This is a genomic window from Rhizobium beringeri (assembly GCF_004306515.1).
Taxonomy (GTDB): Bacteria; Pseudomonadota; Alphaproteobacteria; order Rhizobiales; family Rhizobiaceae; genus Rhizobium; species Rhizobium beringeri.
In genome coordinates, this window is sequence record NZ_SILG01000005.1 from 1 (window position 1) to 57671 (window position 57671).

Sequence of the window (57671 nt, forward strand, 5' to 3'; positions counted from 1 at the left end):
CGAAGAAGCTTGCCGCCTATGCCGGGCTTGTGCCGTCGACCTATTCCTCCGGCGGCAAGACCTTCCACGGCAAGATCATCAAGCAGGGCAACAAGTGGCTGCGCTGGGCCTTCGTCGAGGCGGTAACACCTGCCATCGCCAGCGATCCGCAGCTGCGCGCCCAATACGAGCATCTGAAGATCAAAGGAGTAAACAAGGCGCGGGTTGCCATCGCGCGCAAGCTTTTGACGATCGCCTTCCAGATCCTGCGTGACCAGCGCGCCTACGAGCCGCGCGGCACCGCCACCATGGAAGGCGCGTCGACGATATCCCGGTTGTCCTGATGGCAGTCTAGCGAGCCCGGCAGGACTGGGCTGCGCTTCTCAAGGAGAATGGGAAACCGGGAGCCGAACGCCACTCTGTGACCGAAGCCCCAGGCATCAGGTCACGCATTGGAGACTGGTTCAAGAACCGAAGGACAGCAAAGCGATCTGTCCGGCGGAAAGAGAGACTTTGCCGATCGGTGCGAATGCCGGTCAAAACTTAACCGAACCCAAGGAAAAGCCGCCAAATGGTGGTGTTCTGCCCCTTGCGTTCTTTCATTGGAGACTGCATGGAGTTCGCGACATTCATTCTGGCCACCCAGCGCGGCTATCACCAAACGTCGGACAGCGTCATCCACGACGCCATTGAACAAACCGTCCTTTCTGAGCAGGCAGGCTTCGATACCGCTTGGTTCGCCGAACATCACTTTAACAACTACAGCCTGGTCCCGTCGCCGCTGATGATGGTCGCTCATTGCGCCGGCGTAACAAAAAGAATTCGTCTTGGAACCGCTGTCTGCGTCCTGCCGCTTTATCAGCCGCAGCGCTTGCTCGCCGAAATCGGTTTTGCCGATGTAGTTTCGAACGGCCGCCTCGAGCTCGGTGTTGGCTCAGGGTATCAGCAGTTCGAATTCGAGCGCTTCGGCGTCAACATTGATAACGCGCCAGCCGTGTTTTCGGAATATCTTGATATTGTGCTCAAAGGTCTTAGTCAGAAAATCTTCTCGCACAGCGGCCACTTTATGCAGATCCCTCCGACTGCGATCTCGGTCCGAACTATTCAAAAGCCCTCGCCGCCGATCTGGATCGCAACCGGGTCTCCGAGCAGTATGCGGCGGGCTTATCGTGAGAGACATAATCTCCTCGTAACCGCGCTACACAACGGATTGGAAACTTTGGGTGCTTTGCGAGGAATGATCCAGGAGGCAGCAGCTGCCGAGTTCAAGAGCCCTGGCGACGCGAAGATATCATTGCTGCGCTGCTGTTACGCGAGCGATGACGGAGCGGAGATCAACCGCTATCTCGACAACGCGCGTTTTCAGCGCCAGCTATCCGAAGCGCTTCATCAGCGTCGTCAGCAGAGCCACGATGGCTATATGCTGCAGGCAACGCCGACGCAGCAGGATTTGTCTCTCGAGACGATGCAGGAGAACCTGCCGATCGGTAGCATAAATCAAGTCATTGACCGCCTCCTGCAAGAAATCGAAATTCTGAAGCCGGACCAGATTGCGATTCAGACCCAACTGGGAGACCTCGATCAGACTACGATGCTGCGTCAGATAGAGCTCTGGGGAGATAAGATCATTCCAGCAGTCAATAGGTCCCTCAGTCGGTAGCGTCGCCTTAACTAGCGTCGGGCACAGGATTGGCCACGATGGGCCTGGGTTATGCCTCAGTCGACAGGGTGATTTCCCGCCACCTGCTCATGGCGGCGTTTTGCAGTTTTCGATATTCGGCAGTGGGTAGTCTTCTTGCGTTGAAGATGGAACAGGTTTGCGATCGGGCCATGGATGGATATGAAGCGCTGGCATTGCCCTGCCGACTTGAACCGGATCATGCCTCGTTCTCGTCGTCGAACAGCCAGATGCGAATTCTCCGCCGGTTATTCACGCCCTTATGCGAGCGATGCTAAACACTGGGCATGATTTCTCTTCTGGCTGCATTGTAGGATCTGAGCTTGTCGGTGATTATGACACGTGGCGCGACGCACTGGCCCTCCAGTAGCTTTCGCATTAGTCGGAGGGCCGCCGTCTTGTCCCGGCGGCTCTGGAGCAATGCATCGAGAACATAACCACAGCATCGACGGCCCGCCACAACCAGTATTTTCTGCCTTTGATAGCAACGACCATTTCGTCGAGATGCCATTTGTCGGCAAAACTTCCCCTGGATCGATGTCGGATGGAACGCGCATATTATCGGCCGAACTGGCAGCCCATTCCGCTGCAGTCTCGTCCCTGTCTGGCCAAAATGCTCGACACCCAAGGCTTTGACGCGATGCCCGTAGACGCCACCGATCCAGGCCAGCGTTGCGAGGTGACCATCGATCACCGTGACGACCCCGCAATCTCGCAACAGCGGCGCCAACAGACGCTCAACACAGCTCATCGCGTCGGCTTGTCCTCGCTAGCGGGCACGCTCGGCTACCTGCAACCCGGCCTTCAGCCTGTTTGCCGATATAAAGGCGAGCAGCCCGAAATCACGCCGATCTTCAGCCAGAAGACCCGTTGCCGCAATCGCGTCCGGTGACCACACCTTGGTAGGCGACAACACGGTGGCGTTCGGTCCAGGTTGGCGTAACCAGTAGGCAACAGCGACAACATCTTGCGCCACTGCTCGTGTCACGGGTCGGTTGCTCCAACGGCCGGGTAGATAGACGCAAATAAATAGATGCTCCCGTCTCGTCGCGCAGCCAAAGTCATCTCGTCGCGGTCGCCTTCGCGCTACATGTAGTCGAACGCGAAGCATGATGACCGCCAATTCGTCGACAATAGCGGTTCGAAGGCGCACAGCCCTTCCTGAGCCTACCGATCAGCGGGCGCCGATGGACTGATGGACGCCACCTTCCGGGGCAAGGCTGACCCTGACGGCGTCACGACCAGCAGGAAACGCTCATCCTAGTAGCAAGCATAACTGAGCTGATCGGCTACCCGTAAATAAATCGATCGCACACATTTTCCAGCTTTTCGCGGGTCTGATTGCCTGCCACATCTCGGATAGCGTGAGAGATCGGAGAGGTATACGGCTTGTCCGCCACCCGGTCCTGCGGCCTGAGCACCGAATAGTAGAGCGTGGTCATGTTCGTGCTCAGGGAGGCGGAAGACGCCTGATGGCCGCCGACCTTCACCTCGCCGCCTTGGCAAATGTGGTTGGCAGGGTGGATGGTCCACGAAGCGATCCAGGAGACGCATCGCTCGATCTCGTTCAAGTACGTTATTTCCGGTCTCATCCGTTCTCCCCTTGTCACCTCCGTTCCGCCAGTGCCAGACTTTACAGATCTAGCCGCAGCACACCCTTTGCGCGCGATACGCAGGGGATGAACCGGTGGCTGCGGGCGTCTTTCGACAGGACCGCATCTCTGTGGATCGGCTGGCCTTCCAGGAAGCCGCACTCGCAGGTCCCGCATACGCCGTTTTCGCAAGATGCCATCAATAACACCCCAGCCGCGCGAATTGCCGACAGCGCTGACGTGTCGGCCGGAACCGGAACCTCCGTCCCATTGCGCAGGATGATCGTGAAGGGCTCCGGTGGACTATCGTCGTTTGCGGCGGGCTGGAACGCCTCGAAATGCACCAAACCCTCCGGCCAATTTACGGTGGCTCGCGCGATTGCCGCCATGAAGCCCGGCGGACCGCAGTAATAAACCTGCGCATCGCTTTGACGGGCCGAGAGCAAGGCTTCGATATCCTGTCTTGTCTCGGGCTCGTCGTCGAAGTGAAGTCGCAGTTTGCTACCGTCGATAGCCTTCTCGATCACTGCCAAGAGGGGCGCGACCGCGCGACTGCGGGTGAAGTAGTGCAACTCGAACGGTTTGCCCTGTCGGTTCAAAACGCTTGACATCGCCAGGAGAGGCGTGATGCCGATCCCGCCTGCCAACAGCAGGACCGGCCCATGACCTTCTTTCAGCGGAAAATGGTTGCGCGGCGCAGAAACCGGCAAAACGGTGCCAACGCAAACGGCATCATGAAGCCACGCCGAGCCGCCACGACCGTCCGCCTCCCGCTTCACGGCGATCGTGTAGCGGCAGAGCTCGGCTGCGTCACCGCACAATGAATATTGGCGAACCCGCCCGTCGGGCAGGTGGACATCAACGTGAGAGCCCGGTTCGAAGGCTGGCAGTAGGGGTTTGCGCGGATGCTCGAGTTCGACGACGAACACGTCCCCCGGTTCTTTGCGGGTGGCGACAACCTTCAGCTTCATGATGATACGTGGTGATGCCATGTCGTTCACTCGTCCGACGGAAGAATGGGATCGCCGGGGCGGATGATGCCACCAACCTCGATCGCGCAATTCAGGCCGGAGCGGTTCAGAAGACCGTCGTAAAGCCCGGGAATGCCGAGCAACTCTTCGATATACTTGCAGGGAAAGTTCATCCGCGCTGCCCGAAGAATTGTTTCGCCTACCCGAAAGCGTTTGCCGACAAGATGACTGAGCGGGACGCCGCGGGTGGTCAGATTGCGTCTATGATCATCAGGCGCAAGTGCGGCTTTAAACCCCGGGATCTGTGGCTCACCTTTGGCCATCGCCTCGAGAACCTCGACCTCGATCAGCGTGACGTCGCGAACATCGGGTTTCGGTGAATAGGTTCCAGTGCCAAGATAGTAGCGGTCGCCAACAATTCCACGCCCTGCAATGAGCTGCGCTTCCGCCAGTTCTTCCATTTCGTAGGACGCTGCCGGCGCAATATGGATGTGGAGCACCTTACCCTGCCAAGTCATGCATCTGCCCTATCAAGCGAAGACCATCTCAACTTTGTTTACCGGATATTGGTGCTCGGCTGTGGAATGACAAATCCCAACAGTCATTGCGCCCGTCGCCGCTCTTCCTCAACTTTGGCGGAGAACTGGTCTTCTCGACAGTGCCAGTTTGATGACTTGTTTCTGGTCCAGTTTCAATTTTCATGCGACTGGCGGTCGTCGGGGGAAGGGCCTGTCGTGATTGTCTGGGTTTGGATATGCCGAATGCGACTTCAGAATTCTTCTGTCACTGTCTCAATCGCTATCAGAAGCAGTTGGATCCCCCGTTCAATCTGCCTCGGGCTCAAGGCTGAATAGCCCATGACAAGTCCGAGCCTGTCCTCCGTCACAGTGCCTGGTTGCGGGTCATAAAGAGGTGAGATGCAATAGACGCCAATACCGGTGCGTTGCGCGATTTGCAGCAAGCGTGTCTCGGACGATCTCGGCAATTCGTTGAACCAGACCACGACATGCAATCCGGCATCGGCACCCTCCACCGTAATCCGTTCGCCGAACGCGCGCTGCAGCGCGTTCAACAAAGTCTCCCGGCGATCTCTGTTTAGCCGCCGTACGCGCCGCACATGGCTTTCATAGCCGCCGCTTTCGATCAAGGATGCCAGGGCTTCCTGCTCGGTTACCGATGAATGCCTGTCGAACAGTTGCTTGGCGGTTGCGCATACGTCTTGCAGTTCCTGCGGGACAACGAGATATCCGATGCGCATCATCGGCGATAGCGTTTTTGAAATCGTCCCGAGATAAACGACGTTGCGTCCAGCTTTCAGACTATGGAGTGGAGGCACCGGACTGATATCGTAGCGGTACTCGCTGTCGTAGTCGTCCTCGATCACAAAGGCGTCGTTTTCCCGCGCCCATTCAAGAAGCTGATGACGGCGAGAAATTGGCATGACCCCGCCGAGCGGAAATTGATGGGAGGGGGTGACATAGGCTAGCCGGGCTCGCACAGCCTTCAGAAGTTCGGTCTGCAAGCCCTCGCCATCGACAGCTATGGAGACCGGAGAGGCGCCGGTGCTGGCGAAGATCTGGCGCGCCATGCGATAGCCGGGGTTTTCCATAACGAAGTCGCTGCCAGGGTCGAGCAGAAGCCGTGCACAAAGATCTAACCCTTGCTGAGAGCCATTCACGATGATGATTTGCTCCAGCTCGCACCGCAATGTGCGGGCGCGCCATAGATACCCCTGCAATGCTTGCCGCAACCGCAAAGATCCCCGCGGGTCGTCGTAGGCCAATCGGACCGGTCGCTGAGCGATGACCGCGTTGACGGCTTTCCTCCACGCAAGCGCCGGGAAATCGGACGGGGCGAGATCGCCATAACGGAAATCAATCATGACGGAGCTCGGCAGATAATCCAGCCACGGAGGTGTCGCCTTAAGTCGTTCGCCATAGGCCGACAGGCGCTGAGCACTCTGTTGCTCCCGCGTGGCAGCTCTCAGGCGGTGTCCGAAGGGCACGCCAGTGACCCGCGGTCGGGCTCCCTGGCGCAGTTCCACGAAACCCTCCGCCGAAAGCTGCTCGTAGGCGACCGTCACCGTCGTTCGCGAAACGCCAAGCTCGTTCGCCAGATTTCGAGATGACGGCAGTTGACCACCGGTGTCATAAACGCGGCTCACGATCTGATCCTTGAGCGCCTCGTAGATCTGGCGCGCGCCCATCTTCCTTGCGCGATCAGCTGTTGCCTGACTTGCTAACTGGACCATTTTCTTTCCGCATAACTGGCTATTTCTTGCGGACCAGTATGCTGCCACTGTGGTCGAAAGCAAAGAGGATAGCGCGAAGCAATGACTGGCAGCGGCGAACACGGCGATTTTCAGGACCACTCCGAACCGTCGCAGGGCGTGCAGCTTGGGTTTGATACCCGTGCAATCCATCACGCGTTCGATCCGGCTGGGTTCTCGAGAGCGGTCCAGCCTCCGGTCTTTATGACATCGACCTACGGCTTTGAGAGTGTGGCGGCAAATGACGCGGCGGCAGCGCTGGGCGGCAGGCTCTATGCCCGTGAATATAACCCAACGACCGAAATTCTCGAGCGAAGGCTTGCAAACCTTGAAGGAGCCGAGGCGGGTCTCGTGGTGTCGACCGGAATGGCCGCCTTCGGCACCCTGGTCCTGTCACTGTTGTCGCAAGGCGATGAGCTTGTGGTGCACAAGACGCTTTACGCCAATACGGTTGCCATGGTCGAGCAAGGTCTGCCTCGCTTCGGCATCAAGGTCGTCTCCGTTGACCTTTCGGATCCGCGCAATCTCGACGCGGCAATCACGGAGAAAACCCGCCTGGTCTATTTCGAGACCCCCGTCAATCCGCTGAGCGCTATTCTCGACATTTCGGCAATCGCAGAGCGAGCCCACAAACGGAACGTCAAAGTCACGGTCGATAGCACATTCGCCTCGCCAGCCTTGCAACGCCCGATCGAGCACGGCGCCGACATCGTGCTGCATTCTCTGACAAAATACATCAACGGTCATGGCGACACACTCGGTGGCGCCCTGCTGGGCGACGCGGAAACGCTGAATACATTGCATGAGACCGGCCTGCGCTACATCACCGGGGCGACGTTGTCGCCGCACTCCGCGTTCCTCATCATGCGCGGCCTGAAGACGCTGTCTCTGCGGATGGCGAGACATAGTGCTTCGGCGCTTTCGATCGCGCGCATGCTCGAGGCGCATCCCGCCGTCGCCTGGGTGAGTTACCCGTTCCTGGACTCCCATCCCGATCAGACGATCGCCCGCAAGCAAATGTCTGATGGGTCCGGCATGCTTGCCTTCGGCCTTCATGCTGGGTTCGACGGTGCCAGGACAATGCTCGACCGGCTACGGTTGCTCACGCGCGCTGTAAGCCTGGGTGACACCGACAGTCTCATCTATCATCCAGCCAGCATAACCCGGGCGCGCCAGTCGATCAGGAAAGACGCACACTTGATCGAAGGGGTCGGGGAAGACCTCCTCCGTCTCTCTGTCGGCCTTGAGGATGTTGGCGATCTGATCGGCGATCTGCGTCAGGCCCTTCAGGTCCTATGACGGAACTATAGCATCGCCATTCAAATATCTCAGCGAACAAGACGACTATCGGGGCATGGAATGACCTTTTTGAGTGGGCTATCTGCATTTCCTATCGCGCCCATGGACCGCGACGGCAAGATTGACGCCGAAACACTCCGCAAGCTGATTGCCCGTCTTGCCGCGGCCAAGGTCGATTCCATCAGTCTCCTCGGCAGTACCGGCACCTATATGTACTTGTCACGGGAGGAATGCCGCCGGGCTCTTGCGCTAGCGGTCGAGGAAACCGGCGGTCGCATACCAATTGTCGTGGGAGTCGGTGCTTTGAGAACCGACGAGGCCGTCAGGTTGGCTCAGGATGCCAAAGCTTTGGGTGCTACCGCAGGCCTGCTTGCCGCCGTCTCCTACGCGCCCCTCACCGTGGATGAAGTCTTCGAGCATTTCTCCACCGTTGCCCGCGAGAGCAAACTGTCAATCTGCTCGGATCGAGCCGTACTTCCCGCTATCCCACGGTATTCCGCGCGGGACGATCGACTGATTTTGAGCGGCATTATTTTCGTCTTGCGCAACGGGCTACGGTGGCGCGACGCCCTCAGGGAATATGGCCCGCACAAGACGATCTACAACCGCTTCATCCGCTGGAGCAGGCTCGGCGTGTTCAACCGATTTTTGCCTAACTGACCGCCAAATGGGGCAAGCCCGAGCCGCTGATGATCGACGCTACCCACTTGAAAGCCCACCGCACCGCAGCCAGTCTGCTAAAAAAGGGGATGTTCCCCGACGTATCGGACGCACCAAAGGCGGATTGAACTCCAAGCTGCATGCCGTCTGCGATGGCATGGTCGACCGCTCATCCTGCTTCTGAGCGACGGGCAGATGAACGACTACAAAGGGCAGCGAAAATGCCCGCCGCCTTTCCCAAAAGGCCAAGACCCTATTGCCGACAAGGGCTATGACGCCGACTGGTTTTCGGCACGCCTTGGCCGCATGCAAGATCACGGCCTTCATTCCATCTCGGGCAAACCGCAAGATCGTCATCCCACATGATTCGGCGCTCTACAAAGAGCGCCACAAGATCGAAAACATGTTCGGCAGGCTCAAGGACTAGAGGCGGATTCACACCCGATACGACCGCCGCGCACACACCTATTTCTCAAGATATGCATCGCTGCAGCCGATCGCCGACCCCGCCGATCCGGATTGAAGCAGGGTTGCCAAGCGCTTTTAAATTATGAGTTTCTGTCTCTGATCCGGGTCGCGATCCGCTCATCCACGCTCTGCTGTCGCCGCTCGAACGAGTGTAGGTTTTTGACGGAAATTTCCGAAGCAGATCACGCGTTAATGGGCACTTGTGAAGGAGGGAAGGAGGAAACGATTCTTCGCGAGGTTTCCCTCGATGGCGCCATCCCCGAGATAGCCAATAGCCACCAAGCGAGTGTTTCCACTTTACTAGCCATATGCGCCAGCTCGGGAACCAATGCGGGCGGCGTGAGTAAGGGTCCGGGTCGTAGGTTTGACACAGCACTTCGGTGCCTCTGCGCGGCCCACTCCTTCTGTCGAAGTTTAACTAGCCCCGCCTCTCGTGACGGGGCTTCCTTTTTTGGAGGTCGACTGGACCCAATGCTCAAGCCTCCAGACGGGTGCGCTCCGGTGGCGATCGCTGACCAGACCTGTCTCCTGGACGCGAAATCAGACCTCGGAGCTGCGCCCATCTCGTTTCGCGAGGGCCAAAAGGCCGCACTGACCATGCTGCGTCGTCCACTATGTCAGGGACGGCGTGGAACCGGTGCTGGGCATGCGCCGACGTCATCCGGAACCGTACGAATGTATTCGCCGCACGCCGAGTCTCATTCTGATTGATCCTCGTCCTCGAGCGGAGCCGGATTGAGTTTGCACTGCTGGATGTAGAATTGGGTGGTTTTCCAGTTGATTCTGTTCATGATGCGCGCACGTATGAAACTCTCTTCGCAATCTGCTTTTTGAGCCTGCGCATTCAGTCTTTTCAAATAATTTTCCTTGACTGCGACGTTGCAGACCTCTTCCGGCTCGCCAGAGGCGATCTCCAGTTCGTTGGGCCACGTGCCGTCCAAGAGCGAAAATCCTACACAGGTCGGCGTCCACACTATAATCTGCAAAGCTGCGTGAGCGTTGAAAGTCAGGTATATATCTGGACTGTAGGAAAGCATGCAGACCCACAGGCTGTTGACGCCCAGTTGTCGGCACAGTCCGCTCCCCACGGCGTTTCCGTAAAGAGTGAGGGCCTGGCGAATTGGAACCTGTGCCAAGGCTTCGCTCGCATAGCTGCAACAGAGAGCGGAGAAGAGCAAAAAAAATCCGCTTATCCTTTTCATGCGCGACATGGTAAAACGCAAATTAGGATCCGGCATGGTGGTTCCTTCAACAGTTCGAACGATTGCGTTGTCCCGCAATCTAGATGGCGGCGTCGCTCCCGCCGCCTCGCAATCCCTTACAAGATCTATGCCATGCGCGCCGATGGAGCTGACGAACAATTATTTGCTGCAATTTCAGTTAGGTGGGCGAAAAAACTGAATCGGGGAGGAAGAACGCGTGTCGCGAAGCCGACAAAGGTGACGATGTCGTAAGTTGATTGTCATCAACCCTATCCCAACCGAAAAACGCTGTTGGCTAGTCCTGGTGAGATCATGGATGATGATCAAGCGCCACGCCGAGGGATCCCGTGCACCAGGAAGGGGTAAGTGCCGTGCTGTTCCGCCCCGGTCAAAAATACTCCGGCCTCATCCTTGCAGGGATGACGTCCTTAGGCAGTGGTGTAGCTAGATTGCGCTGGTCATCAGTGTTTTCCGGTAGGGTTGGAAGATGATGAAGGCATCGCAGTTTTTGGAGGCGCAGAAGGCGTTCATCTTGAAGCAGGGTGATGAAGGTGTGTCGGTTGCTGAGATCTGCTGGAAAACGAGGATCAGCCAGGCTACTTACTTCAACTGGAAGAAATAGTACGCTGGCATGTTGCCGGCGGTTCCCGAAGACTTTCCTACCATCTTTCGATGTTCCTGCAGTGCTGGTTCACACCTGTTGAAGCCTTTGTAACGGAGCCGTCCTTTGTTGGCGTCGCACCGATGTCTTCCATGATTTTTTCCAACCGCTCGCCGACCTGATTTGCAAGCGTTCGACTGAGACGGCGCTTCCATCCTGACATATAGCAACCCGAAGGACGTGGATTTCAAAGGAGGCACTCGAAGCTGCCCGTCTTCAGTCCAAGCCCTTACTTGAGTGCGGCGATCAATGTCGATTGCAGCAAGACGTCACTCCACTAGCGGGCGCCAATGACGATCGCAGGAAGGATTGGCTTCTCCGGAGGCAAGGGTCGTCCATTCCTTCACCACGTCAGACCTGTACTCCATCGCACAAACTGCTAGAAAGAGCGCCCGCGGAAATTGGAGAAATCGTCGGCTACCGGACGCGGACGGTAGCGGTGGAACTAGAAAACCGTTTGTTTTCCGGCCGCCAGAAGGAAGCTCAAAGACATGAACATGGCCTCGAAGATTGCGAAATCCCCTGTTTTCCCATCCATTGGCGCCCTGCTTGCAGAGGCTCGTCAGGCTCGCGGCTATTCTTTGGACGACCTCGCAGAAACCACTGGTCTGACTGTGGCCGAGCTGACAGCTCTTGAGAGCGACGAGGATTTTGATGCTTCAAGGATAGGAAGGACCGCGGCCGCTCTAGGAGTTTTAGACAAAATTTGAAACACGCGTCGCGCTGAAGTCGTTACGCAGCTGCCATAAGGAGGGTGCCTGCCGATGGTGGAAACCCGGCCACGCGATCATCGCAGCACGGTGATCAACGAGCGATCTCACCGCATTTATTCCTCCACCAATCGCAACACTGGCGACGCGCCATATGCGCGGTACGTCTTGAGGTCGACTTGAACCATCGGGCCACGCGGCGTGTGCATGGTGAGGGTGCTGATATCGACGTCAATACCGGATTTGTGTACGTCGCGGATTGCGTCATTCATTTGTTGAAGCGCTGTACCGAGTCTTTCCTCAGCATGCTTCTGTCTCGTGAGGTAAGGTGTCATGGTTGACCTGATTGTTTGCTGCTTGTGTCGCTTATGCGTTTATTCGGGATGGCGCTACATATAGATAGGCGTTTCGGGCATACCATCGAGCATGCTCCTCTTTAGTCTAGGAATGGTGGCCCGTCGCCAAGTAACTGCTATGGCATTTCGGCCTTTTTGACTTTCGGATTATTCCGTCCAAAGGGCGGGAGGCGGGACGAAAATATGCCTCCCGATCGTTGGGAGAGCTCCGTTATGGTTCCAGCACCAGCGCATCCCATTTGGCATTGACAGTTCTTCGCTCTCGACATGGCTTTAAGCTTGTTGCGCCACATAGAACGCCATGCTGAAGTTTTTATTTCGTCCAGTCGGCGCCATTTCAAAATCAGATTCCACGATTGAAAGAAATATTGGCATCATGTCATTATCTAAAGTTCATAAAATCGATAGACTAAGACAACAAACAAAGGTGTCGCCGGCATGAAAATTCTGGGTCTTGCGGGAAACGTAAAACGACCATCGCGAACTGCCTCTCTAGTGGAAGCAACCGTGTCGGCAGCCACAGCGAAGCTAGGTCTCGACGGGCGAACTATAGAACTGGTTGACGCTGCCCCCATTCTCTTCAAGGCGCTTCGATCCGATCGGCTGGATGCGGAGGGGCGGGCGATCATCGACGCAGTCGAGGCGGCTGATGTGCTGGTTGTCGGGTCGCCGGTCTACCGGGCGTCGTATACAGGCGCCCTCAAGCATCTTTTCGATCTTGTCGACTACCGCGCACTTGCCGGAAAGCGGGTCATTCTCGCTGCCACAGGCGGCACACCGTTGCACGGCTTGATGACTGAACATCAGCTACGCCCGCTGTTCGGCTTCTTCAACGCCCTGACGCTGCCGACGTCGATCTACGCCACTGAAACCGATTTTGCGGATTATGAGATCACCAGTCCAGTGGTTCGCGAGCGTATCGAGCGCGCCGTTTCAGAACTGGCGCAGGTCCTGCCGGTCTCCGATCACACCGCTCGCTCGCGCTCATGGAAACCGTCCAGCGCTCGTCGCCGCGTCAGCCTAGCCGTTCCAAGAGGGAGTGTATCATGTCCTATGCCAGCAGAGAGCCGGTCAAATTCGCCTACTGGGTTCCCAATGTTTCGGGGGGCCTCGTCATTTCCAACATCGAGCAGCGTACGAGCTGGACAATCGACTACAACAGAAAACTGGCGCAGATCGCCGAAGCCAGCGGTTTCGATTATGCGCTGAGCCAGATCCGATTCACGGCCGGCTATGGCGCCGAATTCCAGCATGAATCTGTTTCCTTCAGCCATGCGCTGCTGGAATCGACGACGACACTGAAGGTGATCGCTGCAATCCTGCCCGGACCATGGAACCCAACACTGGCGGCCAAGCAGATTGCGACGATCAATCACCTCACCAATGGCCGTGTCGCCGTCAATGTCGTCAGTGGCTGGTTCCGCGGCGAGTTCCACGCGATTGGCGAACACTGGCTGGACCATGACGAGCGCTACCGCCGATCGGAGGAATTCATCCGCGCACTGCGCGGTATCTGGACCGAAGACAATTTTACGTTCCACGGCGATTTCTATCGCTTCAACAATTATTCGCTGAAGCCAAAGCCGATCGATCCGCAGCCGGAAATCTTCCAGGGCGGCTCTTCTCGCGCTGCGCGCGACATGGCATCGCGTGTTTCCGACTGGTATTTTACCAACGGCAACACGCCAGAGGAAATCAGCAAGCAGGTCGCCGATATTCAAGGTAAGGCAAAAGCCAACGGCCACTCGGTGCGCGTCGGCGTCAATGCCTTCGCAATCGTGCGCGAGACTGAAGAGGAAGCCCGCGCCGTTCTGGCCGAGATCATCGAAAAGGCGAATCCCGAGGCCGTCAAGGCTTTCGGCCATGAAGTGAAAAATGCCGGAAAATCCTCGCCGGAAGGTGAGGGGAACTGGGCGAAATCCTCTTTCGAGGATCTGGTTCAGTACAATGATGGTTTCCGCTCCAATCTCATCGGCACACCCCGCCAGGTCGCCGAGCGAGTTGTCGGCCTGAAGCGCGCCGGCGCCGACCTCATCCTTCTCGGCTTCCTGCATTTCCAGGAAGAGGTCGAGTATTTCGGCAAGTACGTCATCCCGTTGATCCGCGAATTGGAAGAAGCCGAAACGGCGACGGCAGTCGCCGCCGAGTAATCGCAACATGTCGAGCGGCAGGAAAGCCGGCGGCCTCAACAATGACAGGCCAAGAACCGGGTGGTTCGTGGAGGGATAGCGTGCGCCTGTGAGTCCAGCTGGGTTCGCGGCGCGCCATCGAGAGCAGGGGCGTGCACACTATGACATTTGCCTTCGGAGGCTTGGGAGCGGCGCCGTTTCCGCCGGACGTTCAGGAGCACTTGGCAGGCTTGGACAGAGGAACAGGCGCGGCCTGGACGTCGCCGATTGAAGCGGGCGCAATGGACGGCATCGTTCTGAAGCTGGCCGGCATCGATCTGTCCTTCGGTGGCGTCGTCGCCCTGAAGGATATCGATCTGTCCGTACGGCGCGGCGAAATCCTCGCGATTATCGGGCCTAACGGTGCTGGCAAGAGCTCGATCATCAATGTGATCAGCGGCGTATACCGACCCGATCGCGGCTATGTGTGGCTCTCCGGGCGGCGCCATGCCCAGGTCCCGACGCAGAAACTTGCCCGTCTCGGCATTGCTCGCACGTTTCAAAACCTGGCCTTGTTCAAGGGTTTGAGCGTTCTCGACAATGTCGTGGTTGGACGAGCGCACAAGACGCGGTCTAGCTTCGTCGAACAGATCGTTGGCCTCGGTCGAGCCCGCACGGAACAGAGGGATGCCCGCAGTCGGGCTTTGGAGGTGCTCGAGTTCCTCCACCTTTCGCATGTTGGCGATCGTCTGGTCGGTACACTGCCTTACGGTCTGCAAAAACGGGTGGAATTGGCGCGCGCGCTGGTGGCCGAGCCCGATATCCTGCTGCTCGACGAGCCGATGGCCGGCATGACGGCAACGGAAAAGAACGAGATGGCCGATTTCGTGCGCGCCGCACGCGATCGTTTCGGTACGACAGTCGTGTTGATCGAACACGATATCGGGGTCGTCATGGACCTCTCCGACCGCGTCGCCGTGCTCGACTACGGTCGCAAGATCGCCGATGGAACACCCGACGAGGTCCAGCGCGACCAGCGCGTGATCGATGCCTATCTCGGTGTCGCCCCTGAGAACGAAAACGGGGAGGGCATCTGATGGCTGATTTCGACTGGTTGTTCTTCACCGAGGTCCTCGTCGGCGGCCTTCTCTCCGGCGTGATGTATTCACTGGTCGCGATCGGTTTCGTGCTGATCTACAAGACATCCGGGGTCCTCAATTTTGCGCAAGGCGCGATGCTCCTGTTCGCGGCGCTGACCTTCGTCAGCCTGACGGAACGCGGAATTTCCTTCCCGCTCGCATTCGCGATCACCTTCGCGATCATGATCGTCATCGGAATTGCCGTCGAGCGCGCGGTATTGCGGCCGCTGACCAACAAGCCACCGATCACGCTCTTCATGGCGACGCTCGGCCTCTCCTACATCATCGAGGGGGCTGCCCAACTGATTTGGGGCACGCAGGTGCATGGCCTTGATCTCGGTATCGAGGATGTGCCGTTCGACGTCGGTGGTGTCTACATCAGTCAATTTGACATCTTCGCAGCGATCGTTGCCGCCTCGATGGTGCTGCTGCTCTCTGTCTTCTTCCGTTACACCCGCATCGGGCTTGGTTTTCGCGCCGTCGCCGACGACCAGTTCGCCGCACTGGCCGTCGGGTTGAGGCTGCCATGGATCTGGGCGACGGTCTGGGCGGCTGCAGGCCTGGTGGCGCTGGTCGCCGGTCTGTTGTGGGGAGCCCGCGTCGGAGTGCAATTCTCTCTGTCACTCATCGTCCTGAAGGCTTTGCCGGTTCTCGTCCTCGGCGGGTTCGACTCTATCCTAGGCGCGATCGTTGGCGGATTGTTGATCGGTGCGTCAGAGAAGCTGGCGGAGGTCTATATCGGCGAATATTTTGGCGGCGGTATCGAAGGCTGGTTTGCCTATGTCATCGCGCTCGCCTTCCTCCTCGTGCGCCCTTCCGGCCTGTTCGGCCAGAAGCTTGTGGAAAGGGTCTGACCGATGTCCACGATCAACTACGATCTTCCGGTATACCGCTTCCCCGCGCGCTGGGCGACGCCATTGGGTTGGCTTGCCAGCTCCTATGTCGTTGTGCCGCTTATCGCGTCCGACTATCTGTTCGAGGCTATCCTGCTTCCATTCCTGGCGCTCAGCCTCGCCGGTTTGGGGCTCAATATCCTGACGGGCTATGCCGGGCAGGTCTCGCTGGGTAGTGCTGCCTTCATGGCTGTCGGCGCTTTCGCGGCGTTTAACTTCAATCTTCGCGCCGACGGTCTGCCTTTAATCGTCAGCATGGTTCTTGCTGGTCTCGCAGCCGCCGGCATCGGTCTGGTATTTGGCCTTCCAAGCCTGCGCCTCAAGGGCTTTTACCTTGCGGTATCGACGCTTGCAGCGCAGTTTTTCGTGCAGTGGGCGCTGACCAAATTCAGCTGGTTCTCCAACGAGTCCGCATCCGGCGTGATCGATGCACCGCAGCTTTCGGTCTACGGCTTAGTTTTTGATGGCCCAGTCGGACGATATTATTTCGCGCTGACGGTGGTCACCGTTCTCACTTTGCTGGCCTATCGCTTGGTGAATTCGCAGACCGGCCGCAATTTCATCGCCGTGCGCGACAATGAGACAGCGGCACGGATCATTGGCGTGCCAGTGCTGAAAACCAAGCTTCTGGCCTTCGCAATCTCCTCCTTCATCATCGGCATCGCCGGAGTCCTGTGGGCGTTCGCCTATTTGCGCACGGTCGAGCCGGCCGGTTTCAATCTCGACCGATCGTTCCAGGTCCTGTTCATCGTCATCATCGGCGGACTTGCCTCGATCCGCGGCGCCTTTTTCGGAGCGGCGCTGATCGTCGTGTTTCCGTTGGTCCTGTCACGGCTTGGCTCCTTCCTACTCGGCGATATCTTCAATTCGGGCGTGCTGGATATGAGCCAGCGCATCGTGCTCGGCGCGCTCATCATCCTCTTTCTGATTCTCGAACCGGATGGGCTCGTCGCCCTTTGGGGTCGAGTACGAAAACGAATCGGCGCCGCCATCGTGCGGTCCTGATCGAAACGGAGCCATCAAGGCTCTCGAATGCCAACAGCCTTCATCAGATCAACCCGGACCGGCGCCTTGCCCCGGTCGATACCCGGAGTATGTCCAAAAATGACGATCCTCGCCAAATTCAAGATCGCGGCTCTTGCCGCCGGCCTCGCCTTTTCGGTGGCCATGCCTATGGCCCATGCTGACGAACAATATTTTCCCCTCCAGAGCTATCGCGTCGGCCCCTATGCTGCCGGCGGCACCGGCTTCTTCGGTGGCTTCATCGATTATCTGAACCTGATCAACACGCGCGACGGCGGCGTCAACGGCGTTAAGCTGACATGGTCGGAAGCTGAAACGCAGTATGAGGTCGAACGTGGCGTCGAAGCGTACGAGCGCCTGAAGAGCAACCCGAACGTTGCCGCCTGGAACCCGCTTTCCGTCGGCATTGCCTATGCGATGATAGATCGCATCACCGCCGACAAGGTGCCGTTGATCACCATCAATCATGGCCGCACGGATTCGACCGATGGTCGCGTTTTCCCTTATGTCTTCCCGCTACTGCTCAATCCCTACAGCGAAACTTCCGGCATCGTGAACTATATCGCTTCCAAGGAAGGCGGGCTTGGAAGCCTGAAGGGCAAGAAGATCGCCGTGCTCTACCACGGCTCGCCCTATGGCAAAGAGACAATCCCCATCTACGATCTGCTAGCGAAGAAATACGGATTCGAGCTGCAGCAGATCGAGGTGCCGCATCCAGGCAACGAACAGCAGTCGCAGTGGCTGACGATCCGGCGCGCCAAGCCAGACTACGTCGTCCTGCGCGGTTGGGGCGTGATGAACCCGGTTGCGCTGAAGACCGCAGCCAAGGTTGGCTTCCCAGCGGATCACATTATCGGAAACGTCTGGTCCAATTCAGAAGAAGACGTCATCCCCGCTGGTGATGCAGCCAAGGGCTATACGGCGATCACCACACAGGCTTCGGGAGCTGAATACCCGGTCGTTCAGGAGATCGTCAAAACGATCTACGACGCCGGCAAGGGGAACCTGGAAGACAAGAAGCGTATTGGCTCGGTCTACCACAACCTCGGTATCGTCAACGGCATCCTTAATGTCGAGGCGATACGCATCGCACAGGAGAAGTTCGGCAAGCGGACGCTCACCGGCGACGAGGTCCGCTGGGGCTTCGAACACCTTCAGCTCGATCCGGCGCGTGTCGAGGCGCTCGGCGCCAAGGGCCTGTTCCACTCGATCAATGTCACCTGGGACAACCATGAGGGCAACGGCTACGTGACTTTCCAACAGTGGGACGGGAAGAAGTGGAACGTCGTTTCTGACTGGATCGCGCCGGACTGGGCACTGTTGCGGCCCATCATCGAGAAGTCTTCCGAAGCCTACGCGGCCGAGAAGGGCATCAAGCTGCGCACGGCGGCGGACGCCGAGGCGGCGACCAACTGATCCCTTCAAGCCGCGCCTGATAACAGGCGAGGCTTGAAGAACCGGGCGCGAGGGTGGTGCCTCCCTCTCCAACCTCGCGCCTTCTCTCAATCCGGCCTTTTAAGGCAAGAGGAACACGATCATGCCTCTGGAAACCACCCTGCTTGCGGTCGATGGTCTGAAGGCGACGTACAATAACGCCATCACCGCGCTCGACGGCGTCGGTTTCCACCTGGCGCGCGGTGAAATCCTGGCGCTCCTTGGCGCTAACGGTGCGGGGAAGACGACGACACTCAAGGCGTTGTCCAATCTGCTTCCAGCCGAACGTGGTCAGGTCGTTTCCGGCAGCATCTGCTTCGACGGGCTCGATGTCCTGCGCACAAGCCCTGCTGCACTGGTGCGTGCCGGTCTCGTGCAGGTGCTTGAAGGTCGCCATTGCTTTCGCAGCCTGACAGTCGAGGAAAACCTTGTCTCCGGTGGGCTTGGCCGCGGCAGCACGCGCGCTGAGATCGCCGAAGATATCGAGAAGGTCTACACACGTTTTCCCAGGTTGAAGGAAAAGCGTCGTGCACTTTCCGGCCTGACCTCTGGCGGCGAGCAGCAGATGACGGCGATCGGCCGGGCGCTGATGTCGCGGCCGCGCCTTCTAGTTCTCGACGAGCCATCCATGGGATTGGCGCCGCTCGTCGTCCAGGACATTTTCCGGACGCTGCGCCACCTCAATCGCGAAGAGGGTCTTTCCATCCTTTTCGCGGAGCAGAACTCCGCAATCGCACTGAAATATGCCGATCGCGCCATCATTCTCGAAAACGGCGCCACGGTGCTGACCGGTGACGCACAGGATCTGCGCGGGCGCGATGATATCAAGTCTTTCTACCTCGGCAAGAGAGCCGTGGCTCCCTCCATCCCGGCCGTTGTCGGCTAACCAAAATTCAAGAGGAGACACCACCATGACCCTTTCCACTATTAATACCGAGTATGCCGCAAAAGCTGTGCCCCCTGTTCCGCGCCCGTCGGAACCAGCCCACATCGTCAAGACTGATGCCGAAGCGATTGCCATCGCGAAGACACTTGCGGCAGAGTTCATCAAGAATTCGGCCGTGCGCGACCGCGACCGCATCTGGCCGGTGAAGGAACTGGACGCGTTTTCACAGAGCGGGCTTTGGTCTATCAACGTGCCCAAGGCCTTCGGCGGTCCCGAAGTCTCTTATGCAACGCTTGCGAAGGTCATCGAGATTATCTCGGCGGCCGATTCATCCATCGGCCAAATAGCGCAAAACCACCTGGGCGTCGTGGCCGCGATTCGGACGGTTTCGGACCCAGCCCAGCAAAAGCTGTTGTTCGCGGAAGTGCTGAGGGGCACGCGCTTCGGCAATGCCTTCTCCGAATTCGGATCCAAGCGCGCAGTGGATTTCGAAACCAAGTTCATCGATGCCGGCGATCATGTCGTTGTCAACGGCCAGAAATTCTACTCATCGGGGGCGTTGCTCGCGCATCTGGTGCCGATCGTTGCACTCGATAGCGAGGGCAGAGCCTGGTATGCGATTGCCGAGCGCGACGCGCCAGGTTTGACTGTCATCGACGACTGGTCCTCCTTCGGCCAGCGTACCACGCTGTCGGGGACGGTCCTGCTTGACAATGTCAGAGTGCCGAAGACGCACGTGGTGCCCGGCTACAAGGGGTATGAGGTGCCAACTGCGGACGGAGCGATCTTCCAGATTATCCAAGTGGCGGTCGATACCGGTATCGCGCAGGCCGCGATAGACGAGACCGTTAGCTTTGTGCGCACCAAGAGCCGCGCCTGGGTGGATTCCGGCGTCGACAACGCCTGGGATGATCCCTACACGATCCAGGCGATCGGAGACTTGACGCTACGACTGCATGCGGCGCAGGCGCTGCTTGAAAAGGCAGGTTATGCCATTGATCGGGCGATCCTCGATCCTAACGCGGAAACCGTTGCGGAAGCCCAGATTGTTACTGCCGAAGCGAAGATCCTCTCCACTGAAATTGCGATTGCGGCCACCAACAAGTTGTTCGAGCTGGCGGGAACGCGCTCAACCCTTGCCGAGCACGGGCTTGATCGCCATTGGCGCAACGCCCGCACCCATACCCTCCACGACCCAGTCCGCTGGAAGTATGCTATATTGGGCAAGTATTTCCTGAATGGCGAGAAGCCACCTCTCCATGCCTGGAGCTGAGGTTTCCGATCTGCAAAGCACCCGGTGGTCAGGTGCTTTGCGGATTATGCCTTGCAGCGCTTAGAAGATAGTAGGCGGTTTTCGCCGTCGTCAATGAGTACGCTTCAGAACGCCTCGCGGTCTCGCCGCCAAGGCAATATTTCACTGCTTTAGAAACGACGGCCTCCGATCTTCAGGTCGCGGGGCAGAGCTACTTGTTGAAAGCGCCTGGACGACTGGTTTGCGTGCAACCTCCATCGACGCGCGATCAACATTGTCTGCCGATCATTTTGGAGACGGCTTCCTGTCCCCAACAAAGAACATCCGAACGCCGAGCTGCCCTCCGGCGTTGGTCGCCTTGGCCTTGGATTGCGATAGACAATTCATAAAATGTGAGCTTCTGCGTCTGCCGGCTTGCTCTGGAACCAGTAAAGTTCGTTTCTCCCTCGTCGAGCAGGGACAATGCGGGGCGACGACCCGATCTGCCCTCAATTGCGCGCAAAGACTGTCCGAGTTGCAAGGCTACTTGCTTCCGATGTCACGCGCGGCGCGCCTGCCCCATCCGGCCGGACCCGGGCGCGCCGCGACTTCTCATCAGGTTGCTTCGAGCACCATGTTGAGCGGGGTCTGGGCTGCTCGGCGGACATGAGTGAAACCGCCCGACCGGATTACCTCGGCCAATCGCTTCTCTCCCGCCTGAGCGCCAAGTGCTATTCCCGTCTCCTGCGCAAGCGAGGTTGGAACGCAGATCATCGTCGAGGCTGAGTAGTAGAGCCGTCCAACTGGGTTGATATTCTCCTCCAGCGTATCTCCGGCCATTGGTTCGACCACCATCCACGTGCCGCCCTCCTTCAATGCCTTTCGGATATGAGCCGCAGCGGCTATTGGGTCGCCCATGTCGTGCAAGCAGTCGAAGCAGGTGATCAAATCGAAGTCTCGGCCGTCGAAGTCCTGCGCCCGGCCGATCTCGAAGCGCACGTTCGTCAGGCCATCTGCCCGAGCGTGGGCGGTCGCTGCCGCGATCGAATCCGCATGGAAGTCGTAGCCGATGAACCGCGAATTAGGGAAAGCCTGAGCCATGAGGATCGTCGAGAGCCCATGTCCGCAGCCGACGTCGGCCACAGTCGCGCCCGCCTTCAACTTGTCGACAACGCCATCGAGCGCCGGCAGCCAGTCCTGCACGAGGGCGTTGAGATAGCCGGGCCGGAACAGCTTCGCCACAGCGCAGAACATGCAGCCGGCCTGATCCCCCCATGCCACGCCTCGACCGGTTTTGAAGGCAGACTGGACCTTCGGCTGGTTTTCGACCATCGCAGCAGCGGTATCGAACCCTCCGATCAGATTGACCGGGCTGTTAGGCTCAGCAAACACGAGGGCCTGCTCGGGCGTCAGCGAGAACAATCCTCGCTCATGGTGCACATAACCTGAGGCGGCCTGTGCCGACAGCCACTCGCGGACATAACGAGGTGCGCATCCCGAGGCATCGGCAAGGTCGTCGGCCTTCACCGGCCCGATCTCCTTCAGCGTCCTGTATAGCCCCACCTCATGTCCGATCCGGACCAGCGACACGCTGAACGCTCCGCCAAGGTCGCCATGGACGCGGTCCACGAGTTCTTTGAGCCTTGTCTCGTTGACGTCCGTCATGTCGGATCCCTCCTATTTTGTGGCGGCCTCATGCGCGCTTGCGGTCCAAAGGCACGCCAACAGATGAACTCGATACAATCGGATAACCGCATTTAGCTTTACCGATGCGGCTTCCACTCTGCATTGCTTGTGCCAACTAAATTTCGCCGCTAACCCCTTGAGGTTGCTTTATTGTTTACTTGCTTATGTTCGATTATGTTGTCGGGTTATGGACATATCGTGTCGCAATCCGCCCCCTGATACACCAGGGCGATGAAGTGGAAGTTCATGGGCTGGGCAAGAACGGGCCAAGGAGGTATCCACGATCGCCCGGAGATTGATATGATCGGGTGCGCGCCCCACACAATCGTCCTAGCAAACTCCTGTTGGAAGCTCTGGGACAAGGTCACCCCACACGCCCGACTGACCAAGATCATCCTATCGCAGGATGCGCTTTACCACCCCCAGGTGGAGCAGCCTTCCGACATTCGGCGAATATGTCCTACTAAATCTCATGGTCCAGCATCTCGGTGATGAGTGGCGTTGGGGGTGAGCCTCGCCAAGGGTCTAGACCGGCGACGCGGGAGTCGGTATTTGCAGAGGCAAGTAGCATTGGCGAAATCTCGCCGAGACATCATCCCAGATACAAGGCTTCCTTAAAGTGAAAAAAGTCCAGCGCAGCTTTGCCGTCGAGTACAAATCAGGTCGGCGAAAACTCAATTCCAAAGCGAACTCGATTTGGGGAGACACCGATCTGAAGTCCGTTGCTCAAGATCTGCAGGATGAGGCAATGCCATTTATGTCTTTAACTCCGCAGGCAAGAAGCAGCGAGATGCTTGTATCCGGAGAAGAACAGGCCGGGCCGTTATTGACACTGCCGATCGGGCGGGAGACAAATGCATCGGCTTTACAGGAGACCACAATGGCCGACGAAAACGCTACGATGATCAATGCTGACACGCCGGCCGCCGCGGCGCCCGATGTGCCGAAAAAAACGCGCAAACCTCGCGCGAAGAAGGTAGTGCCTGAAACGGCCCCAGCAGCCGTTTCTCTGCAACCGGCTGCGGCTTCGGATGCCACCGCTGGAAAGCAGAAGAGAGGACGCAAAGCAAAGTCTGACGAAGGTGCGACGAGCACCAGACGTGCGGCTGTCAAACGTGCTCCGAGAGCGGTACAGGCAGCGACCGCACCGTCGGTGGCCGCAGTTGATGAGTTTGCGGATCTTCTGCAGCTGGAAGAGGAAAATCAAAGACTGCGCAAGCTGCTGGCGGAGAAGCTACGTGCCGAAAATGCCGATCTGCGAAAGCGACTCAACCTCGGTTGATGCGTAGCAGACGGCCAAGCGCGGGCCGCATTCTCATGCTTATAGAAGTGAAGATTTTGGCGGCGGTTCGTTCTGCCGCCAACGTTTTTGCTCGCTGTTTGCATGCGCAGTAGAATCCGAGGTCGATTAAAATGGCGTCTCCATGGAAACTTCTTGCTGGGCTGGTGTCACGGCGACGCGAGCAGAAGCGCTCGGCCGATGATGTGAAGCCGGACGTATTGGCCATCGCCAAGCCGGCTGAAACAGCAACCAAAAACGAGTTGGGCGCCACAGACCGTCCGGCCGACGAAAAGCCAGTTCTTGACAGTCCTTCCGCCGCGGTGTCAGTCGATCCGGATCAATCCGAAGAAACGGCAAGCGCTGTTGATGATCGCGCAGATATCGAAGACGCAAAGTCGGCGGAAGCGGCTGATCCGGCTTTGCCCGATGTGGCCAATACAGCCGGTCGTGCCGCGCCGAAGATCTCTCGAGTTGGCGGTGGTCAAACGCGAAAGCGCAGCATGCGGCGCACCAGAGTGGAAGCGATTGCGGTTGTTGTTCTTCCACCATCTCAAACTATTTCCGCCGCTTCTGAAGATGCAATCAATCTTGATGAAGAGATCAGGCTGCTCCGGGATCAGCTAGCGCGTAAGCTTCAAATACAGAATACACAATTAAAGAGGATGCTGCAGCGCTTTGAGCGCTGAACGCGTCCATAGATCCAGCCGAGACTTTCGTGGACACACGGATAATCTGATAGGCATTAAACAATTCTTCAACTCCAATCTGGCTTTCTCCGCAGCGATACCTAATCTTCCGGCTGGCGTGCGAGATAGGCCATGTCAAAGCCTAGCGTGGCCGCACGAAAAATTGGTCACGCGAATCGCCCTTGAGTTGGGTCCATCGCTCGCTAACGCGGGACCGGCAGACCCCATGTTCGATAGAGGTTATTAAGGGCAGCCGCAGTGTGGCATTCGACTGTCGGCAAGCCGAACTCCTGAAGAAATTTCGCATATTCCAGGTTGCTATTACGGGACTTGAACAGAATCCAATATACCATCCGCCATTTTATTCTGTCTTTGGCCCTTTGGAGAGATCCTGCGCGATCCGGTTGATTGGCAAGAGTGCGCTTGAGATAACGCAAAAAACGTAGCCAGGAATTTGACGTGATGACAATAACACCAGTGGAACGGACTAATCGCTGCGGCATCAGGCGCGAGTAGCTGCCTTCGATAATCCACCGCTCTTCCTGAATCGCCAAATCATGAAGCGCGGCAAACTCTGTTTCCGGGCGCGGCTGCCAATCCGTGCCGGGCAGATAATGAAGTTGGTCGAGATGCACGGCTGGAATACCGAGCTTCTTACACAGGGCGACCGCCAACGTCGACTTGCCTGCGTTTGAAGGGCCAAGAATCGCGATGCGCTCACCCAGCGAATGCAAAGGCAGTATAGGGACACCGTTCGGGAAATTGGGATCGTTAGGTCGTGGGGACATTGACTTCGTTCCTACTTCGCTCCTCGGATCTCGGAGGAGCTGCGGGGAGCATTGTTGCGAAGGGACCGGGCACGGTGCATGACCAAACTTTGATCCTGAGCTGGCTGAGGAGGAGACGGCGAGTACGTGAAATAGATCGACGGCAATGTTCGCAATCGGTTCAAAACCGGCCATCAACCTGGGAAATGGGTTGTTGGACGCAGCTCGATCATAGCCGAAGTTGGCAACCTTGCTTACCGGTAGAAGGAAACTGCGGTCCGGCCTGGCATCAAAAAGAGAACGCCAGATGGCTGGAGTTCGAGCGGGATCATTGGCAAGTCTTCGCCGAGTGCGGAGGAGAAGATGCTGCGACGGCCGGAAAAGGATTCGACATTCTCTAGCACCTTGCGCCGGCCGCATGCGCGGGCGATCAGCCAGGACGCCAACCGGCTCCCGTGTTGCAGGTGGAATAAAAAATCTTGGGCTCTCCACGGACGCGAGCAACGGCTGCGTGGGCCACATGCCGGAGATGTGAACAGATTGAAGTCCCTCACCAAGATGTAGGGAACGTGATCTGGATGGTATAGCTCTTCACTGTGTGTTCTCCTTCTGCAACCACTCCGTCAAAAGTGCCTTCGAAGAAGGCACTTTTGACGTGTCTTCACGAACCAGCGACTTTGGCGAGCGCCCGCTTCTCGCGGCGGCGCTGCACCGAAGAAGCGATGTTCATCGCCTCCCGGTATTTCGCAACCGTGCGGCGGGCAAGATCGACGCCGCCCTTCTTCAGCATGTCGACGATATCGTCGTCGGAAAGCACCGCCTCCGGGCTCTCCTGCAGGATCAGCGCACGGATCTTGTGACGCACGGCCTCGGCCGAATGGCTGTCGCCGCCCGCAACGGCGCTGATCGAGACGGTGAAGAAATATTTGAGTTCGAAGAGGCCGCGCGGCGTCAGCATGTATTTGTTCGACGTGACGCGGCTGACGGTGGATTCATGCATCTTGATCGCCTCGGCGACCGTCTTCAGGTTCAGCGGGCGCAGATAGTCGACGCCGTGCAGCAGGAAGGCGTCCTGCTGGCGGACGATTTCGCTTGCCACCTTCATGATGGTTTTTGCCCGCTGATCGAGGCTGCGCGTCAGCCAGTTGGCGGTCTGCAGGCAATCGGAGAGGAAGGCGTGATCCTCGCCGTTCTTTGTCACCCGGGAAAAATAGGACTGGTTGACCAGCACGCGCGGCAGCGTATCCGGATTGAGCTCGACCAGCCAGCCGCCCTCCGAGGAGGCTCTGACGACCACATCCGGCATTATCGCTTCGGAAACACCTGCCTCGAAACCGCTGCCGGGCTTCGGATTGAGCTGCAGGATCTCGGCGTGCATGTCGAGAAGATCTTCCTCGTCGACGCCGCAGAGCCGCTTCAGCTTGGCAAAATCGCGCCGCGCCAGCAGTTCGAGATTTTCGACAAGAGCCTGCATGGCCGGATCGTATCGGTCCTTCTGCCTGAGCTGGATCGCCAGGCATTCGGCGAGGCTGCGGGCGAAAACACCTGGCGGATCGAGGCTCTGGAGGGTGGCGAGCACGCGCTCGACCCTTGCAGGGCTCGTGCCCAGCGCCTCGGCCGCCTGGACGAGATCGGCCTGCAGATAACCGCAGTCGTCGAGCTGGTCGACAAGACATTTTGCGATCAAGCTGTCGCTGTTATCGCGCAGGACGAAGGGGATCTGCTGGGCGAGATGATCGCACAGCGATACCTGGCCGGCGACGAAATCGTCGAGATTATAATCGGCGCCCTCGCTGCTGCCAGGCATCGACTTCCACTGGGTGACGAGCTCCGGCGCATCGAGGCGCTGCGGGGCGCCGTCATCAGGAAAGACATTGGTATAATTGGCGTCGAGCTCGTCGTTCAGCCGGCTCGTGCTGGCGCTGCCGCCATTGTCATACCAGTCGCTGGAAAGCGCATCCTCACGATTGTCGGTGCCATCATCCGCGCCGGCATCTTCCGGCGAGTGGCTGAACGGCTCGTCATCGCCTGCCGTGTACTCGCCGTCGTTCGCGAAATTGAGCAGTGGGTTCTTCTCGACTTCCAGGGCAATGAACTGGTTGAGTTCGGCACGCGTCATCTGGAGCAACTGGATGGATTGCATCAGTTGCGGTGACATCATCAGGGACTGGGTCTGGCGCAGGGATAGATTCGCGGACAAAGCCATGGAAACCTCCTGGTCGTTAGGAAAACGTTGTCAGGTCAAGGATCGGACTACCGAATGCCACGCCACAGGCGGCAAGGGAGACGGAGAAGAGCAGTGTGCCCACAGGAGCGATTACTTTCATCGGAGGATCCCCCATTTTCGGTGAACGCTGGATCATCGGCATGGCTTGTCTGCGGGTAGGCAAGCGCTTACTCTTAGGCGCGGTGTTGGTGGCCATAAGGTTACTAATCACTCTGGACATTCCGAACTCCAATGACGCTTTAAAGCTCAATTCCGCGAGCAAGAGCGATGCCAGTCTGAGAAACGTCACCTTTCCAACTGGGCATGCTCTTCGTTGTCCGCTTTAGACCTCTTTGCTACAGGGTTTCGTCGGAGAGGCGCCAGAGCCACTTGGCAGACCTTGTCAGTCGGGGTGTAATCGGCGTCGAGTTCGTCGCTCAGCCGGCTGGTGCTGGCATTGCCGCCATTGTCATACCTACCGCTCGAGAGCGCGTCGGTGCGGCTATCGTCGCCATCGTCCGCGCGGGCGTCCTCCGGCGAGTGGCCGAACTGCTCATCGCCGGCTGGCGTGTACTCGCCGCCTGCCTCGCTGTCGTTCGACGGAAATTCGAGCAGCGGGTTCTTCTCGACTTCTAGGGTGATGAACTGGTTGAGTTCGAAACGAGCCATCTGCGGCAACTGGATGGGTTGCATCAGTTCCGGTGTCATCACCAAAGGCGGAGTCTGACGGTGGGAAAGTTTGGCCGAAGAGGTCATGGGAAACTCCTGGTCCCGTTAGTCGGACGTGATGTGAGTCTGACAATTCTTCGGGCAGACGCGGGCGCAGGCGCCACAACCGATACATCGGCCGGGGTGATCGACAATCATCAGCAATCGCTCGACCTCATCATCGTCTGCTCCATCACCGTCACGTAAAATTTCGCCTGAGTCGGTGATGCCGCGAATGTGCATGACGTCACGCGAACAGACTTTGAAACAGCGGCCGCAGCCAATGCAACTTGCGTCTATCTGGCTCAGATATTCCGGGAGCCATCTAGATCCGTCGCGGCTTACGAATGAATCCACCATCGTGTTCTCCTGTGCAGCGAGGTCTTTTGCGTAAGGCCGATCTAGCATTGCTCTTGAAGGTCGGTTCAGAGCCGTTGAGACATGGATGCTTTTCCTGTAAACAGGTCTCACGGATCGCTACCATGGTATTCCCTTCAGCCATTTGAATTGCTTCCGAAGCGACGGAGCACCCACTCGAGCTGCCGTCTTTACCCGAGAATGATTTTCAAGCGTCGTGCCAAGCCGTTCAAAAATGAATGGTGAATTTCAATGTGGTGCAATTTCAGCTCTTTAGATGCCGAAAATAACAGACTGAAAAAGGTCGCTGACGCTGGGGATGTCGTGACAATGTTGTACGCCGTGTCTCATTGATGACACACGGCGGTTCTTCGGTCCTCGGCGCGAGGGGGAACATCCCCAGTAAGCGCCGAGGACGCGATTATATTACAGCCTCACACATGGCTTGTTTCGAGGGCTATGAGAGGCGTTCTCTGCTCTAAACGATCCTGCGGCCGCGTTCGCGTCGAGGCCGATTACAGCCAATATCTCGAACTCCCCGACAAATGGCCTGATTGGGACACTCCCCGTCGAGTTTGTCGGTTTCGCGCCACTATTACTGGTCCCGCGGGCCGCTGCATTTACGGTGGAGCCACTGGATCTGATGACTTTTTGCATCGTCGTTTGATTGGCACGCCAAGTGCTAGGGGGAGCGCAAAGCCAGACGACCCCTGTCTGCGAGGCTGGCATCATGGCTACCACACTCCAGGCGAACTAGAATTGGAGAATAAAATGAAGGCCCATTTCCTAATTGGCTCTCTAGCTCCGTCGATCGAAACGCTCACCTGGATACATGGCAATCCAATTTTCGCTTTAGAGCGCGGCAAGATACACATCGTTGCACTCTTCGCGACAACCTGCGGATTTTGCTCGAAGTCCCTTGCCGACCTGGGGCAGTTGCAGGAGAAATACAGGGATATCGGACTTGAGGCCCTCGGAGTTGCAGCAAGGGAGCGGGTTGCAACGGCTGACGAGGCCCGCGCGCGGGTGGACACGTGGCTAAACAAAGAGCTTCCGAATCCGACGATCCCGATCGCATTCGAACATACAGGTGAAATGAACAAGCTTTGGTGGGTTGCCGGCGGATCTTTCGCGGATCCAACGATATTCGTCGTCGACCGAGACAACAGCATCGCCCATATTGGCTACCCGGATCCTGAGGACCCGGACCTACTCGAGCGCGTTTTGATAAAAGTCATGGATGGCAGTTGGGACACCAGCGCAGAAGCGAAAAATGCCCAGGAGAAGTGGCTTGAAGGAGTGCTCCTTTTCCGCGCGATTGCGGCGGTGAACATTAAGGACTTTCAGACGGCGCTCTCGACAATTGAAGAGGGCATCAAAGCAATCCCAGACAATTTGCCTTTTCGCGAAGCTCATGTCGAGTTGTTGCTCGGAAGAATGCACGACTTTGAGGCGGGCTGGATTGTATTGGCCCGACTTGCCCGAAATGCGATAGAAAAAAATGATGGTGAGTGGCTTCTGGCGGCGATGCAGCAACTCTTCGGTTCACCGTACGACTACTCCTGCCTTCCGTTTGCGGAACGCTTTTCGATGGGCAAGGAGCTCTTGGAGAGCATTCAGACACTGTGTCCGCAACAAGATGGCATCTCACGCGCGCGTTCTTACGCGACAATTGCCCCTTACTTCTATGAGAGCGGCGACAAAGATCGGGCAGTTGAATCGATCGCGCATGCGTTGGAGCTGGTCGAGGGTGAGTCGCTTCCGGACGACGTAAAGCAAGAATACCTGGCGCAATTGGAGGCGGCCCTGGCCGAATACAAGGGGTAAGAGATACGAGGGAATTCGCTGAGGATCCGCAGAACCAGGCTTGAAAAGAGGAACCCGTGGGCGCTGTTTAGGCAGCGCCCACGGGAATTCCGGCGAACGATTAGCGTTCCTTTTCATCTACGCCCAATGGTTCAATGAAGGCTCATCGGTCGCCTTGGCGGTGCGTGAGCAGGTGTGCAGGGGAACATGTGTAGGGGGCATTCGCACGTGTTGACGCGTGGGAAGACTTCGATAGTGGGATCGCCTCCGTTGCAATCGCTATGTCCCCAATCCAGCAACGTTCGCAGTGGGTTTCAAATGCCAACTCTATCGGAGGGCAACGGGCTGTTGGTCTACGTGGGTAAAGGCGGAAGCACGCTGCCCCCGCGAGCGGCGTCTAACCAGTCGATCACCGTTATGGTGTCAGCAACCCATCCGAAATTCTTATCCACGACATCCAGCATTGTGGCTGTGGCGCGCGGGTCATATGTGGCCACCGCGTCTTTGATCACCACCGCTGGATAATGAAGCTGATAGGCTTGGCGCGCGGTGTCTTCGACACAGCACTCGGACATGACGCCGGTTATAATGACGCCATCGATATTCCGGTCCCGCAGGATCGAATCCAGTGCGGTCCCCAAGAAAGCGCCGTAGCCACGTTTTGTCAGCTGAATCTCATCTGCGGTGGGGGTCAGTTCATCAATGATGGCGCAACAATCCCTATCCGCCTCGATATCTTCATAGTAGCGTAGATGCCCGGGACGACATCCTTTGATATCATCGGCTAGCCCCCGCGCCCAAGTGAACTTGTCCTGCATGCGCTGGTAAGGATCGTTTTCTATTCCGACCCATTGGAGGAATACAACTAGCAGATCGTGTTCTCTGAAGGCTCCGACTAGGCGCTGTTGCGACGGAATCGTTTCTTGCGCGGCGGGAACTTCGAAGGGTGCGCCAGCGCGTACAAAATCGTTCTGCATATCGACCACCAAAAGCGCTGGCCGTTCGATCTTGGGCAGGGTGTAGAGTGGCTGCACTGAACAATCCTTTGCTGATGGAGCCGCATGGCTGCGGCTCCGCAGGTTGACTATTCCGTGGCAGTCTGCACAGAACCCGTCCGGCTCAACCGTGCTCGCATTGGGAAGTAGTAGAGGCAAGCTCCGACAGGCACGCCGACGATCCATGCCAAGTCGATGTTGCCCAGGTAAGCAGCCACAGGGCCTGTGTAGTAATACATCGAAATGAAAGGGATTTCGGCCAGAACAGCAAACACGAACGCGCCGATCGCGATAGGATTATATCGGCCGTAGATGCCGTCGGGATCGAAAATGTCCGCTACGCTGTACTGTCCACGCCGCAAGACGTAATAATCAACGAGGTTGATTGCGGTCCAGGGGATGAGTGCATAGCTCATCAGAAAGATGAAATTCAAGAACATGGTCGAGAAGTCGCCGTCGCCAAAATAAGACAGGACAGCATTGGCGATCGCAATCGCGATCATCACAACGGCCCGCTGCGTTGACCCGAAACGCATATTTCCAAAGGGTTGTATGGTTGTCACTACTGCCATGAACGCGCCGTAGAAATTGAACACGTTGATGCACAGAAGCGCGTAGACGATCAGCACATACAAGATCGGCGAAAAACTACCGAACAGCATAGCAAGACTACCACCGGAGTTGTCGCTGAAGGTGGGGATCTGTACCGCCAGCAGCGCACCCAGGAGCATCATCGCGAAAAGTGCAACAGCGATGCCCGCGAAGGTGTACCAAAACACCTTCTTCGAAGAAACATTGCTCGGCAGATATCGCGAATAGTCCGCGACGTAGGGCGCGAACGACAGGGCAAAGGTGCAGGTTACGCCGATACCGGCAAAGACAAGCGCTGGCTTTGTGGCTATTGGCAGCCAATAGTCGAGGCTGGGCGGATTGCTCAGCACGATAACGAAGACAACAGCGTAGATCGCGCAAGCGATCCAGGTGAGCCAGCGCTGCGTGTCATGGATCAGCTTATAGCCGTAAAGCGCGATGACGAAGCTCAGCAGAGTGAAGACCACGATCGAGACTGAGCGTGGAACCGCTACGACGCCTGACACCGTCTGTGCGGCAAGCAGGGTGTTGCTGACGCTGAAGCCGAAATAGATAAACATGACGAAAAGCATTGGGAAGATCGCGCCCAACACGCCGAACTGCGCCCGAGACTGGATCATCTGAGGGATGCCAAGCCGCGGACCCTGCACGGAATGGGATGCTACAAGGATTGTACCGATGGAAACGCCGACAACAATCGAAAAGACGGCCCAGAACAGGTTCAAGCCCATGCTGACCAGAAGCGCTCCCGTTACAAGCGAGGTCAAGTTGACATTTGCCCCAAACCAGACCGGAAACAGATCACGTTCTTTTCCGTATCGTTCTGCCTCAGGTATAAAGTCGATCGTACGCTGCTCAATTTCCATAGCTTTAGCTCCCCTTTTATTACTCTACGAGTTTTGCAAGCCGCCTCTTGCCTCCAAACGGCTGCAGCCGCAGCGCGGCCGAAGTTTCGTATATCATAATACGGTATGTTGGTATACCAAGATTTTGATCGCGAATAAATGCTCGGATCCGTCGAAGGTTTACTCGGCGATCGCCGTGATCAAGAACCCGCGGCCGGCCAGCGCCGGGAAAAACTGCGACGGACGTTCCGCGACCGTTTAGCCGGCGTTCCGCGGTGGCTGTTTAGCTCTCGGCGCTCAGAATAATGGACCCATCGAATGATCTTGGTTGGCCCTCACGGAGGGGCCAATATTCCCTTATGACCAACTCAGCGGGAATAACCAGACCCGGAAATAGGGACGAACGAACAGTCGAATGACAGTCAAAAACCCAATCACATGGACAAACGACGATTTTCCCGATCTGGGCGCGTCCAATGTGGCAGCTTCGATTGAGTTCCGATCTTTCACAGGAGCTTTCCGTTTAAGCGACCGAAAGCCTTCTGGCGACTAACGATTTGCGAAGCTTCATGGCCGGCTTTTCAATCAGCGCCCATGATAGAGCGGCTAATGCCACGGTCCCGACCGGCTCGACGATCCAAAGCCACCAGTGGCCGACCCATCCGATGCCGATCAGCGTGTGCATGACGAGCATATGGTAGAGGTAGATCCCGTAAGAGAGATCCTGCCCGCGCAAAAGGTTAGGGCGCGGAAATGAGTACGCTGCCGACAGGACTAGACCGGCAAGAATAGCGATTCGGAATGCATCGACAGGCGCCGCATTGTTGATAGAGATGAATGCAGCGGACGTCCCTGCTACCCACCACGTTATCGTGAGATGAATTGCCAGCCACCACAAGAGCTTCCCCTCAAAGATCCTGCTTACGCGATGCCAGTAAAGCCGAGCAAGAACTCCCATCGAAAAAATCCAGAAAGTCGGGCCCACTGTCACCGACAGGAACGGATTGTACCTATCAGTTATGTTGAAGTGCTGCGCCATGACCCAAGACCCGAGAGCAGCGACGGCAACGACTAGCGCCCCTGCTCGTTTCCACCGCCGCCAAATTTCCAACAGCGTTGGCAGGGTGAGGTAGAATGTCAGCTCCACCGTCAGCGTCCACAGCACTCCACTTGGGTCCGAGACGCCGTAAAAGCCGCTCATCGTGTAGGGCTCGTAGGTGAAGTAGACGGCCCAGATTCGTGCAGCGGTCAGAATGTAGACCGTGAAGTAAGACAGATACTGCAAGATGCCAGTGACATTTAATCCCCCCGTCACAAACAGGGCAAGTTCCATCACGGCGATGTTGACGAACAGTGCAGGAAAGATTCGGAGCGACCGCTTGACGAAAAAAGAGGCCGCCGACGATGAGCGGATGTAAGAATCTGTTACTAGAAAGCCGCTGATTACAAAGAAGATCGCAACACCCGGCGTCGAAAACAACAGATTGAAGGCCGTTGTGCCGTTCAAAGAATCGCCCAGGTGAAGCCAATTCCACGCGTGGCTGAACATCACTTGGCAGGCGGCAAAGAGCCTTAACAGGTCGAAGTTGTTCCGGTGGCCGGATGAGTGTTCATTGGATGGTCCCATGAATGTCCATTAGCCGGCAGATGCCGCGCAACCTTTCGGCGGTGTATTGAGAACAGAAGTCAGGTGTGGTGGTGGACGGCTTAGTTGTCTGCAGCCAAGACGGTGTAATTGCCGCTTCTCAAGGCTCAGACAGCCTGTCGTCGAGGTAAAGAGCCGTTTGCGCCTTGGCGACTGATTTCGCCCAGTGCCGCCTGCGGATGCAAACCCGAGCGGCATTGGCATCCCCCGTCAGATCGTTTGCCTTCGTTGGTTAACAACATCGATGGGTAATACCTATAACTAGGATCAACTATGAGACGTCTTTGGCCGATCTTTTGGATCAAACTGAACAATCGTGATCCAACTGGCAGTGAGTGCGGGCCGGTTCTCGTTTTCGATCTCGACCGTCACCTCGTAGGTCGTCACCAGCATGCTTGAGCCCCGAAAACGGCAGTCGGACAATACGAAGCGGCCGCGTACGCGACTCCCAGTCTTAACGGGCGACATGAAGCGCACGTTGTCGAAGCCGTAGTTGAGGCCCATTGTCTGCTCGCGAATTTTTGGCATCCCGCTGAAATTCATCACCGACAAAAGTGAAAGAGTCAGGAAACCATGAGCGATCGTGCCGCCAAACGGGCTTTCCACCGCAGCGCGTTCCGGGTTCACATGAATGAACTGATGGTCATGCGTTGCATCCGCGAATAGATCGACTGTTGATTGATCGATCATGATCCATTCGGATCTTCCAACTTCCTGGCCAACTCGCCCAAAGACATCCACGAGCGAAATTTCATTCATACGACCTCACTTATTCTAAATTCCAATGAGAAGGTTTCGGTATTTGTCCGAAATCGCGCTAGCTCCGGGAGCTATGCAATTATTCGACAGTGACCGATTTTGCGAGATTGCGCGGCTGGTCGACATCGGTTCCTTTGGTGACCGCCACGTAGTAGGCAAGCAGCTGTAGAGGTAGAGAGAAGATGATGGGCGCAATTATTTCCTCGACATCCGGCAGCACGATCGTGTGAATGGTATCGAGCTTCGAACGCGTAGCTCCGCTCTCATCGGTGAGAAGAATGACGCGGCCGCCGCGTGCGGCAACCTCCTGCATGTTGGAGACGGTCTTGTCGAAGAATCGATCATGTGGCGCGATAATGATGACGGGCATGTTTTCATCGACGAGCGCGATCGGGCCGTGTTTCAGTTCACCGGCGGCATAGCCTTCAGCGTGGATATAGGAAATTTCCTTGAGCTTTAGCGCGCCTTCCATCGCCAAAGGGAAACTGGTGCCGCGGCCAAGAAAGAGCGCATGAGAGTATCCCGAAAGTTCCCGCGACAGGAGTTTGATCTTTGGCCGAATGTTCCGCAGCACCTGCCTCATGATGCGCGGCATTTCAATCAAGCTCATGACCAGTTGCCGCTCCTCGTCCTCGGTAATCGTACCGCGCGCCTTGCCTGCACTGATGGCCAGAGCAGCAAGAACTGCGAGCTGGCAAGTGAACGCCTTGGTCGAGGCGACCCCGATCTCAGGACCTGCGAGGATCGGGAAGATGACATCGGCTTCTCGGGCAATGGTCGATTCGCTTGCATTGACGACGGCGCCGACCTTCAGCCCTTGTGCCTTGCAATATCGCATTGATGCTAGCGTGTCGGCGGTTTCACCGGACTGCGAGATGAAAAGCGCCGCCGCATGTGGCGACAGGGGGATATCGCGATAGCGGAACTCTGAAGCGACATCGATTTCCACTGACAGGCGTGCGTAGCGTTCGAACCAGTACTTGCCGATCAGGCCTGCCAAATAGGCAGTGCCGCATGCGGAGATCACGAGGCTACTGGCGTTTGCAAAATTCAGTTCCGTTGATACTTGAACTGCCCGATTGCTGGCTATATCGATGTAGCGGGCGAGAGCACCGGCTATGACCTCGGGCTGTTCGTAGATCTCCTTCTGCATGAAGTGGTCATAGTCGCCCTTGGTCACTCGGTCGACAGAGGCCATCGAGGTGTGTCGAGGGCGTGTGACGACATTGCCCTCACTATCGAAGATCCTGAAGTCTGTTTTCTCGATCACGGCCCAGTCGCCGTCAACCAGGTAGGTAACTTCGTTGGTTAAGGGAGCAAGCGTGATAGGGTCGGAGCCTAGAAACATTTCCCCGTCGCCATGACCAATCACCAGCGGAGGTCCATTGCGCGCCGCCATAATGGTGGCTGGCTCATCCTGGAAAAGAATTGCAAGGCTGAAGGCTCCCTTCAGCCGCTTTAGCATCGCGTGCATGGCCTCTCGGCCGCTCATACCGCCGCGACGGGATTTTGCGAGGAGATGCGCGACGACCTCGCTATCGGTGCTCGTCTCGAAATCCGCACCAGTCGCCTCCAGTTCGGCCTTCAGCTCCGCGAAGTTTTCGATGATACCGTTATGAACGACGGCAATACCGTCGACGATATGTGGATGAGCGTTTCGTTCTGTCGGCGCCCCATGAGTAGCCCAGCGGGTGTGGCCGATGCCGATGATCCCGTCTAGCGGCTGTTGCTTTAGCCTCATTTCAAGATTGACGAGCTTACCCTGCGCGCGGCAGCGCTCCAACGTGCCCTCAGAGATCGTGGCAACGCCAGCGGAGTCATATCCGCGGTACTCCAGACGCTTTAGCGCGTCGAGCAGTCGCTGCGACACCGGGCGCCGCCCGACGATGCCAACAATCCCACACATTGATTTGTCTCCGTTCGGTGTGCCAAAGGACGAAGGTGCCACGATGCTTTGTAGCGCGCCCATTTGCGGAACCTTCTAATCGCATCCGGTAAGATGTTTAAAATCGATTGTTGTGATCGCGCACATCCAAATTGTGGATGCAACTCGCGCCATTGCCTTTACGAGATCCGCTCAATGTAGGTGGAGATGCCGCACCAAGTTCATTGAATTGATGGCGAAACACCTCGCCTTCTCAGGCGAGTTCAGTTTCCACTGGTTCGACGAGACGTGCAAAGCCCACATATGTGCATCCGTCAGAAAGCCGTCGTGGTTGCCGCGTTGGCCGGTCTGATATCCAAGATTTAAGAATCAACCACGCCATATCGGCTTGGTGGCAAGTGGGAGTGTTGGTTCACAAGCACCGCCTTGACTATGGCGTTCTCAGCGGCTTGCCTCAGCGCTTCAACCGAGCCGGATTTCCCATGGCCTTTTCCCCTGCGGGTATATCGCGGGTGACTACGCTTCCGGCGCCGATGACGGCGTTGTCGCCGATCGTCACCCCTGGGAGGATAATTGCTCCACCCCCAATCCAGACGTCTTTGCCAATCCGGACAGGCCGACCTAGCTGCAGACCAGCCTGCCGCTGCTCGGGATCATGCGGATGGTCGGCGGTGTAGATCTGCACAGCCGGTCCGACTGCCGTCCCAGCACCGATCGTCACTTCTGCTACGTCAAGAATTACGCAGTTGAAATTGATGTAAACGTAGGCACCAAGCCTGATGTTGAAGCCGTAGTCGCAATGAAATGGCGGACGGATGACGGCTCCAGTTCCGACCTCTCCTAGTCGCTCCAGAAGAAGTGCGTTCCAATGCTCGGCCGTACTTCCCAGAGTATCATTATATCTCTTCAGCCAAGCTCCCGTGGCCAACAGGTCCGTCTGAATCTCCTCGTCCGCCGGGTTGTACATCTCGCCCGCCAGCATCTTTTCTTTTTGAGTGCGTGTCATTGTCTGTTCTCAGTTCGCGTTCATCGATGAAGTTGTTGGTCCTCTGACGCCCGGCTTGAACGAGGTTCAGATAAGCTCCTCTTCTCGACGCTCGACATCGCATGGCGCAGAAGAGAAGTCCCGGCAGGAAAGCGGTCGGCAAAGCGGCGTTTGCGTGGTCCAGAGGCTCGTTCGACAGCAGTGGATTGAAAGTGGCAGTGACCAGCCCGGCCGGCAAGCGGAATCGATAGCAAGTGAAGTTGAAGAGCCGCTCCGAGTGCCAAACCCGGAGCGGGCGCTCTTTCCAGCCGGTTGCGTGAATGATCATAACTGCGGAACGCAACCATATTTTCCTCATCCCGCCTTGTGAGCAATCCCCGGCAAGCCGTTGTGGACTAACCATTGGTGCGAATTGACCTGCATTCGTAACGGCACGCCAGTTAGCTTCTCTCCAGCGGCACCACCCTCGCGGTTGCAGCTGGAACCATTCACGGCCACATCGTCCGCCGCCTCTTCACACTTGTCTGAATGCCAGGACGGCGTTGGTGCCTCCCATGGCGAACGCATTGCTCATCGCTACGCGCACCTTGCGCTCACGCGGGACATTGGGAGTGACGTCGAGATCGCACTGGGGGTCAGGCTCACGATAGTTGGCGGTGGGCGGTATGACACCTTCTTGGATCGCCATGACGCAGGCAATCATTTCAAGTGCGCTGGCAGCACCCAGGCAATGGGCGTGCATGGACTTGGTGGAGGAGACGGACATCTGAAAAGCGTGGTCTCCGAAGACGCGCTTGATCGCTGCCGTCTCCATCTCGTCATTCGCAACGGTGCCGGTGCCGTGCGCGTTCAGGTAGTCTACATCGTCCGGGTTTAGCTCGGCATCGGCGAGGCAGCTGCGCATTGCGGCCTCCGGTCCCTCGATGGAGGGCATGACAATGTCGTAGGCATCGCCGGAAAGTCCGATTCCAGCAACCTCGGCAAGCATAGTCGCACCGCGGGCAGCAGCGTGCTCGTAACTTTCCAGGACAGCCATTCCGGCACCCTCGCCAAGGACAACGCCTTTCCTATCGGCGGAGAACGGGCGACAGGTATCAGGGGCAAGCACGCGCAGTGCTTCCCATGATTTCAGGACGCCCCATGTGAGCGGCGCATCGCTTCCCCCGGCAAGCATGACGTCTGCACGGCCCAGCCTGATCTGATCTACCGCGGAAGCGATGGCGTGATTTCCCGCAGCGCAGGCAGAGGTGACGCCGAAGACGGGGCCGCGTAGACCCAAGAAAATGCTGACCTGGCCGGCAGCCGCGCTTGGCATTCCCTTTGGTGCGGTGAAAATGCGCGCCCGGGTCACTCCGTCCAGAAGGATGCTGCGGTAAGTTTCTTCGATCGTTCCCCAGCCAGGCCCGCCGACGCCCATGGCGGCGCCGAATCGGTGGGCATTTTGTTCATCGCAGGAAAGTCCGGCCTGCCTCATGGCTTCGGTTGCAGCAATCACCGCGAGAAGGCTGAAGCGGTCCATGGAGACAAGCTGTTTGCGCGGGATGGCGTGTGCTGGTATCGCCTTGATCTCGGCACCGACCGTGCCTTCCATATCATAGAGATCAGTCGTGATGATCGGGCTGATTGAAGAGCGGCCTTCCCGCATTTCTTTCCAAATAGATGAAGCGTTTGTTCCTAATCCGCATAGTCCGCCAATTCCCGTGATTACGACGCGCCTGTCCATCATGCCTCCTTCGCGATCAGGCCGCGAACGGCTTCGACGACATCGCCGATGTTTTTCAGATTAGACCAGGCATCGGCGGTGTTCATCTCGATCCTGATGCCGTAGGCCTGCTCCAGGTCCCAGAGGACATCGGCCAATGCCAGTGAATCGATGCCAAGCGAGGTTAATTCGCTATCAGCGGTGATTTCTCCGATTGCTACAGGGATCCTCCCGCCGTTTTCCGATTGGGCGAGATTTTTGATTGCAGCAATAATTTCTACTGTGAGCTGATCGGCCATCTTGTTCCTTTCCATCATTCCAGTGAGTCCTGAACGCGGTGGACATCCGGGCCAAGCAAGGCTTGAGCACGTTTGATGCTCCTACGGGAGGGCCGGCCCCACGTCTGGTTTTGTGCTATGGAGCATGCTGAAAGATTGGTAAAATTGATTGATTGGATCGAAAGCATCCGCAGAATGGATGATTTGATAAGCCACGCGCTCTCAATTACTTCAATGGTCGCATGATGGCGCCATCACTCGTGCCTTTGGTCATGTGGCTGGCATGTGAAGCGCAAGATCCAGGACGGGGAGAGGTTCGCTCGGAATCGCGATTTTGACATGGCACGAACACTGATGGAGCCGGGCGGCGTGCCTGCCGGCCCAAGACACACGGTGCTTCTCCAGGATCGTAACGGGTGGAAATGCAGCGATGGCACAGCTTCACCAGTTCATCATAATCAATCGCGAAACCAAAACCGATTCGATTGATCAATGCAGGAAGTGGGCGAGATGCCACCACCTGAAGCGACATCCTTCGAGCTAATGCAGCTCGACCAGAATTAGGCCGCTCTGGCCGCTTGAGAGCATCCTTCAGCGGATGCCTCCATGCGCGAAGCCTCCTCCAAAATTATGTTACGCATCCAGATGTTGCCGGGATCGGAATTGTGAAGCAAGGGCCACTGTATAGCTTCTGTGAACGAAAGAGGAGGCAGTGGATGATCTACGATCTGTAAGGGAATCGTCGGTGCGAAATGTCTGACAAGCCGCAAGGGAAGGGTTGATATCCGATTCGTCCCCTGTAGTAACATCGGGATCGCGTTAAAGCCCTGGACCACGATTTCGATACGCCGCTTAAAACCGTGCTCCAGCAATAGCCATTGTTCAACGGATGGCTTCAAAGTACGCCCAAACATGGTCGCGACGTGTCCCATCGACATAAATTGCTCAAGGGAAAGCTTCCCGTGCAGCTGTTGATTATTAGGGCAGCCGACACACACGAGTTTCTCCCCAAACAGCTTCGCACTGGGATGAGGGGCTGACATGAACTGTTTTGGAAGGATCAAAAAATCCACATCTCCGCCGTGGAGACGTTCGTCCGGATAATCAATCATGTGGAGTAATTCAAAACTGACGCCGGGTGCCTCTCGCGCTACGCGCTTTATGACCTTTTCGAAGAATACCAGCGTCATGAAATCGGACAGAACGATTCTGAAGCACCGGTCAGATTCCGCCGGGACCAATGGATCCCACGCAATCACCGAGAGCTGAATCTGAAGTAGAGCTTCGCGAACCGCAGGGGCGAGCGCCTCGGCTCGCGGTGTCGGGACAAGTCTGCGCTTCTGCATCACAAACAGCTCGTCATTGAAGTAGGCGCGCAACCTGCCGATGGCTGCGCTCATGGCTGGTTGACTGAGGTTGATGCTGCGCGCTGCCGCGGTGAGCTTCCGCTCGGTCATCAAAGCATCGAGCGCCACGAGAAGATTTAGATCCAGGCCCTTAAAACGCATATTCGATCCATGATGTAGATGATTGTGATCCAAACAATCAATTTTACCAATCTTTCGGAGTGCTTATTAAAAAGGCCGGAACTTATCAAGGCGCCAAAGCAAACTAGCGAGCGGAGGCGGATCGTATCTGTCGCAAATTGACGACGAGCGGCCCGATCAGCATGTGCGCCTGCACCAATCTCTGCTGCTTTTGGCTTATTGGCTGAGAAACGAACTGGAGCTTTGCATGTCTGCTGGAGTGCGGTGGAAAATATCCTGGGAAAATGATCTCGAACCGTCGGACCATGCGGAATTGTCCAATTTTTTTCGAGCGACCTATGGCCCGACAGGAGAGTTCAATGCCAAACCTTTTGAGACTGGCAGAAGCTGGGCGGGTGCGAGACCGGAACGTCGCGCAATTGCGTACGATTCGAAAGGCATAGCCAGCCACATGGGTTTGCTGCGTCGTTTCATAAAAGTCGGCGACACCGATTTGCTGGTCGCCGAACTTGGCTTGTATGGAGTGCGCCCGGATCTGGAGGGGCTTGGAATCGCTCACTCGATCCGCGCTTTGGCTCCGGCTTTGCAGGAACTGGCGGTGCCGTTCGCGTTCGGCACCGTCCGACATGCTATGCGGAACCACGTGGAGAGATTCTGCCGAGACGGTATCTCCAATATCGTCACGGGGGTTCGTGTACGCTCGACCCTTCCAGATGTGCTGCCCAATATGCCCTCTACGCGCACCGAAGACGTGCTCGTCCTGGTATTTCCGATAGGACGACCGATGAGCGAGTGGCCTTCCGGATCATTGATCGAACGAAACGGGTGCGAGCTATGAAGCGGCGCTCTTATATAAGCGAAGTGCCGTTGGATGACGGCGGGAGCGACGATCGTAGCATCTACCTGACGTTCGACGACGGTCCCAATCCGGAATGTACTGGCCAGATCCTGGATGTGCTCGCCGAACACCGCGTACCAGCCACCTTTTTCGTCCTCGGCGCGTATGTCAAAGACCATCCCGATCTCGTCCGCCGTGTTGCGGCAGAAGGTCACTTGGTCGCCAATCACACGATGACCCACCCCGATCTTACGGCCTGTGACTCGGAGGCGATCGAACGAGAGATAAAGGAGACAAACGAAGCCATTGTCTCGGCGTGTCCCCAAGTTGCGGTTCAACATATACGAGCGCCATACGGCGCTTGGAACGCGGATGTCCTTTCAAGATCCATGAACGCCGGACTTCGACCTGTTCACTGGTCGATAGACCCGAGAGACTGGTCCCGTCCCGGAGTCGATTCTATCGTTGACGCGGTACTCGCTGCTGCTCGGCCAGGTGCAATCGTGCTTTTGCACGACGGTTGCCCACCTGATGAGGTCGGGAACTGCAAGCTCACCAGACTGCGCGATCAAACACTTTCGGCGCTCTTGGCGATTATCCCCGCACTGCATAGCCGTGGATTTTCCCTTCGTTCACTTCCCCAGTAAAACTAAATCGACGAGAAACCATGACCTTGCTTGAAACAACCAGCATCGCCGCCGTCTCGCTTTATGGACTGCTTTCCTCCGCCTATAGGAGTGTACAGGTCCTTCATGCTCGGCGAACTCTCAAGTCGGAAACAGCGGAAAACACCGTCGAAGAGAGCTCGTTGCCAAGTGTGGACATCATTGTGCCTTCATTTAACGAGAGCCCGCGCGTCCTGTCCGATTGCCTGGCATCCCTCGCCAACCAGGACTATCCGGGGGTATTGCGCGTTGTTGTGGTTGACGACGGTTCCAGAAACCGTGACGCGGTGGTAGCCGAGCAGATCGTCTATGCGGGTGACGCGAGATTTGAATTCATCATGCTGCCCAGGAATGTCGGAAAGCGCAAAGCGCAAATCGCCGCCATTTCCCGATCATCCGGGGACCTCATCCTGAATGTGGATTCAGACACCACTCTCGCCAGCGATGTTGTTTCCAAACTCAGTCAGAAAATGCGCGATCCGGCGGTCGGTGCGGTGATGGGGCAGCTTGTAGCAAGCAATCAGAACGACTCGTGGCTGACCCGATTGATCGACATGGAGTACTGGCTGGCCTGCAATGAGGAGCGCGCCGCGCAGGGACGCTTCGGTGCCGTGATGTGTTGCTGTGGACCCTGTGCCATGTACCGCCGGTCCGCCTTCGTCTTGCTTCTTGATCAATACGAGACGCAGCTTTATAGGGGAAAGCCGAGTGACTTTGGCGAGGACCGTCATCTGACCATTCTAATGCTAAGCGCCGGCTTCCGTACCGAATATGTCCCAAGCGCCATCGCCGCAACCGTCGTTCCTGACGGTTTGGCTGCCTATCTGCGCCAGCAACTGCGTTGGGCACGGAGTACATTCCGAGATACCCTGCTCGGACTTCACCTCCTCCGTGGCATGAACTGGTATCTGACTTTGGACGTCGTCGGGCAGAATGCCGGCCCTCTTCTGCTCGCATTGTCCGTACTGGCGGGTCTAGCACAGTTCGCCCTGACCGGTTCACTGCCCTGGTGGACGATAGGAACGATTGGATCGTTGACACTGATACGATGCGGCGTAGCTGCTTATCGTGCCAGGCAGCTTAGATTTCTTGGTTTCTCGCTGCACACGCTCGTGAACGTCTTTCTATTACTGCCGGTGAAGGCTTATGCCCTCTGCACGTTGTCCAACAGTGACTGGCTGTCACGCGGCTCAGGAGTCAACGCTTCAGGCGCCGTTCGGACGCAGAAAGCCTCCGAAACTCCAATGCTTTCGGCCCCCGAAGCTACTTTCAGCGGCGAATAATCGCTGTGTCGCCGCATCTTGCCAACCTTAGGAACCACATGAACGGTCAATCGGATCTACAGGCAGCTGTGGCTGAGACGCTCCGCCGCCAGAGCAACCTTCCAGGGCGACAGTGCCTTTCGGTTTCAGACGGATTCGGCTCCCCTTTAGGCTCGATGTCTTCCATGGCGGTCGAGCTCGCTGGCGTTACAAAGTCATACCAGGGCAAGGCTGTAGTCGACGGGTTGTCTTTCAAGATTGCTCCAGGAGAGTGTTTTGGCCTGTTAGGTCCGAACGGCGCCGGAAAAAGCACGATTACCCGTATGATTCTGGGAATGACGTTGCCTGATGCGGGAAACATCTCGGTGCTCGGAATGCAGGTGCCGGGGCAGGCTCGTTCGGCACGCGCGCGTATCGGTGTCGTTTCACAGTTCGACAATCTCGATATGGAGTTCACGGTTCGGGAAAATCTTTTTGTCTACGGCCGCTACTTCCGCATGAAGGCCCGCGAGATCGAAGCAGTCGTGCCCTCCTTGCTGGAATTTGCGCGGCTTGAAACCAAGGCAGATACGCGGGTGGCGGATCTTTCGGGAGGCATGAAGCGGCGCCTCACATTGGCGCGCGCGCTGATCAATGACCCTCAGATCCTCATACTGGATGAACCGACAACCGGCCTCGATCCGCACGCGCGCCACCTGATCTGGGAACGGTTGCGATCGCTCTTGGCACGAGGAAAGACGATCCTCCTGACGACCCACATCATGGAAGAGGCCGAACGCTTATGTGATCGGCTGTGCGTGCTCGAAGGTGGAGTTAAAATTGCCGAAGGCCGCCCCTTTGACCTGATAGAGGAGCAGATCGGCTGCCCCGTTATCGAGATTTATGGCGGAAACCCACAGGAGCTTAGGCTTTTGATCAAGCCAAACGCACGGCGCATCGAAATCAGTGGCGAGACCCTGTTCTGCTACACCCCCGACCCAGAACAGGTTCGGGCGCAACTGCGCGGACACAGGGGTCTGCGCCTTCTCGAGCGTCCGCCGAACTTGGAGGACGTCTTCTTGCGGTTAACCGGACGTGAGATGGAGAAGTAGCAATGAGTGGAGATAGCGTAACGGCATTACCGGCCGGCGGCTTGAACTGGGTTGCTGTCTGGCGTCGAAATTATCTTGCATGGAAGAAGGCGGCGCTGGCGTCGCTTCTGGGTCATTTGGCCGAACCCTTGATCTACCTGTTCGGTCTTGGCGCTGGTTTGGGCGTGATGGTGGGCCGCGTCGGTGGCGTTTCTTATACTGCTTTCTTGGCAGCTGGAATGGTCGCGACAAGTGCGATGACTGCTGCAACCTTTGAGACGATTTACGCGGCTTTCGGCCGGATGGAGGGTCAGCGAACTTGGGAAGCGATGCTCTACACACAGCTGAGGCTAGGCGATATCGTTCTCGGTGAAATGGCCTGGGCGGCAACGAAGGCCGCGCTGGCGGGTGCTGGGATAGGCATGGTCGCGGCTGTTCTGGGCTACACGCAATGGCTTTCGCTGCTATATGCGCTTCCGGTTATCGCGCTGACGGGTTTGGCCTTTGCAAGCCTCGGGATGGTCGTCACAGCCCTTGCTCCGAGCTATGATTATTTCATCTTTTATCAGACGCTTGTTATCACACCTATATTGTTCCTCTCGGGTGCCGTCTTTCCAGTCGATCAACTGCCAATTGTCTTTCAGACGGCTGCGCGATTTCTTCCTCTGTCGCATTCGATCGACCTCATACGTCCGATAATGCTCGGTCACCCCGTGGTGGATGTCTGCCTGCACGTCGGCGCACTTTGCATATACATCGTCATCCCATTCTTTTTATCGACAGCCTTGCTGCGACGCCGCCTTTTGCGCTGACGCTCATTGGTGGAGCGCATCCCGACGGAAGATCAATGCTTTGGTCTGTATGGTTAGACAAGCCTTTGCTTGCATCGGCGCAGTAGTTCCCGGCAACGGCTGAAAAGTTCTTCGCTTGCCCCGTTGAAATAATCCATTTTGAAGTAAGCTCTGGCCCATTTTGAGGTGCTACCCGATTTTGGGCCAGCGGGAGCTGGAATTTTCCGGGGTTCAGTTCGGCGGGGGCCGATGAGCCGTTCATAAGCGAAATCGGTACCTTGTTGCCGATCGCGCTATGTGGCCGGAAGCAGACGTGGACGTTCGCCGTCGGCTATTTCGTCACCAAGTCAGTCGCGCAACCCCGCAAATTCGGCGTGCCGCGTCAGTCGTGATCGGATCGCTTCTTTGCCTCGACTGTGATGGGTAAGCGGGTGCTCCGCGGGAGGTCGGGGAGGGCGAGGAGCCACCCGTTCCTCAGCAATACAAAGCCGCCCCACAAGTCATGATTCTCCACCGCGACAACCGGCTCCTCGACATCCTTTTTGGACATATAGATTGATAAGCAGACCCCATTTCTGCGGATCATTGCTTTCATGGGCTGTACCTCCTTTTTCACACCCGTAAATTTTCTCCATTTCGCACCCGTGCGACCCGGCGATGCTGCCACGCTCAGCCACCTCATTGTTGCAGCAAGAGTTGCTGTCGAGGAGGATGCCCGCCTGCGCCAGAATGCTTTCGCAGGCGAGCCCTTTTGCCATCGTTTAGTAGGGCTTTTCAGGCAGGGACGCAGGTGTTCGGCATGGGGCAAATGGCTCTGCATTTGGGCGCGGCGAACTCAACCCTGCACTCCGTGCATATTTTAGGATCGACCACGAATCTGTCAGTTTTGAAACTGATTGCGCCTGAGGGGCACTCAAATTCGCATGCGCCGCATTGGGTGCATTGTGAGGCGATGATTTTGAAGGCCATGATTCAGCTCCTCTGGTTTAGTCAAAGTGTGTCTCAAGTCGTGGTGCTGAAGCGTCGTGGTGAAGCACCGCGCTATAATGAGCGTCGATTGCCTGCTCGATGTAGGAGCCGCCATAAGCGCCCGTTGCTGGAACACCTCGGCGTGCGAGTTTATTCGTAGGGCCATTGCCGATCTGAGAACAAATCAGCAAATCTAAGCCTTCGAGCGCATTGATGATACTGTTGAGAGTAGCCTCCTCCCCCCATCCACCAAGGCAGTACGGGTCGATCTTCAGGTGACCAATCAATCCGATGCCTTTTTGACAGACTGAGAAAATTTGTAGTTCCTGCGCGTGACCGAAATGTTCATTGACCCGGCCTCCACCTTTGGTGGTTACAGCAATAAGGAGAAGTTCGTCAGATGGACCTGAGACCGGTATGGCCGCGCCCCTTGCTTCCAATGTTTGGGCGCGTCGCTCGCGCTCGATCAACTTGCGATAGGCATGGCGCTTGCCACTGTCGTTGGTCGCTTCAGCTGGGAGTTGGGAAATCTTGAATTCGTTTGCGCGATCATCACTGAGCAGACCGACTGCATCGGCACGGCACTGGCGGCAATGGCGCATCACCTTCGTGTCGCCTTCAAGCCGGTCCCGGAGCGCGATTAGTTCGGAAGGTGTAGGGCAACGCTGATCGTTCATGCCATAGAAAGTGCCATGTGTAGGCTCTGAAATCAGGGGCATTACGTTGTGCATGAACGCACCCCTGTCCTTGACCCACTTGTTAACATCGATGAGATGCTCGTCGTTGACGCCTGGGATCATCACGGAATTGACCTTGATGAGGATGCCGCGTTCTGCCAGCATTTCGAGCCCCAACATTTGCCTCTCATGAAGGATCCTGGACGCGTCGATACCGTTGTAGCGGCGGCCGTCATAGAATATCCAGGGGTAGATCTTGGTCCCGATCTTCGGATCTACCATGTTGATGGTGATCGTCACGTGCCCGACATTCATGTCGACAAGCTCGTCGACGTGTTCAGGAAGTGCGAGACCATTGGTCGAGATGCAAAGCTTGACGTCAGGGATTTCCCGGGCGATCGGTATGAGCGTCGCCTTTGTTTTCCTCCAATCGTAGCAGGCATCGCCTGGCCCGGCGATGCCCACCACCGAAAGCTGCGGCACTTCGTTGGCGACCGCCATGGCCCTGCGCAGCGCCTGGTCGGGAGTGAGCCTATGGGATGCTACTCCTGGCCTGCTTTCGTTTGCGCAGTCGTATTTTCGATTGCAGTAATTGCATTGGATATTGCAGGCTGGTGCGACCGCGAGATGCATCCGCGCGAAATAGAGATGCGCCTCCCGCGAGAAGCACGGGTGGTCTTTGATCTTTTCAATGATTGCTGGAGCCATAGCATTCGGCTCTGAACTACCACGGGACGAAGACGCATGGTCACCGAACGTTGTTGCCTCCGACTCACGTGCGGCAGGTGCTGTGTTGGTGATCCTACACTTACTCATCCCTCTGGACATTACGAACTCCAATGACGCTTGAAAGCTCAGTTCCGCGAGCAAGAGCGATGCCAGTCTGAGAAACGTCACCCTGCCAGCTGGATATGCTCTTCGTTGTCCGGTTTAGACCTCTTTGCTACAGGTTTCGTCGGAGACACGACAGGGCCGCTTGGTAGACCTTGTCGGGTGGGGGAAACTAGAATTGCCGGGCGTCAGTTGGGCGCGACCTGCCGCAGCAGGTCTGCACCAATGACCTCCTTGACTAGAAGAGTTTTCGTTCGATCCCGTGCCGGCGCAGAGAGTAACCGACCTGTCGCGGCGTACGACCAAGGAGCCGCGCAGCCTTAGCCTGATTCCCTCCGGCCGTCGCCATCGCCTGTTCCAACCGTTCTCTGCCGATCAGACCTGAGTGTCCCATTACGGCTTCGGCCGCGAAGACGGCGGCATCACGCGGCTGTCCCATTGACACGGTTTCACCTCGAGCGAGCCCATGAACTGCGCCCTTGCCAACTCGCTCGGCAACCGCCTTTTTGAGGAGCGGGGAATAGCATCGACCCTGTTCACAGGCGAGATCTTGAGGAACGATGATGTCCGAACGGGCGAGAGTTGCGGTCCTCTGTGTGCAGTTTTGCAGCTCACGAATATTGCCCGGGAACTCGCATTTCGAAAGGATATCAAGTGTGGAGGGTGCAAAGCTTAACGAACGGCCGTTCTCCTTGTTGAAACGCCGAAGGAATACTTGGGCCAAACGCGGGATGTCACCGTCGCGTTGCCTCAGTGGTGGCAAAGTGATCGGTACGACATTGATCCGGTAATATAGGTCGGCTCTGAATTCTCCCGCCGCCACGGCCGTTTCGAGATCCTTATTGGTCGCGCATACCAACCTGACATTTACTTTCAATGTTCTCGTCCCACCGACACGCTCAAGTTCGCCTTCCTGCAAAACGCGCAGCAACTTGGTCTGAAACTCAGCCGAGATTTCTCCTATTTCGTCGAGCAGCAAAGTTCCACCGTGCGCCAGCTCGAACCGACCTACTTTCTGAGAGGCAGCGCCGGTGAAGGCGCCTTTCTCGTGCCCGAATAGTTCCGATTCCAGAACGCCTGCCGACAGCGCAGCGCAATTCAACTTTACGAAGGGCTTTTCGCGGCGCGGCGAGGAATCGTGTATCAGCTTTGCAAAGAATTCTTTGCCCGTGCCGCTCTCACCTCGCAACAGGACAGGCGTGTTGCTCCTTGCGACAATCTGGGCGATTTCAAAAACCTCCTTGAGTGCGGCACTCTCGCCGACAATCTCAGCACCCGGCCGCACTGCAGATTTGGGCATCTTCTCATCATCTGATCCAGCCACGGAACTACTCCATTCAGCACGTGGTTGAGAGTGCTTTAGGCACTCAGGACAATCCTGGAACGTCCTCCGCGCTACATATTGGACTTCGAAGGTCAATAAAAATTACAAATTGGTAGGGCGCTCCACCAGCCGATTCGTCATTGCTTGCTTACCATGCGCTGGGCCAACGAATGGCTCTATCAACTTACAAAAGAAGCTGTTCATCCAAACTTGAAGAGAACGCCGAACCCACCTTGTGGATACGTCCACTTAATGTCGCCGTCGGGTCCGCATAACACGTTGCATGTCCCGCATTCCAAGCAGCCATCGGAAACGATGATTACCTGACGTCTGTCGTTCAGCTGGTAGCATTTCGCCGGACACACTTGCGTCAAGGCGATTAGGTTTTGGCTTGGAAAGAGGTGTTTCCTGACCGATATGTGTGGGCGGCCCGGGTCAACCAGATATCGGTTCTGGTAAAGCTTGTCCTCAACACGCCGTTTAACGATGGCCTTCATCTGGATCTCCTTTTAGCGCCACGCGCGGGCGAGCCGGACTGCGTCTGAAATTAATCCCCACCGGGATCGTGCTTTCAAGAAGGCGGCAGACGTGGCCTTTTCCTTGTCGAGTTTTGAAGTTCCGTCGACACGGACGAAACTTTGCGCAGCCTTAGATATCAACTTTGGATATGAAACAAACAAGTTCTGGCTGTTGGCATGGAGAAACCTTGGCATCTCTTTATGCTTCATCAGATCTTTGATGACGAAGGATGAGTCGAGCATGCTCTTGTACAAAGCCAAGTTGCTTTTCACCATCGAGCCGCCGCGATCCTTTACGTCTGCAATCGCTTTACCCGCCAGATACCCTGATGTCATTGCGAGGTTCGAGCCCTCGCGATGTGCGGTGTTGTTCAACTGGGCCGCGTCTCCAACCACGACCCACCCATTGCCGAAGAGCTGTGGGATAGCCGTATAACCGCCTTCCGGAATGAGATGCGCAGCATATTCCTTCACCTCAGACCCGGCGATCAATGGTCGGATCGAAGGATGGTGCTTGAAGGCTTCAAGAATGTCGTATGGCCTTTCCATGGCTGCGGCCAAACCGGAAACGAGGCATCCTATCCCAATCGAGATGGATTCCTTGTTCGTATACAGAAAGCCAAGCCCCGGGACTCCCCGTGAAATTGTCCCACCTGCCTCGATCACACAGCCTTCGTCTGCAGTCAGGCCAAAGCGTTCTGCGATAACTTCCTCCGGTAGGAAATGCATCTCTTTCACGGCAAGTGCCACGCTGTCCGGCTTGGGCGTTTCGCGCAAACGTCCTAGTGTTCCTAGGAAGCCGTTCACCCCCTCAGCAAGCACCACGACGTCGGCAAGAATGGCCCCGCCGGGGCGGTCGGTGCATACGCCTGTGACGTTGCCGCTTGAATCCTGGATAAGTCTTGTGGCCAATGTCTCGCAGAGAACGGTGCATCCGGCCTCTCGCACCTTGGCCGAGAACCATCTATCGAATTGGGCACGGATGATCGTGTATCGGTTTGGCCTCCGTTCGTTAAAGTCATCCGACCGATAGTGAATTCCGGTGTGCGACGCGCCGTCCATGATCCAGAAGCGCTGCTCGACGAGATGCCGTTCAAGAGGCGCGTCATCGCGGAAGTCTGGAATGATCTTTTCCAGCGCGTCGGCGTACAGTATCGCTCCTTGAACGTTCTTCGAACCCGGGTACTCGCCGCGCTCCAACTGCAGCACTTTCAGACCACGCATGGCCATCGCATAAGCAGCCGCGTTACCCGACATACCTGCCCCGACGACAATCGCGTCAAATTTCTCGCCCTTCATCAGCCACACCTCAGTTTACTTGCATCGATTGGTTATGCGGCGGTATTCGCCTGGTGAACGCCGCGGTCAGCGCCGGCAGAAGACCGATGGCATCAGCCACAACTGCAACATGGGCGAAATCGAAGATCGGGGCGTTGCTGTCGGTGTTGATGGCAACGATCAAGTCAGCCCCTTCGACACCAACCCGATGTTGGACTGCCCCTGATATTCCAGCCGCAAGATAGAGCTTGGGCCGGATCGTCTGGCCCGTTTGGCCAATCTGTCGATCAACCTCCATCCAACCTTTTTGAACCAAAGGTCGGGAGCAGCCGAATTCACCGCCAATCGTCCTCGCTAGAAGCATCACACGTTCCAGATTCTCGGCGGTGCCAATACCAAGCCCGCCAGCGACCACGATATCTGCATAGGCGAGGTTGATTTTTTCCGATCGTTCATCCGGAAGGAAGCCGAGAACCTTTGTGACAATCTCTTCCTCAATCATCATCAAGTCATGCCGAATGATAGGTCCAATCGCATGGGTCACGCGTTTGGGGGTGGCCATGACCCGGGGTCGCACTGTCGCCATTTGCGGGCGAGAGTTGAGAGTGTAGATCGTGCACAGCAGCGAACCGCCAAATGTCGGCCGGGTCGCTGCGAGCGAGCCGTCTGCATCGACATCCAATTCGGTGCAGTCAGCCGTAAGCCCTGTTTCCAAAGTAGTTGCCACAGAACCGGCAAGATCTCGCCCAAGCGAGGTGGCGCCAAGAAGCAGAATTTCCGGCTTATGAAGGATGACCAGGTCTGAGAGAGCTTTGGTGAAGGGCTCGTTTCGGTAGTCCGATAGCAGCGGCGACTCGACGAGGTAGGCGAGATCGGCCCCGTAAGCGAACGCCTCTGCAATGGCAGACCGAACTCCCAGGCCTTCCGCGGTTCCAATAACCACTCCCGCCAGTTGAACGCCAAGCTTATCGGCAAGCTTGCGCCCTTCACCGAGTAGTTCAATAGACACGGGATGCACTTGGCCTCGTTCCAGCTCGATGAAAACCCAGACGTGCCGATTGTCGCGGAAGTGTCTGGGCAATTCCTTCTTCGCGCTGGCGCGACTGACCATTGGAGACTGACTTTCAGCTTGGTGGGCTTCCATTTATGCTCCTTGTTTCTCACGTGAGCCCATTCGGTTGAAAGCTCGCTTCCAATGGGGGCTGGTGCTCGAAGATCGATGCGATTATTTCGTCAGCCAGCGGACCGCACTGGTCATCGTTTACTTCGATTTGGATTGCTTTTTCGGCCCGTGGGGTGGGGGCGAATACGCGCTTGACGACGGTCGGTGATCCTCTCAAGCCGCAATTAGCTATCTCCACAATACCGGCGTCGGCTGCACGCCAGGTCGGTATTTGCGCGCGTGCGGCCCGCAACGCGTCAGCGACGGAGCCTCGACGGATGGCGTTGACGCCTTCAAGGACACTGATCAAGCACGGCAGTTGGCTCTTCAGCATTTGTGTGCCGCCTTCCGAACGGCGCTCCACCGTGATCTCTCGGGCATGAAGATCGACTGAAACAATTTTCGTTACGTAGGTCAGTTGTTGCAGTTCGAGACGCCTGGCAATCCCCGGCCCCACCTGCGCAGTATCGCCGTCGATCGTCTGCTTGCCAGTAAACACGATTTCAGGCGCATGGCGGAGTCCAAGGTTCGTGATAGCTCGCGAGATAGCAAATGAAGTTGCCAAGGTGTCTGACCCGGCGAAGTGACGGTCGCTCAGGAGTACCGCTTCATCTGCGCCGTATGCCAGAGCTTTCTCCAGCGCTTGTTTTGCCATGGGCGGACCCATGGTAAGCACAGTGACTTTACCCCCATGCCGGTCACGCAGTTTAAGAGCTTCTTCCAAGGCGAAAAGATCGTAAGGATTGATGATTGTCGGCACTCCCTGGCGCATGATCGTGTTCGTAACCGGATGAACCCGGATCTGTGCGGAGTCAGGCACTTGCTTTATGCAGACCACGATGTTCATGCTGTCTTTGGCTCCAACCGAAATGTAGTTTGTGTCTCGGTCGGTCCTAGCACTCGTCGTGCCAGGCCGATTGCGCGGTGATTAACTCGCGAGTTTCGGGCGGGTCGAGTTTGCTATTGGTCCACAGTGCGAAAGCTTTGTCAGGTTTGCGACATGGGTGGCTGCATGCGCTTGGCAGCGGTGCAACACTGCTTGCGCGATTTTTTGACCGCAAACGATTTCGCTAGAGCTCCGCGCCACTTTCCAATTGCCAGCATTTGCGTCAAGTGCGGCTCATTCGACGGAGACGTGCTTGCGCAGAGTTACCGTGGCTCTCCGAGGGCCTCACGACATATGTGTGACATTGTCGTCAATTTTGTCGGCTTCGTGACACGACTCAGGATTCTTCGGTCCGGTATTTTATCCCCCCTAAGTGTTTGCGGGAGCACCAGTTTCCGTTCTGCCTTATCAATCAGCTCAATTGGCACGGCGCTTGAAAATTGTTCTTGGGCTGCGACGGAACCAGCCGCGTCCGATGTCGCGGCATCGCCTCGGACGGTTCGAACACGAAAAGGAAGTAAGAATGGCTGCTCTGCGTCAGATCGCGTTTTACGGAAAGGGAGGCATTGGCAAATCCACTACATCCCAGAATACGCTCGCTGCCCTTGTCGAACTCGGGCAGAAAATCCTCATCGTCGGCTGCGACCCAAAAGCTGACTCGACGCGATTGATCCTGAACTCCAAAGCGCAGGGCACGGTTCTGGATCTCGCCGCAACGAAGGGTTCAGTCGAAGATCTGGAACTCGGCGATGTGCTAAAAACAGGCTACGGCGGCATCAAATGTGTGGAGTCGGGCGGCCCTGAACCCGGCGTCGGCTGCGCCGGACGGGGGGTCATCACGTCGATCAACTTCCTGGAAGAAAACGGCGCCTATGACGATGTCGACTACGTCTCCTATGACGTGCTCGGAGACGTGGTGTGCGGGGGCTTTGCTATGCCCATCCGCGAGAACAAGGCTCAGGAAATTTACATCGTCATGTCCGGTGAGATGATGGCCCTGTATGCTGCAAACAACATTGCGAGGGGCATCCTCAAATACGCCAGCGCCGGAAGCGTACGGCTGGGCGGCCTGATCTGTAATGAGCGGCAGACCGACCGAGAATTAGACCTCGCGGAAGCGCTGGCTGCCAAGCTCAATTCGAAGCTTATTCACTTCGTGCCGCGCGACAACATTGTCCAGCACGCGGAGCTTAGAAAGATGACCGTGATCCAATACGCGCCACGCTCCAAACAGGCGGCGGAATATCGATGGCTAGCCGAGAAGATCCACTCCAATTCGGGAAAGGGCACTATCCCTACTCCTATCACCATGGAGGAGCTGGAGGACATGCTGCTCGACTTCGGAATCATGAAGTCGGACGAGCAGATGCTCGAAGAACTTCTCGTTAAAGAGGTGCAGGCGGGTTTGGCGCCATAGTCGTCCCAGATAGGGCGGCGCGGATGACAAAGCGCGTTAGTCGACTAACCATGCCTCCTTGTCGAGGCTCCATGCGAACCTTCGAGAGAGGAAAGGCCCTATGAGCCTCGACTACGAGAACGACGGTGATTTCAACTCCAGGCTTATAGATGAGGTACTCTCCCAGTATCCGGATAAGACGGCTAAGCGCCGCAAAAAGCACCTTGGCGTGGCGAAGGGCCGAGAGGAAGCCGAGCAGGGCTCCGATGCGCTTTGCGAGACCGGGGTGAAATCCAACATCAAGTCCATTCCGGGCGTGATGACCGTTCGCGGCTGCGCTTATGCCGGCTCGAAGGGTGTCGTGTGGGGGCCGATCAAGGATATGGTCCATATATCGCATGGGCCCGTCGGTTGTGGCCACTATTCCTGGTCGCAACGCCGCAACTATTACGTCGGTCTGACGGGTGTCGAAGCCTTTGTCACCATGCAATTCACGTCTGACTTTCAAGAAAAGGATATTGTTTTTGGTGGCGACAAAAAGCTCGAGAAGCTCATCGATGAAGTTGAGCAACTGTTTCCACTGAACAATGGTGTCAGCTTGCAGTCCGAGTGTCCAATCGGATTGATCGGCGACGATATTGAAGCTGTGGCGCGCAAGAAGGCCAAGGAGCACGACAAAACGATCGTGCCGGTGCGATGCGAAGGGTTTCGTGGCGTGTCGCAATCGCTTGGCCATCATATCGCCAATGACGCGATACGCGACTGGGTTTTCGATAAAAAAGAGACCGACTTCGAACCCAGCTTTTTCGACGTTAATGTCATAGGTGACTACAATATCGGCGGCGATGCATGGGCTTCACGCATTCTGCTGGAGGATATGGGGTTGCGGGTGGTCGGCAATTGGTCGGGAGATGCCACACTCGCGGAGGTGGAGCGTGCACCGAAAGCCACGCTCAACCTTATTCACTGCTACCGGTCCATGAATTACATCGCTCGGCATATGGAGGAAAAGTACGGCATTCCCTGGATGGAGTACAACTTTTTTGGTCCTTCCCAGATCGAAGCCTCTTTGCGCAATATCGCCGCGTTTTTCGGGCCGGAGACCCAAGATAAGGCCGAAGCACTCATCACCAGATACCAACCTCTCGTGCAGGCGGTGACGGAGAAGTACCGTCCGCGCCTTATTGGCAAAACTGTGATGCTCTACGTCGGCGGATTGCGTCCCCGCCATGTCATCACCGCCTACGAGGATCTTGGAATGGAGATCGTTGGTACGGGCTACGAATTTGGCCACGGCGACGATTACGAGCGCACGGGCCATTATGTCAAAAAAGGTACGCTTATCTACGATGATGTGACCGGCTACGAGCTCGAGAGCTTCATCGAGGCCATTCGCCCGGACCTCGTAGGCTCGGGCATCAAGGAAAAATACCCGGTTCAAAAAATGGGCATACCGTTCCGTCAGATGCATTCTTGGGATTATTCTGGTCCGTATCACGGCTATGACGGCTTCGCCATTTTCGCCCGAGACATGGATCTTGCCATCAACAATCCGGTCTGGGGCCTCTACGACCCGCCATGGAAAGAAACGCACTGCTCCGATGCAGGCGGTGTCTGCAGTTGTGGCCGGGATGATGAATAATTTTTGCTGCGCGACAACATTTTAGACATCTCCCAAAGTCCACGCAGCCGCACTCGCGGCGAAAAAGGATGAAAACTATGCCGCAATCGGCCGAGAAAGTTCTCGATCATGTTCCTCTGTTCTGCGAGCCGGAATACGAGAAAATGTTCGCCCGCAAGAAGTTGAAGTTCGAATGTCCGCATCCGGATAAGGTCGTCGACGCGCAATACGAATTCACCTCGACATGGGAATATCGAGAAAAGAATCTGGCTCGCGAAGCCCTGGTCGTAAACCCCGCGAAGGCTTGCCAGCCGCTCGGCGCGGTTTTCGCAGCGGCTGGCTTCGAGCGGACGATGTCGTTTGTTCACGGCAGTCAGGGCTGTGTGGCGTACTACCGCTCGCACCTGTCACGCCATTTCAAGGAACCGTCGTCCGCAGTTTCGTCTTCGATGACAGAGGACGCGGCTGTGTTTGGCGGCTTGAAAAATATGATCGACGGGCTCGCCAATACCTATCAGCTCTACGACCCCAAGATGATTGCGGTCTCGACGACTTGCATGGCCGAGGTCATTGGGGATGATCTTCACGGCTTCATTGAAAACGCCAAAAATGAAGGCTCCGTTCCAGCCGATTTCGACGTGCCCTTCGCCCACACCCCAGCCTTCGTCGGCAGCCATGTCGATGGTTACGACAGCATGGTCAAAGGCATTCTGGAAAATTTCTGGAAAAGCACCGAACGCGTGCCGACGCCAGCACTCATCAACATTATTCCAGGCTTCGACGGTTTCTGCGTTGGCAACAATCGAGAAATCAAGCGCCTGCTCGACACGATGGGAGTGACCTACATTTTCATTCAAGACGCCTCGGACCAGTTCGACACACCTTCCGACGGCGAGTACCGCATGTATGATGGAGGGACAAAGATCGAGGACGTGAAGGCAGCCAAACATGCGGAGGCGACAATATCGCTGCAACACTACAATACGCGCAAGACGTTGGACTATTGTCGCGAGCTTGGTCAGACGACTGCTTCGTTCCACTACCCGCTGGGCATTGGGGGCACGGACGAATTCCTGATGAAGATATCCGAGCTTTCCAAGAGGGATATTCCCGAAGCTATCGATCGTGATCGGGGTCGGTTGGTCGATGCCATG

Annotated in this window: 48 protein-coding genes and 7 pseudogenes (1 of these 55 running past the window's edge); 26 read left to right on the top strand and 29 right to left on the bottom strand. The window is 56.8% G+C overall.

The window, feature by feature from the left end:
* The coding region (locus tag ELH03_RS32755; protein WP_130806870.1) for a transposase at positions 1–323 on the top strand (323 nt) is incomplete at its 5' end.
* A 269-nt stretch (positions 324–592) separates the two neighbouring features.
* Complete coding sequence (locus tag ELH03_RS32765; protein WP_065277604.1) at positions 593–1639, top strand: LLM class flavin-dependent oxidoreductase; 1047 nt, start codon at positions 593–595, stop codon at positions 1637–1639.
* Between the two features lie 49 nt (positions 1640–1688).
* Here the strand turns inward: ELH03_RS32765 and ELH03_RS32770 are convergent.
* From ELH03_RS32770 to pdxR, 6 genes and pseudogenes are all read right to left on the bottom strand, one after another.
* Positions 1689–2194 (bottom strand): annotated as a pseudogene (locus tag ELH03_RS32770) (IS6 family transposase); the annotation flags it as partial.
* A gap of 58 nt (positions 2195–2252) precedes the next feature.
* Positions 2253–2953: pseudogene (locus tag ELH03_RS38825) on the bottom strand (transketolase); the annotation flags it as partial.
* Positions 2947–3228, bottom strand: a complete 282-nt coding sequence (locus ELH03_RS37775) for a thiamine pyrophosphate-dependent enzyme (protein ID WP_176707490.1) — start codon at positions 3226–3228, stop codon at positions 2947–2949. The pseudogene ELH03_RS38825 and the gene ELH03_RS37775, both read right to left, overlap by 7 nt.
* A gap of 62 nt (positions 3229–3290) precedes the next feature.
* Positions 3291–4241, bottom strand: a complete 951-nt coding sequence (locus ELH03_RS32780) for a PDR/VanB family oxidoreductase (protein ID WP_130729912.1) — start codon at positions 4239–4241, stop codon at positions 3291–3293.
* Between the two features lie 5 nt (positions 4242–4246).
* Positions 4247–4738: an MOSC domain-containing protein gene (locus ELH03_RS32785; RefSeq protein WP_130806874.1), complete on the bottom strand. Its 492-nt coding sequence runs from the start codon at positions 4736–4738 to the stop codon at positions 4247–4249.
* A gap of 251 nt (positions 4739–4989) precedes the next feature.
* Entirely contained in the window at positions 4990–6471 is a 1482-nt protein-coding gene (gene pdxR, locus ELH03_RS32790) for a MocR-like pyridoxine biosynthesis transcription factor PdxR (protein WP_065277599.1), read from the bottom strand.
* 81 nt (positions 6472–6552) lie between these two features.
* On the opposite strand from pdxR, the gene ELH03_RS32795 reads away from it, so the two are divergent.
* The 3 genes and pseudogenes from ELH03_RS32795 to ELH03_RS38220 form a co-directional block, all read left to right on the top strand.
* Entirely contained in the window at positions 6553–7788 is a 1236-nt protein-coding gene (locus tag ELH03_RS32795; RefSeq protein ID WP_065277598.1) for a trans-sulfuration enzyme family protein, read from the top strand.
* A gap of 60 nt (positions 7789–7848) precedes the next feature.
* Positions 7849–8247 (top strand): annotated as a pseudogene (locus ELH03_RS32800) (dihydrodipicolinate synthase family protein); the annotation flags it as partial.
* Positions 8192–8872: pseudogene (locus ELH03_RS38220) on the top strand (IS5 family transposase); the annotation flags it as partial. The pseudogenes ELH03_RS32800 and ELH03_RS38220, both read left to right, overlap by 56 nt.
* A gap of 742 nt (positions 8873–9614) precedes the next feature.
* Here the strand turns inward: ELH03_RS38220 and ELH03_RS32815 are convergent.
* Positions 9615–10277: a hypothetical protein gene (locus tag ELH03_RS32815; protein ID WP_130660447.1), complete on the bottom strand. Its 663-nt coding sequence runs from the start codon at positions 10275–10277 to the stop codon at positions 9615–9617.
* 331 nt (positions 10278–10608) lie between these two features.
* Here ELH03_RS32815 and ELH03_RS32820 point away from each other — a divergent pair.
* From ELH03_RS32820 to ELH03_RS32870, 10 genes and pseudogenes are all read left to right on the top strand, one after another.
* Positions 10609–10737: pseudogene (locus tag ELH03_RS32820) on the top strand (transposase); the annotation flags it as partial.
* Between the two features lie 533 nt (positions 10738–11270).
* Positions 11271–11489: a helix-turn-helix domain-containing protein gene (locus tag ELH03_RS32825; RefSeq protein ID WP_065277596.1), complete on the top strand. Its 219-nt coding sequence runs from the start codon at positions 11271–11273 to the stop codon at positions 11487–11489.
* Between the two features lie 794 nt (positions 11490–12283).
* Positions 12284–12869: pseudogene (gene msuE / locus ELH03_RS32835) on the top strand (FMN reductase).
* A gap of 22 nt (positions 12870–12891) precedes the next feature.
* Positions 12892–13995 (top strand): dimethylsulfone monooxygenase SfnG, encoded by a 1104-nt coding sequence (gene sfnG, locus ELH03_RS32840; protein ID WP_130654366.1) that lies wholly within the window; start codon positions 12892–12894, stop codon positions 13993–13995.
* A gap of 140 nt (positions 13996–14135) precedes the next feature.
* Positions 14136–15050: an ABC transporter ATP-binding protein gene (locus tag ELH03_RS32845; RefSeq protein WP_130729914.1), complete on the top strand. Its 915-nt coding sequence runs from the start codon at positions 14136–14138 to the stop codon at positions 15048–15050.
* A complete protein-coding gene (locus tag ELH03_RS32850; protein ID WP_130654368.1) occupies positions 15050–15946 on the top strand; it encodes a branched-chain amino acid ABC transporter permease in 897 nt (298 codons plus the stop codon). Before ELH03_RS32845 ends, ELH03_RS32850 begins: the two co-directional genes overlap by 1 nt.
* Positions 15947–15949: 3 nt before the next feature.
* Positions 15950–16990, top strand: coding sequence for a branched-chain amino acid ABC transporter permease (locus ELH03_RS32855; RefSeq protein ID WP_130654369.1), 1041 nt, complete (start codon positions 15950–15952; stop codon positions 16988–16990).
* 99 nt (positions 16991–17089) lie between these two features.
* Complete coding sequence (locus tag ELH03_RS32860) at positions 17090–18424, top strand: ABC transporter substrate-binding protein (protein ID WP_130729916.1); 1335 nt, start codon at positions 17090–17092, stop codon at positions 18422–18424.
* A 121-nt stretch (positions 18425–18545) separates the two neighbouring features.
* Positions 18546–19328, top strand: a complete 783-nt coding sequence (locus tag ELH03_RS32865) for an ABC transporter ATP-binding protein (RefSeq protein ID WP_065277588.1) — start codon at positions 18546–18548, stop codon at positions 19326–19328.
* 25 nt (positions 19329–19353) lie between these two features.
* A complete protein-coding gene (locus ELH03_RS32870) occupies positions 19354–20601 on the top strand; it encodes an SfnB family sulfur acquisition oxidoreductase (RefSeq protein ID WP_065277587.1) in 1248 nt (415 codons plus the stop codon).
* A 573-nt stretch (positions 20602–21174) separates the two neighbouring features.
* On the opposite strand, the gene ELH03_RS32875 is transcribed toward ELH03_RS32870, so the two are convergent.
* Complete coding sequence (locus ELH03_RS32875) at positions 21175–22224, bottom strand: class I SAM-dependent methyltransferase (RefSeq protein ID WP_130729917.1); 1050 nt, start codon at positions 22222–22224, stop codon at positions 21175–21177.
* Positions 22225–22864: 640 nt separating this feature from the next.
* Here ELH03_RS32875 and ELH03_RS32880 point away from each other — a divergent pair.
* Positions 22865–23527, top strand: a complete 663-nt coding sequence (locus tag ELH03_RS32880; protein ID WP_065277585.1) for a transcriptional regulator — start codon at positions 22865–22867, stop codon at positions 23525–23527.
* A gap of 131 nt (positions 23528–23658) precedes the next feature.
* Positions 23659–24213 carry a hypothetical protein gene (locus ELH03_RS32885; protein WP_081295690.1) on the top strand — a complete coding sequence of 185 codons (555 nt, stop codon included), beginning with the start codon at positions 23659–23661 and terminating at the stop codon, positions 24211–24213.
* Between the two features lie 203 nt (positions 24214–24416).
* On the opposite strand, the gene ELH03_RS32890 is transcribed toward ELH03_RS32885, so the two are convergent.
* The 4 genes and pseudogenes from ELH03_RS32890 to fdxB all read right to left on the bottom strand — a co-directional run bounded on the left by ELH03_RS32890 (position 24417) and on the right by fdxB (position 28254).
* Positions 24417–25001 carry a P-loop NTPase family protein gene (locus ELH03_RS32890; protein ID WP_245308459.1) on the bottom strand — a complete coding sequence of 195 codons (585 nt, stop codon included), beginning with the start codon at positions 24999–25001 and terminating at the stop codon, positions 24417–24419.
* A 640-nt stretch (positions 25002–25641) separates the two neighbouring features.
* Entirely contained in the window at positions 25642–27186 is a 1545-nt protein-coding gene (rpoN, locus tag ELH03_RS32895) for an RNA polymerase factor sigma-54 (RefSeq protein WP_130729918.1), read from the bottom strand.
* 375 nt (positions 27187–27561) lie between these two features.
* A pseudogene (locus tag ELH03_RS32900) lies at positions 27562–27942 on the bottom strand (RNA polymerase factor sigma-54); the annotation flags it as partial.
* A gap of 18 nt (positions 27943–27960) precedes the next feature.
* Complete coding sequence (gene fdxB, locus ELH03_RS32905; protein ID WP_130654374.1) at positions 27961–28254, bottom strand: ferredoxin III, nif-specific; 294 nt, start codon at positions 28252–28254, stop codon at positions 27961–27963.
* Between the two features lie 768 nt (positions 28255–29022).
* Between fdxB and ELH03_RS32910 the strand changes: the two genes are divergently transcribed.
* The gene (locus tag ELH03_RS32910; protein ID WP_130806877.1) at positions 29023–30078 is read left to right on the top strand and encodes a TlpA disulfide reductase family protein; all 1056 of its coding nucleotides are present in this window, start codon (positions 29023–29025) and stop codon (positions 30076–30078) included.
* Between the two features lie 332 nt (positions 30079–30410).
* On the opposite strand, the gene ELH03_RS32915 is transcribed toward ELH03_RS32910, so the two are convergent.
* The 9 genes from ELH03_RS32915 to ELH03_RS32960 form a co-directional block, all read right to left on the bottom strand.
* Positions 30411–31091, bottom strand: a complete 681-nt coding sequence (locus ELH03_RS32915; RefSeq protein ID WP_165406194.1) for a cysteine hydrolase family protein — start codon at positions 31089–31091, stop codon at positions 30411–30413.
* Positions 31092–31141: 50 nt separating this feature from the next.
* Positions 31142–32509, bottom strand: a complete 1368-nt coding sequence (locus tag ELH03_RS32920) for a purine-cytosine permease family protein (RefSeq protein ID WP_130654375.1) — start codon at positions 32507–32509, stop codon at positions 31142–31144.
* Positions 32510–33011: 502 nt separating this feature from the next.
* Positions 33012–34115, bottom strand: coding sequence for a nodulation protein NodX (gene nodX, locus ELH03_RS32925; RefSeq protein WP_065277148.1), 1104 nt, complete (start codon positions 34113–34115; stop codon positions 33012–33014).
* A 285-nt stretch (positions 34116–34400) separates the two neighbouring features.
* Entirely contained in the window at positions 34401–34892 is a 492-nt protein-coding gene (locus tag ELH03_RS32930) for a MaoC family dehydratase (protein WP_017968974.1), read from the bottom strand.
* A 79-nt stretch (positions 34893–34971) separates the two neighbouring features.
* Positions 34972–36798, bottom strand: coding sequence for a glutamine--fructose-6-phosphate transaminase (isomerizing) (glmS, locus tag ELH03_RS32935; protein ID WP_017968973.1), 1827 nt, complete (start codon positions 36796–36798; stop codon positions 34972–34974).
* Positions 36799–37231: 433 nt separating this feature from the next.
* The gene (locus tag ELH03_RS32940) at positions 37232–37783 is read right to left on the bottom strand and encodes a sugar O-acetyltransferase (RefSeq protein ID WP_017968972.1); all 552 of its coding nucleotides are present in this window, start codon (positions 37781–37783) and stop codon (positions 37232–37234) included.
* A gap of 493 nt (positions 37784–38276) precedes the next feature.
* On the bottom strand, positions 38277–39485 hold the full coding sequence (locus ELH03_RS32950) for a beta-ketoacyl-[acyl-carrier-protein] synthase family protein (protein ID WP_130759169.1): 1209 nt from the start codon (positions 39483–39485) through the stop codon (positions 38277–38279).
* Positions 39485–39763 (bottom strand): phosphopantetheine-binding protein, encoded by a 279-nt coding sequence (locus tag ELH03_RS32955; protein ID WP_012755326.1) that lies wholly within the window; start codon positions 39761–39763, stop codon positions 39485–39487. The genes ELH03_RS32950 and ELH03_RS32955 overlap by 1 nt, the downstream gene beginning before the upstream one ends.
* 539 nt (positions 39764–40302) lie before the next feature.
* Positions 40303–41250: a LysR family transcriptional regulator gene (locus tag ELH03_RS32960; RefSeq protein ID WP_065277152.1), complete on the bottom strand. Its 948-nt coding sequence runs from the start codon at positions 41248–41250 to the stop codon at positions 40303–40305.
* Positions 41251–41476: 226 nt separating this feature from the next.
* On the opposite strand from ELH03_RS32960, the gene ELH03_RS32965 reads away from it, so the two are divergent.
* Genes ELH03_RS32965 through ELH03_RS32985 form a run of 5 tightly spaced genes read left to right on the top strand, consistent with a single transcriptional unit; the run spans position 41477 to position 45876 of the window.
* On the top strand, positions 41477–42067 hold the full coding sequence (locus ELH03_RS32965) for a NodA family N-acyltransferase (protein WP_081295649.1): 591 nt from the start codon (positions 41477–41479) through the stop codon (positions 42065–42067).
* A complete protein-coding gene (nodB, locus tag ELH03_RS32970) occupies positions 42064–42714 on the top strand; it encodes a chitooligosaccharide deacetylase NodB (RefSeq protein ID WP_064649243.1) in 651 nt (216 codons plus the stop codon). Before ELH03_RS32965 ends, nodB begins: the two co-directional genes overlap by 4 nt.
* Before the next feature lie 20 nt (positions 42715–42734).
* Entirely contained in the window at positions 42735–44015 is a 1281-nt protein-coding gene (nodC, locus tag ELH03_RS32975; RefSeq protein WP_064649245.1) for a chitooligosaccharide synthase NodC, read from the top strand.
* 38 nt (positions 44016–44053) lie between these two features.
* Entirely contained in the window at positions 44054–45085 is a 1032-nt protein-coding gene (gene nodI / locus ELH03_RS32980) for a nodulation factor ABC transporter ATP-binding protein NodI (protein WP_081295651.1), read from the top strand.
* A gap of 2 nt (positions 45086–45087) precedes the next feature.
* Complete coding sequence (locus tag ELH03_RS32985) at positions 45088–45876, top strand: ABC transporter permease (protein WP_065277155.1); 789 nt, start codon at positions 45088–45090, stop codon at positions 45874–45876.
* A gap of 361 nt (positions 45877–46237) precedes the next feature.
* Here the strand turns inward: ELH03_RS32985 and nifT are convergent, their stop codons facing one another.
* The 8 genes from nifT to ELH03_RS33025 all read right to left on the bottom strand — a co-directional run bounded on the left by nifT (position 46238) and on the right by ELH03_RS33025 (position 53461).
* Complete coding sequence (gene nifT / locus ELH03_RS32990; protein WP_032491863.1) at positions 46238–46450, bottom strand: putative nitrogen fixation protein NifT; 213 nt, start codon at positions 46448–46450, stop codon at positions 46238–46240.
* A gap of 179 nt (positions 46451–46629) precedes the next feature.
* Entirely contained in the window at positions 46630–46824 is a 195-nt protein-coding gene (locus ELH03_RS32995; protein WP_032491862.1) for a 4Fe-4S binding protein, read from the bottom strand.
* 17 nt (positions 46825–46841) lie between these two features.
* Entirely contained in the window at positions 46842–48329 is a 1488-nt protein-coding gene (nifB, locus tag ELH03_RS33000) for a nitrogenase cofactor biosynthesis protein NifB (protein WP_032491861.1), read from the bottom strand.
* Between the two features lie 241 nt (positions 48330–48570).
* Positions 48571–49656, bottom strand: coding sequence for a nif-specific transcriptional activator NifA (gene nifA / locus ELH03_RS33005; protein ID WP_130654381.1), 1086 nt, complete (start codon positions 49654–49656; stop codon positions 48571–48573).
* A 200-nt stretch (positions 49657–49856) separates the two neighbouring features.
* On the bottom strand, positions 49857–50153 hold the full coding sequence (locus ELH03_RS33010; RefSeq protein ID WP_032491859.1) for a ferredoxin family protein: 297 nt from the start codon (positions 50151–50153) through the stop codon (positions 49857–49859).
* Between the two features lie 12 nt (positions 50154–50165).
* Positions 50166–51473, bottom strand: coding sequence for an FAD-binding protein (locus ELH03_RS33015; RefSeq protein ID WP_032491858.1), 1308 nt, complete (start codon positions 51471–51473; stop codon positions 50166–50168).
* Between the two features lie 10 nt (positions 51474–51483).
* Entirely contained in the window at positions 51484–52596 is a 1113-nt protein-coding gene (locus tag ELH03_RS33020) for an electron transfer flavoprotein subunit alpha/FixB family protein (RefSeq protein ID WP_032491865.1), read from the bottom strand.
* A gap of 16 nt (positions 52597–52612) precedes the next feature.
* Complete coding sequence (locus ELH03_RS33025) at positions 52613–53461, bottom strand: electron transfer flavoprotein subunit beta/FixA family protein (RefSeq protein ID WP_032491857.1); 849 nt, start codon at positions 53459–53461, stop codon at positions 52613–52615.
* A gap of 562 nt (positions 53462–54023) precedes the next feature.
* Here ELH03_RS33025 and nifH point away from each other — a divergent pair.
* From nifH to nifK, 3 genes are all read left to right on the top strand, one after another.
* On the top strand, positions 54024–54917 hold the full coding sequence (nifH, locus tag ELH03_RS33030; protein WP_003563197.1) for a nitrogenase iron protein: 894 nt from the start codon (positions 54024–54026) through the stop codon (positions 54915–54917).
* A 100-nt stretch (positions 54918–55017) separates the two neighbouring features.
* On the top strand, positions 55018–56538 hold the full coding sequence (gene nifD, locus ELH03_RS33035) for a nitrogenase molybdenum-iron protein alpha chain (protein WP_032491849.1): 1521 nt from the start codon (positions 55018–55020) through the stop codon (positions 56536–56538).
* Positions 56539–56615: 77 nt separating this feature from the next.
* Positions 56616–57671, top strand: partial view of a nitrogenase molybdenum-iron protein subunit beta gene (nifK, locus tag ELH03_RS33040; RefSeq protein ID WP_032491850.1) — the 5' portion only. The gene runs 477 nt beyond the window's last position; the window shows 1056 of its 1533 coding nt (coding positions 1–1056); it begins with the start codon at positions 56616–56618; its stop codon lies off the right edge, out of view.

What these genes read in the sequence shown, in the direction of transcription:
- ELH03_RS32795 (WP_065277598.1), top strand. Translation starts at nt 6,553, where the DNA reads ATGACTGGCAGCGGCGAACACGGCGATTTTCAGGACCACTCCGAACCG.
- ELH03_RS32985 (WP_065277155.1), top strand. Translation starts at nt 45,088, where the DNA reads ATGAGTGGAGATAGCGTAACGGCATTACCGGCCGGCGGCTTGAACTGG.
- ELH03_RS32965 (WP_081295649.1), top strand. Translation starts at nt 41,477, where the DNA reads ATGTCTGCTGGAGTGCGGTGGAAAATATCCTGGGAAAATGATCTCGAA.
- glmS (WP_017968973.1), bottom strand. Translation starts at nt 36,798, where the DNA reads ATGTGTGGGATTGTTGGCATCGTCGGGCGGCGCCCGGTGTCGCAGCGA.
- nodB (WP_064649243.1), top strand. Translation starts at nt 42,064, where the DNA reads ATGAAGCGGCGCTCTTATATAAGCGAAGTGCCGTTGGATGACGGCGGG.
- ELH03_RS32865 (WP_065277588.1), top strand. Translation starts at nt 18,546, where the DNA reads ATGCCTCTGGAAACCACCCTGCTTGCGGTCGATGGTCTGAAGGCGACG.
- ELH03_RS32940 (WP_017968972.1), bottom strand. Translation starts at nt 37,783, where the DNA reads ATGACACGCACTCAAAAAGAAAAGATGCTGGCGGGCGAGATGTACAAC.
- ELH03_RS32910 (WP_130806877.1), top strand. Translation starts at nt 29,023, where the DNA reads ATGAAGGCCCATTTCCTAATTGGCTCTCTAGCTCCGTCGATCGAAACG.
- nifD (WP_032491849.1), top strand. Translation starts at nt 55,018, where the DNA reads ATGAGCCTCGACTACGAGAACGACGGTGATTTCAACTCCAGGCTTATA.
- ELH03_RS32850 (WP_130654368.1), top strand. Translation starts at nt 15,050, where the DNA reads ATGGCTGATTTCGACTGGTTGTTCTTCACCGAGGTCCTCGTCGGCGGC.
- ELH03_RS32785 (WP_130806874.1), bottom strand. Translation starts at nt 4,738, where the DNA reads ATGACTTGGCAGGGTAAGGTGCTCCACATCCATATTGCGCCGGCAGCG.
- ELH03_RS32960 (WP_065277152.1), bottom strand. Translation starts at nt 41,250, where the DNA reads ATGCGTTTTAAGGGCCTGGATCTAAATCTTCTCGTGGCGCTCGATGCT.
- nifT (WP_032491863.1), bottom strand. Translation starts at nt 46,450, where the DNA reads ATGAAAGCAATGATCCGCAGAAATGGGGTCTGCTTATCAATCTATATG.
- ELH03_RS32845 (WP_130729914.1), top strand. Translation starts at nt 14,136, where the DNA reads ATGACATTTGCCTTCGGAGGCTTGGGAGCGGCGCCGTTTCCGCCGGAC.
- ELH03_RS32860 (WP_130729916.1), top strand. Translation starts at nt 17,090, where the DNA reads ATGACGATCCTCGCCAAATTCAAGATCGCGGCTCTTGCCGCCGGCCTC.
- ELH03_RS33020 (WP_032491865.1), bottom strand. Translation starts at nt 52,596, where the DNA reads ATGGAAGCCCACCAAGCTGAAAGTCAGTCTCCAATGGTCAGTCGCGCC.
- ELH03_RS32825 (WP_065277596.1), top strand. Translation starts at nt 11,271, where the DNA reads ATGAACATGGCCTCGAAGATTGCGAAATCCCCTGTTTTCCCATCCATT.
- nodX (WP_065277148.1), bottom strand. Translation starts at nt 34,115, where the DNA reads ATGGGACCATCCAATGAACACTCATCCGGCCACCGGAACAACTTCGAC.
- nodC (WP_064649245.1), top strand. Translation starts at nt 42,735, where the DNA reads ATGACCTTGCTTGAAACAACCAGCATCGCCGCCGTCTCGCTTTATGGA.
- ELH03_RS32930 (WP_017968974.1), bottom strand. Translation starts at nt 34,892, where the DNA reads ATGAATGAAATTTCGCTCGTGGATGTCTTTGGGCGAGTTGGCCAGGAA.
- ELH03_RS32885 (WP_081295690.1), top strand. Translation starts at nt 23,659, where the DNA reads ATGGCGTCTCCATGGAAACTTCTTGCTGGGCTGGTGTCACGGCGACGC.
- ELH03_RS33010 (WP_032491859.1), bottom strand. Translation starts at nt 50,153, where the DNA reads ATGAAGGCCATCGTTAAACGGCGTGTTGAGGACAAGCTTTACCAGAAC.
- nifB (WP_032491861.1), bottom strand. Translation starts at nt 48,329, where the DNA reads ATGTCCAGAGGGATGAGTAAGTGTAGGATCACCAACACAGCACCTGCC.
- ELH03_RS32870 (WP_065277587.1), top strand. Translation starts at nt 19,354, where the DNA reads ATGACCCTTTCCACTATTAATACCGAGTATGCCGCAAAAGCTGTGCCC.
- ELH03_RS32955 (WP_012755326.1), bottom strand. Translation starts at nt 39,763, where the DNA reads ATGGCCGATCAGCTCACAGTAGAAATTATTGCTGCAATCAAAAATCTC.
- ELH03_RS32890 (WP_245308459.1), bottom strand. Translation starts at nt 25,001, where the DNA reads ATGTCCCCACGACCTAACGATCCCAATTTCCCGAACGGTGTCCCTATA.
- ELH03_RS32920 (WP_130654375.1), bottom strand. Translation starts at nt 32,509, where the DNA reads ATGGAAATTGAGCAGCGTACGATCGACTTTATACCTGAGGCAGAACGA.
- sfnG (WP_130654366.1), top strand. Translation starts at nt 12,892, where the DNA reads ATGTCCTATGCCAGCAGAGAGCCGGTCAAATTCGCCTACTGGGTTCCC.
- ELH03_RS32765 (WP_065277604.1), top strand. Translation starts at nt 593, where the DNA reads ATGGAGTTCGCGACATTCATTCTGGCCACCCAGCGCGGCTATCACCAA.
- ELH03_RS32995 (WP_032491862.1), bottom strand. Translation starts at nt 46,824, where the DNA reads ATGGCCTTCAAAATCATCGCCTCACAATGCACCCAATGCGGCGCATGC.
- ELH03_RS32875 (WP_130729917.1), bottom strand. Translation starts at nt 22,224, where the DNA reads ATGACGGACGTCAACGAGACAAGGCTCAAAGAACTCGTGGACCGCGTC.
- ELH03_RS33015 (WP_032491858.1), bottom strand. Translation starts at nt 51,473, where the DNA reads ATGAAGGGCGAGAAATTTGACGCGATTGTCGTCGGGGCAGGTATGTCG.
- ELH03_RS32780 (WP_130729912.1), bottom strand. Translation starts at nt 4,241, where the DNA reads ATGGCATCACCACGTATCATCATGAAGCTGAAGGTTGTCGCCACCCGC.
- pdxR (WP_065277599.1), bottom strand. Translation starts at nt 6,471, where the DNA reads ATGGTCCAGTTAGCAAGTCAGGCAACAGCTGATCGCGCAAGGAAGATG.
- ELH03_RS32950 (WP_130759169.1), bottom strand. Translation starts at nt 39,485, where the DNA reads ATGGACAGGCGCGTCGTAATCACGGGAATTGGCGGACTATGCGGATTA.
- rpoN (WP_130729918.1), bottom strand. Translation starts at nt 27,186, where the DNA reads ATGGCTTTGTCCGCGAATCTATCCCTGCGCCAGACCCAGTCCCTGATG.
- fdxB (WP_130654374.1), bottom strand. Translation starts at nt 28,254, where the DNA reads ATGGTGGATTCATTCGTAAGCCGCGACGGATCTAGATGGCTCCCGGAA.
- nifH (WP_003563197.1), top strand. Translation starts at nt 54,024, where the DNA reads ATGGCTGCTCTGCGTCAGATCGCGTTTTACGGAAAGGGAGGCATTGGC.
- nodI (WP_081295651.1), top strand. Translation starts at nt 44,054, where the DNA reads ATGAACGGTCAATCGGATCTACAGGCAGCTGTGGCTGAGACGCTCCGC.
- ELH03_RS33025 (WP_032491857.1), bottom strand. Translation starts at nt 53,461, where the DNA reads ATGAACATCGTGGTCTGCATAAAGCAAGTGCCTGACTCCGCACAGATC.
- ELH03_RS32855 (WP_130654369.1), top strand. Translation starts at nt 15,950, where the DNA reads ATGTCCACGATCAACTACGATCTTCCGGTATACCGCTTCCCCGCGCGC.